The organism is Veillonella faecalis (genome assembly GCF_024677885.1).
GTDB lineage: Bacteria > Bacillota > Negativicutes > Veillonellales > Veillonellaceae > Veillonella > Veillonella nakazawae.
This window is the reverse complement of sequence record NZ_JALBWL010000001.1, coordinates 1-57,671: the sequence shown is the minus strand read 5'-3', so window position 1 is coordinate 57,671 and position 57,671 is coordinate 1. Positions and strand designations below refer to the sequence as shown.

General features: G+C 38.7%; 50 protein-coding genes, 4 tRNA genes, 1 rRNA gene and 1 riboswitch (1 of these 56 running past the window's edge). Of the genes, 9 read left to right on the top strand and 46 right to left on the bottom strand.

Going from position 1 to position 57,671, the window contains the following annotated elements; genetic code table 11:
* Together ilvN and ilvB are read right to left on the bottom strand one after the other, a co-directional pair.
* Positions 1 to 301 carry the 5' portion of an acetolactate synthase small subunit gene (gene ilvN / locus MOQ65_RS00275; protein WP_257846319.1) on the bottom strand. 212 nt of this gene lie to the left of the window's left edge, so 301 of the gene's 513 nt are visible here — the first part of the coding sequence; it begins with the start codon at positions 299 to 301; the stop codon falls past the left edge of the window.
* A gap of 8 nt (positions 302 to 309) precedes the next feature.
* The gene (gene ilvB / locus MOQ65_RS00270) at positions 310 to 2,037 is read right to left on the bottom strand and encodes a biosynthetic-type acetolactate synthase large subunit (protein ID WP_257846318.1); all 1,728 of its coding nucleotides are present in this window, start codon (positions 2,035 to 2,037) and stop codon (positions 310 to 312) included.
* Positions 2,038 to 2,229: 192 nt separating this feature from the next.
* Between ilvB and MOQ65_RS00265 the strand changes: the two genes are divergently transcribed.
* Complete coding sequence (locus MOQ65_RS00265; protein ID WP_024063760.1) at positions 2,230 to 2,508, top strand: hypothetical protein; 279 nt, start codon at positions 2,230 to 2,232, stop codon at positions 2,506 to 2,508.
* Between the two features lie 52 nt (positions 2,509 to 2,560).
* Here MOQ65_RS00265 and MOQ65_RS00260 read toward each other — a convergent pair whose 3' ends face one another.
* From MOQ65_RS00260 to MOQ65_RS00250, 3 genes are all read right to left on the bottom strand, one after another.
* Positions 2,561 to 2,890 (bottom strand): nitrous oxide-stimulated promoter family protein, encoded by a 330-nt coding sequence (locus MOQ65_RS00260; RefSeq protein WP_257846317.1) that lies wholly within the window; start codon positions 2,888 to 2,890, stop codon positions 2,561 to 2,563.
* A 9-nt stretch (positions 2,891 to 2,899) separates the two neighbouring features.
* Complete coding sequence (locus MOQ65_RS00255; protein WP_257846316.1) at positions 2,900 to 3,715, bottom strand: class I SAM-dependent methyltransferase; 816 nt, start codon at positions 3,713 to 3,715, stop codon at positions 2,900 to 2,902.
* A gap of 359 nt (positions 3,716 to 4,074) precedes the next feature.
* Positions 4,075 to 4,830: a LemA family protein gene (locus MOQ65_RS00250; protein ID WP_257846315.1), complete on the bottom strand. Its 756-nt coding sequence runs from the start codon at positions 4,828 to 4,830 to the stop codon at positions 4,075 to 4,077.
* A gap of 615 nt (positions 4,831 to 5,445) precedes the next feature.
* Between MOQ65_RS00250 and MOQ65_RS00245 the strand changes: the two genes are divergently transcribed.
* Entirely contained in the window at positions 5,446 to 5,865 is a 420-nt protein-coding gene (locus tag MOQ65_RS00245) for a hypothetical protein (protein WP_257846314.1), read from the top strand.
* Positions 5,866 to 5,948: 83 nt separating this feature from the next.
* Here the strand turns inward: MOQ65_RS00245 and MOQ65_RS00240 are convergent.
* The 10 genes from MOQ65_RS00240 to moaC form a co-directional block, all read right to left on the bottom strand.
* Positions 5,949 to 6,023 (bottom strand) — tRNA-Arg (locus MOQ65_RS00240).
* A 170-nt stretch (positions 6,024 to 6,193) separates the two neighbouring features.
* Entirely contained in the window at positions 6,194 to 6,652 is a 459-nt protein-coding gene (locus MOQ65_RS00235; RefSeq protein WP_257846313.1) for a low molecular weight protein-tyrosine-phosphatase, read from the bottom strand.
* A gap of 36 nt (positions 6,653 to 6,688) precedes the next feature.
* A complete protein-coding gene (locus MOQ65_RS00230; protein ID WP_257846312.1) occupies positions 6,689 to 7,330 on the bottom strand; it encodes a flavodoxin family protein in 642 nt (213 codons plus the stop codon).
* Positions 7,331 to 7,541: 211 nt separating this feature from the next.
* Positions 7,542 to 9,788, bottom strand: coding sequence for an autotransporter family protein (locus tag MOQ65_RS00225; protein ID WP_257846311.1), 2,247 nt, complete (start codon positions 9,786 to 9,788; stop codon positions 7,542 to 7,544).
* A 150-nt stretch (positions 9,789 to 9,938) separates the two neighbouring features.
* A complete protein-coding gene (locus MOQ65_RS00220) occupies positions 9,939 to 10,661 on the bottom strand; it encodes a DUF4198 domain-containing protein (RefSeq protein WP_156719920.1) in 723 nt (240 codons plus the stop codon).
* Between the two features lie 261 nt (positions 10,662 to 10,922).
* A complete protein-coding gene (gene typA / locus MOQ65_RS00215; RefSeq protein ID WP_005385769.1) occupies positions 10,923 to 12,734 on the bottom strand; it encodes a translational GTPase TypA in 1,812 nt (603 codons plus the stop codon).
* A 303-nt stretch (positions 12,735 to 13,037) separates the two neighbouring features.
* Positions 13,038 to 13,970, bottom strand: a complete 933-nt coding sequence (murB, locus tag MOQ65_RS00210) for a UDP-N-acetylmuramate dehydrogenase (RefSeq protein ID WP_129823225.1) — start codon at positions 13,968 to 13,970, stop codon at positions 13,038 to 13,040.
* Positions 13,942 to 14,310 (bottom strand): YlbF/YmcA family competence regulator, encoded by a 369-nt coding sequence (locus MOQ65_RS00205; RefSeq protein ID WP_060924059.1) that lies wholly within the window; start codon positions 14,308 to 14,310, stop codon positions 13,942 to 13,944. Before MOQ65_RS00205 ends, murB begins: the two co-directional genes overlap by 29 nt.
* A 104-nt stretch (positions 14,311 to 14,414) precedes the next feature.
* Positions 14,415 to 14,900 (bottom strand): tRNA (uridine(34)/cytosine(34)/5-carboxymethylaminomethyluridine(34)-2'-O)-methyltransferase TrmL, encoded by a 486-nt coding sequence (trmL, locus tag MOQ65_RS00200; protein ID WP_005385766.1) that lies wholly within the window; start codon positions 14,898 to 14,900, stop codon positions 14,415 to 14,417.
* Positions 14,901 to 14,928: 28 nt separating this feature from the next.
* Complete coding sequence (gene moaC, locus MOQ65_RS00195; RefSeq protein ID WP_024064775.1) at positions 14,929 to 15,441, bottom strand: cyclic pyranopterin monophosphate synthase MoaC; 513 nt, start codon at positions 15,439 to 15,441, stop codon at positions 14,929 to 14,931.
* A 108-nt stretch (positions 15,442 to 15,549) separates the two neighbouring features.
* On the opposite strand from moaC, the gene MOQ65_RS00190 reads away from it, so the two are divergent.
* Entirely contained in the window at positions 15,550 to 16,227 is a 678-nt protein-coding gene (locus MOQ65_RS00190; protein ID WP_060924061.1) for a metal-dependent hydrolase, read from the top strand.
* A 124-nt stretch (positions 16,228 to 16,351) separates the two neighbouring features.
* On the opposite strand, the gene MOQ65_RS00185 is transcribed toward MOQ65_RS00190, so the two are convergent.
* The 17 genes from MOQ65_RS00185 to MOQ65_RS00105 all read right to left on the bottom strand — a co-directional run bounded on the left by MOQ65_RS00185 (position 16,352) and on the right by MOQ65_RS00105 (position 36,647).
* Positions 16,352 to 17,995, bottom strand: a complete 1,644-nt coding sequence (locus MOQ65_RS00185; protein ID WP_257846310.1) for a vWA domain-containing protein — start codon at positions 17,993 to 17,995, stop codon at positions 16,352 to 16,354.
* Between the two features lie 135 nt (positions 17,996 to 18,130).
* On the bottom strand, positions 18,131 to 19,231 hold the full coding sequence (locus MOQ65_RS00180) for an AAA family ATPase (protein ID WP_257846309.1): 1,101 nt from the start codon (positions 19,229 to 19,231) through the stop codon (positions 18,131 to 18,133).
* A 13-nt stretch (positions 19,232 to 19,244) separates the two neighbouring features.
* Positions 19,245 to 20,051 (bottom strand): hypothetical protein, encoded by an 807-nt coding sequence (locus MOQ65_RS00175; RefSeq protein ID WP_257846308.1) that lies wholly within the window; start codon positions 20,049 to 20,051, stop codon positions 19,245 to 19,247.
* A gap of 113 nt (positions 20,052 to 20,164) precedes the next feature.
* Positions 20,165 to 20,815, bottom strand: a complete 651-nt coding sequence (locus MOQ65_RS00170) for a potassium channel family protein (RefSeq protein WP_105089514.1) — start codon at positions 20,813 to 20,815, stop codon at positions 20,165 to 20,167.
* A gap of 34 nt (positions 20,816 to 20,849) precedes the next feature.
* Entirely contained in the window at positions 20,850 to 22,211 is a 1,362-nt protein-coding gene (locus MOQ65_RS00165) for a TrkH family potassium uptake protein (protein WP_257846307.1), read from the bottom strand.
* A 10-nt stretch (positions 22,212 to 22,221) separates the two neighbouring features.
* Complete coding sequence (locus tag MOQ65_RS00160) at positions 22,222 to 23,238, bottom strand: carbohydrate kinase family protein (RefSeq protein ID WP_257846306.1); 1,017 nt, start codon at positions 23,236 to 23,238, stop codon at positions 22,222 to 22,224.
* A 212-nt stretch (positions 23,239 to 23,450) separates the two neighbouring features.
* Positions 23,451 to 25,091 (bottom strand): heme anaerobic degradation radical SAM methyltransferase ChuW/HutW, encoded by a 1,641-nt coding sequence (gene hutW / locus MOQ65_RS00155; protein WP_257846305.1) that lies wholly within the window; start codon positions 25,089 to 25,091, stop codon positions 23,451 to 23,453.
* A gap of 19 nt (positions 25,092 to 25,110) precedes the next feature.
* Positions 25,111 to 25,629 (bottom strand): flavodoxin family protein, encoded by a 519-nt coding sequence (locus MOQ65_RS00150; protein WP_257846304.1) that lies wholly within the window; start codon positions 25,627 to 25,629, stop codon positions 25,111 to 25,113.
* Between the two features lie 62 nt (positions 25,630 to 25,691).
* Positions 25,692 to 26,480 (bottom strand): energy transducer TonB family protein, encoded by a 789-nt coding sequence (locus MOQ65_RS00145; RefSeq protein WP_257846303.1) that lies wholly within the window; start codon positions 26,478 to 26,480, stop codon positions 25,692 to 25,694.
* Between the two features lie 2 nt (positions 26,481 to 26,482).
* Positions 26,483 to 26,890, bottom strand: coding sequence for an ExbD/TolR family protein (locus MOQ65_RS00140; protein ID WP_257846302.1), 408 nt, complete (start codon positions 26,888 to 26,890; stop codon positions 26,483 to 26,485).
* A 2-nt stretch (positions 26,891 to 26,892) separates the two neighbouring features.
* Positions 26,893 to 27,510: a MotA/TolQ/ExbB proton channel family protein gene (locus tag MOQ65_RS00135; protein WP_257846301.1), complete on the bottom strand. Its 618-nt coding sequence runs from the start codon at positions 27,508 to 27,510 to the stop codon at positions 26,893 to 26,895.
* A 35-nt stretch (positions 27,511 to 27,545) separates the two neighbouring features.
* Positions 27,546 to 32,633, bottom strand: coding sequence for a TonB-dependent receptor domain-containing protein (locus tag MOQ65_RS00130; protein ID WP_257846300.1), 5,088 nt, complete (start codon positions 32,631 to 32,633; stop codon positions 27,546 to 27,548).
* 272 nt (positions 32,634 to 32,905) lie between these two features.
* Positions 32,906 to 33,796: a helix-turn-helix transcriptional regulator gene (locus MOQ65_RS00125; RefSeq protein ID WP_257846299.1), complete on the bottom strand. Its 891-nt coding sequence runs from the start codon at positions 33,794 to 33,796 to the stop codon at positions 32,906 to 32,908.
* Between the two features lie 304 nt (positions 33,797 to 34,100).
* Entirely contained in the window at positions 34,101 to 34,496 is a 396-nt protein-coding gene (locus tag MOQ65_RS00120; RefSeq protein ID WP_257846298.1) for a YbaN family protein, read from the bottom strand.
* A complete protein-coding gene (ulaA, locus tag MOQ65_RS00115; RefSeq protein WP_156720043.1) occupies positions 34,496 to 35,863 on the bottom strand; it encodes a PTS ascorbate transporter subunit IIC in 1,368 nt (455 codons plus the stop codon). The genes MOQ65_RS00120 and ulaA overlap by 1 nt, the downstream gene beginning before the upstream one ends.
* A gap of 31 nt (positions 35,864 to 35,894) precedes the next feature.
* Entirely contained in the window at positions 35,895 to 36,170 is a 276-nt protein-coding gene (locus MOQ65_RS00110; protein ID WP_005385725.1) for a PTS sugar transporter subunit IIB, read from the bottom strand.
* A 12-nt stretch (positions 36,171 to 36,182) separates the two neighbouring features.
* Positions 36,183 to 36,647, bottom strand: a complete 465-nt coding sequence (locus MOQ65_RS00105) for a PTS sugar transporter subunit IIA (RefSeq protein WP_060924071.1) — start codon at positions 36,645 to 36,647, stop codon at positions 36,183 to 36,185.
* A 357-nt stretch (positions 36,648 to 37,004) separates the two neighbouring features.
* On the opposite strand from MOQ65_RS00105, the gene MOQ65_RS00100 reads away from it, so the two are divergent.
* From MOQ65_RS00100 to MOQ65_RS00090, 3 genes are read left to right on the top strand one after another with little or no spacing between them, the layout of a single operon-like run.
* Positions 37,005 to 38,012, top strand: coding sequence for a FecCD family ABC transporter permease (locus tag MOQ65_RS00100; RefSeq protein ID WP_119209421.1), 1,008 nt, complete (start codon positions 37,005 to 37,007; stop codon positions 38,010 to 38,012).
* Between the two features lie 26 nt (positions 38,013 to 38,038).
* Positions 38,039 to 38,785, top strand: coding sequence for an ABC transporter ATP-binding protein (locus tag MOQ65_RS00095; RefSeq protein ID WP_257846297.1), 747 nt, complete (start codon positions 38,039 to 38,041; stop codon positions 38,783 to 38,785).
* Positions 38,786 to 38,804: 19 nt separating this feature from the next.
* Positions 38,805 to 39,809, top strand: coding sequence for an ABC transporter substrate-binding protein (locus MOQ65_RS00090; RefSeq protein ID WP_257846296.1), 1,005 nt, complete (start codon positions 38,805 to 38,807; stop codon positions 39,807 to 39,809).
* 234 nt (positions 39,810 to 40,043) lie between these two features.
* On the opposite strand, the gene MOQ65_RS00085 is transcribed toward MOQ65_RS00090, so the two are convergent.
* The 5 genes from MOQ65_RS00085 to MOQ65_RS00065 all read right to left on the bottom strand — a co-directional run bounded on the left by MOQ65_RS00085 (position 40,044) and on the right by MOQ65_RS00065 (position 46,279).
* Entirely contained in the window at positions 40,044 to 40,217 is a 174-nt protein-coding gene (locus tag MOQ65_RS00085) for a hypothetical protein (protein ID WP_213467737.1), read from the bottom strand.
* Positions 40,218 to 40,631: 414 nt separating this feature from the next.
* Positions 40,632 to 41,630: an inorganic phosphate transporter gene (locus MOQ65_RS00080; RefSeq protein WP_213467736.1), complete on the bottom strand. Its 999-nt coding sequence runs from the start codon at positions 41,628 to 41,630 to the stop codon at positions 40,632 to 40,634.
* Positions 41,623 to 42,252 carry a DUF47 domain-containing protein gene (locus tag MOQ65_RS00075; protein WP_009351206.1) on the bottom strand — a complete coding sequence of 210 codons (630 nt, stop codon included), beginning with the start codon at positions 42,250 to 42,252 and terminating at the stop codon, positions 41,623 to 41,625. The genes MOQ65_RS00080 and MOQ65_RS00075 overlap by 8 nt, the downstream gene beginning before the upstream one ends.
* 406 nt (positions 42,253 to 42,658) lie before the next feature.
* A complete protein-coding gene (locus tag MOQ65_RS00070; protein WP_257846295.1) occupies positions 42,659 to 44,128 on the bottom strand; it encodes a [FeFe] hydrogenase, group A in 1,470 nt (489 codons plus the stop codon).
* Positions 44,129 to 44,260: 132 nt separating this feature from the next.
* Positions 44,261 to 46,279, bottom strand: coding sequence for an ABC-F family ATP-binding cassette domain-containing protein (locus tag MOQ65_RS00065; protein WP_257846294.1), 2,019 nt, complete (start codon positions 46,277 to 46,279; stop codon positions 44,261 to 44,263).
* A gap of 112 nt (positions 46,280 to 46,391) precedes the next feature.
* On the opposite strand from MOQ65_RS00065, the gene MOQ65_RS00060 reads away from it, so the two are divergent.
* Positions 46,392 to 46,712, top strand: coding sequence for a hypothetical protein (locus MOQ65_RS00060; RefSeq protein WP_257846293.1), 321 nt, complete (start codon positions 46,392 to 46,394; stop codon positions 46,710 to 46,712).
* A 129-nt stretch (positions 46,713 to 46,841) separates the two neighbouring features.
* Here the strand turns inward: MOQ65_RS00060 and MOQ65_RS00055 are convergent, their stop codons facing one another.
* The 6 genes from MOQ65_RS00055 to MOQ65_RS00030 form a co-directional block, all read right to left on the bottom strand.
* Positions 46,842 to 48,005, bottom strand: a complete 1,164-nt coding sequence (locus MOQ65_RS00055) for an MGDG synthase family glycosyltransferase (protein WP_257846292.1) — start codon at positions 48,003 to 48,005, stop codon at positions 46,842 to 46,844.
* A gap of 82 nt (positions 48,006 to 48,087) precedes the next feature.
* On the bottom strand, positions 48,088 to 48,387 hold the full coding sequence (gene hbs, locus MOQ65_RS00050; RefSeq protein WP_005385694.1) for a non-specific DNA-binding protein Hbs: 300 nt from the start codon (positions 48,385 to 48,387) through the stop codon (positions 48,088 to 48,090).
* A gap of 51 nt (positions 48,388 to 48,438) precedes the next feature.
* Entirely contained in the window at positions 48,439 to 49,221 is a 783-nt protein-coding gene (mazG, locus tag MOQ65_RS00045; protein ID WP_060924080.1) for a nucleoside triphosphate pyrophosphohydrolase, read from the bottom strand.
* Positions 49,205 to 50,812 (bottom strand): putative polysaccharide biosynthesis protein, encoded by a 1,608-nt coding sequence (locus tag MOQ65_RS00040; protein ID WP_257846291.1) that lies wholly within the window; start codon positions 50,810 to 50,812, stop codon positions 49,205 to 49,207. The genes mazG and MOQ65_RS00040 overlap by 17 nt, the downstream gene beginning before the upstream one ends.
* On the bottom strand, positions 50,809 to 54,105 hold the full coding sequence (gene mfd / locus MOQ65_RS00035) for a transcription-repair coupling factor (protein ID WP_257846290.1): 3,297 nt from the start codon (positions 54,103 to 54,105) through the stop codon (positions 50,809 to 50,811). The genes MOQ65_RS00040 and mfd overlap by 4 nt, the downstream gene beginning before the upstream one ends.
* Before the next feature lie 104 nt (positions 54,106 to 54,209).
* Positions 54,210 to 54,294: transfer RNA gene (locus tag MOQ65_RS00030), tRNA-Leu, on the bottom strand.
* Between the two features lie 480 nt (positions 54,295 to 54,774).
* A riboswitch (cobalamin riboswitch) is annotated at positions 54,775 to 54,946 on the bottom strand.
* A 219-nt stretch (positions 54,947 to 55,165) separates the two neighbouring features.
* Between MOQ65_RS00030 and MOQ65_RS00025 the strand changes: the two genes are divergently transcribed.
* Together MOQ65_RS00025 and MOQ65_RS00020 are read left to right on the top strand one after the other, a co-directional pair.
* Complete coding sequence (locus MOQ65_RS00025; protein ID WP_119207172.1) at positions 55,166 to 55,441, top strand: helix-turn-helix domain-containing protein; 276 nt, start codon at positions 55,166 to 55,168, stop codon at positions 55,439 to 55,441.
* A 12-nt stretch (positions 55,442 to 55,453) separates the two neighbouring features.
* Positions 55,454 to 55,897 (top strand): hypothetical protein, encoded by a 444-nt coding sequence (locus MOQ65_RS00020; RefSeq protein ID WP_024048354.1) that lies wholly within the window; start codon positions 55,454 to 55,456, stop codon positions 55,895 to 55,897.
* Between the two features lie 157 nt (positions 55,898 to 56,054).
* On the opposite strand, the gene MOQ65_RS00015 is transcribed toward MOQ65_RS00020, so the two are convergent.
* From MOQ65_RS00015 to rrf, 3 genes are all read right to left on the bottom strand, one after another.
* A tRNA-Arg gene (locus tag MOQ65_RS00015) sits at positions 56,055 to 56,131 on the bottom strand.
* A 113-nt stretch (positions 56,132 to 56,244) separates the two neighbouring features.
* A tRNA-Trp gene (locus tag MOQ65_RS00010) sits at positions 56,245 to 56,320 on the bottom strand.
* A 1,229-nt stretch (positions 56,321 to 57,549) separates the two neighbouring features.
* Positions 57,550 to 57,666: ribosomal RNA gene (gene rrf / locus MOQ65_RS00005) — 5S ribosomal RNA — on the bottom strand.
* Positions 57,667 to 57,671: the final 5 nt, after the last annotated feature.

Below are 57,671 nucleotides of genomic sequence, written 5' to 3'. Positions count from 1 at the left end.
CTTTGCAGCTGTTGACCTTAATAAACAATAGTTCTTTCTTTGTAATCGGCATATCCGTAAAGTCGATAACCTTAATTACCTCTACACTGCGATTAAGCTGTTTAATGATTTGTTCGTACGTCAAATCATCGCAAGTGAGCTCAATGGTCATACGAGACATGGTATGATCTTCTGTCTCTCCTACAGTCAATGTATCAAGGTTATAGTTTTTACCTGCGAAGAGGCCTGAAATTTTAGCCAATACACCGATTTGGTTTTCTACATACGCTGAAATGCAGCGCTTTTTCATATGTACTTCCATAGCCCCTCCTATTTTTTATCCTTTAATAACATATCACTTAAAGATTTACCTGCCGGTACCATTGGCAATACGTTGAGCTCTGTAGGAATGATGAACTCAAGTAAGGTCGGGCCATTTTTGAAAGTATCCGCCAATTGGAACCCTTTTTCAATATCCTCAACTTTAGTAATGCGCATTGCCTTAGCACCATAAGCCTCTGCCAATTTCACGAAGTCTGGCACATATTCAAACTCATCATTATCAATGATATCTCGTGTAACAATGGAGCTTTCATCCATCATCAAATTCGTACAAGCGTAACGTTTATCGTAGAACAATTGTTGCCATTGACGTACATTACCGAGGAAACCATTGTTTAAAACAATTAGCGTCACAGGTAAACGATAGTGCATAGCGGTAGCAAACTCTTGGATGTTCATTTGCACCCCACCATCACCACAGATGGCAAATACGCGCTTATCTGGATTTCCCATTTGAGCACCTAGTGCTGCAGGGAAGCCATAGCCCATAGTACCAAGACCGCCAGAAGTCAGCATTTGGTGTTGTCCTTGTACCTCTAAGAACTGAGTAGTCCATAGTTGGTTTTGACCTACGTCAGTAGTAACAATTGGGCGATCATAGTGATTATTGATGTAGTCAATGACTGTTTGAGGTGTTAAATCTTCTTCATCAGCTTGCGTTACAGGACGTTCTGCTTTAAGCTGTTGCAGTTGTTCAGGCCAATCACCAAGATCATGAGGCTCAATATACTCTAAAAGTTTTTCAATAGCCAATTTAGCATCGGCTACGATTGGAATATCTACTTTAATATTTTTTGAGATAGATGCTGCATCTACATCGATATGAATAATCTTACAATTTTGTGCAAAGGTACTTAATTTACCCGTAATGCGGTCATTGAAGCGAGTGCCAATAGAAATCATTACATCACAATCTGTGAGTGCCACATTTGGTGCATAGCCACCGTGAATCCCTACATTACCGAGGTATAGAGGATGACGTGTATCTACGGCCCCTTTCCCCATCAAGGTCGTTACAACTGGAATGCCTGTTTTTTCAATTAAATCCATCATAAGCTGGTTGGCACCACTAATGCTGACGCCACCACCTAATAGGAACAGTGGTCGCTTAGCCTTAGAAATGATGGAGCAAGCCTTTTTAACTTGCCCTACGTGAACAGCCATATTCGGTTTATAACCGCGAATATTAACCTCTGTAGGATATTCATCAGACCCCATCGCCTTTTGAATATTTTTAGGAATATCTACAACTACAGGACCTGGACGACCGGTACGAGCAATGTAGAAAGCTTCTTTCAAAATGCGCCCTAAGTCTTTACGATCACGGACAGTGACAGCATATTTACAAATATTACGGACGATACCAACTGTATCCACCTCTTGGAAGGCATCATTGCCCATAAGACCTAAGTCTACTTGGCCTGTAATACAAACGAGAGGCACACTATCTGCATAAGCAGTAGCAATACCTGTTACAAGATTGGTAGCACCTGGTCCAGAGGTTACCATACAAACTCCTACCTTACCCGTGCTACGAGCATACCCGTCAGCAGCATGAGCTAACGCTTGCTCGTGACGAGGCAAAATAACCTTTACCTGATCTTGTTTATATAATTCATCCATAATATCAATAGTAGCAGCCCCAGGATAGTTAAATAAGATTTCTACCTGCTCCTCTTGAAGGGCTTTTACCAAATACTGCGCGCCTGAAATCATAGGTGTCTCCTTATCTATGTAATACATGCATATTGCATTCTCAATATTCTCATTAGATATATCTAAAAAATTGAATATCTTATATAGATGTGATATACTCAGTAGTGTACCATATATTGTGGTGCATGAGTATGTATAAAATCTCAAATTATGTAAGTATATGTTGATTCTATCTGGAAAGGACTGTGTAACATGAAAGAAATCTTAGGTTTCCACTTAATCGGTTGCCCTTACTGCGAAAACGCATTCCGCGCTATCGATGAACTCGTTGCAGAAAACCCTGCATACGCAGATATTCATATTAACTGGGTTGAAGATCAAGATGCTCACGAGCTCTTCAAAACTCATCCATATGAATACTATCCAAACTTGTGGTTTGACCTCGACAAACAATACGAGGCTCAACCTGGTGAAAGCTATGAACAAACAAAAGCTTTAATCAAAGCTGTATTGGACAAAGCAATCGCGTAATCTAGTATTACATAAAAATGTGATAAATCCATTAAGAAAGAGGCTAGCAATGCTAGCCTCTTTTTTTGTCTTTCCATTCAAGATACATATGTTTAATTACTTGGATCGGTGATACAAATAACATTCTAGGCCCACCATATCGCATGATTTCACGTATCTTTTCACGATATGTTGGTCCATAGCAATGTGTTTTACATACGCTGCAAAAGGTTTTACTTTCCATATGCGGACATGCGTCAATGCGATGCTCCGCATATTCCCAAACCTGCTCGCAAGCCTCACATAGCTGCCCCTTAGGAGTATGATGCTTATTATGACAATAGATGCCAATAATTTGGTACATAGTTTTTAGTTCTAACTTACGTTTTTCATCAACTGTCATACTACTCTCCTATTTCACAGACCATGATACCCAAGCCACTTTATCAACCGTTTTATTATGGATTTCTCCATTAATGGCTAATGGTTCAATGAGATTTCTAATTTCTACTTTCATATCTTCAATATCGCCCCATGTATTATTATGAAGTCGCATAGCAAAGTAATTAACCGCTTTATCAAGGCTCATAACCTCTGTTTCAGGAACTGTCTTATAGGTTACTTTTACATTATGCCCTATTTCATGAATAACATCTAAACATGCTTTCATCTTGCCATCCCATGGGAATGAATCGCGACCAAAGAAATGTTCAGATAACATATCTACCGTTTCATCGCTGCGTTCACTAAAAGCGATCCACAAGCATTTATCCTTACTTGATTCATGCATGGCCCGAATATTTTCTACATCAAACATGATAGGGCAAAAAATACTATATGTTAAATCAAATGTTTTATCCCATTTTAGTTCACGGCGAGTCTCATCAGACCACGGTGCAATATACAAGCTAAGATCTAAACCTTCTGACTCTGCTAATTGTTTAGCACCACGAATCATACCATCAGATAAATCTATACCTGTTGCCTTATGGCCTTCACGAGCCAATCCTAATGCATAGTCACATACACCACAGCCAATATCAAGGGTACAACCGTCTTTAGGGGGCAAAAGATTTTCATCCTTCAAGAAGGATAAAAACTCTGTAACCTGAGCCTTACGATCGTCCCGATTGTGCATTTCTACAAAGTAATTAGATCGATTATTCCATGCATCTTGCTCATCGCGCCACACATCATTGACTGTAAGCTCTTGTATTCTATTTGTCATTCTATCTCCTCTGTATCACTACATCAAAACTATGCATTGATACAATTTAGTACTTTATTAATCTTAATTAGATAATCTATATGTTATTCATCACGTCCTATATGCCTAGTGTTCCACCTAGGATGTTCAGATTTTCACAAGGACATTTTTATTGTACATCATTCTCAAAACAAAATGTGTTACTCAAATCACATTTACACGTTATCTTGATATTATTAAATATATATTTTTACATAAATGCTATATTAGACGGTATTTTCAAAAACAAAAAACTCCACTCAACGAGTGGAGTCTTTTATCTCTCATTTTACAAATAGATTTATATACTATCTACTCATATACATCAATTGAATATATGATTACTTCTCTTCTTGTTTCTCTACTGAAGCAGACGCCTCTTCAATTTTAGGAGCTTCTGTTTCAGTTTTCTCTTCAGTCTTTACACTCTCATTATTAGAAGAAGATTCACGCTCTTGTTTAAGATGTTCTTCTCTCTTCGCTTGTGCTTCTTGCTCGCGTTTTTCAAAGGATTCTCTAATTTTATCTGTTGTATCCTTCAACTTGTCTGTGCCCTTTATAGCAAGATCTTTAATTGCTTCTGGATCAGCACCACTAAATTCAGCTAAAGCCTCTTCATTATTTGGATCAAAGAATGGGGCCTGGTTAAATCCCAATAAGGATGCTACAAATACCATTGGAATTTGAGCAATCTCACTATTATACTCTTTTACTTGGAAGTTATAAGTCTCACGTTTATTAGAAATGAACGTTTCATTTTCACTAATCGCTTCTAAGAATTTACTATATTGAGTATTGGCTTTTAACTCTGGAAATTGATTAGCTAAAGCTGTAATATTTTGAACTGTTTTTGCTGTTTCACGAGCCATATCTACAAAGTTATCAGACACTTTTAATTGAATTAATTTTTCATAATCATCATACTCATTTACAAGACCTGTAAACTGATTAACAATAGCTACTTTTTTCTCGTAAGCAACGATAATATTGGCACGTGCCTCTTTAATCTCTACAGTCAATTTTTGTAGTAAATTGTATTGCTTAACAAAAAAGAAAATCAAGAATATAATTATAAAAAATATAAGCGTAGAAAACATAGAACTCTCTCCATTTCGATTACAAATAACCATGCAATTTTGAGAATATTATACATATGTAAGATATAACCAATATGAAATTTCATTCATGAAAAGATATGAATTTATTAATCTCCAATTATTACTCGATATACTGGCAATCCATCTACCGTTTCTACATATTCTAATCCTTCAAAAGAATCCATTCCTTCTACTATTTTATTGGCAAGTTGGTTATGAATTTTCCTTAATAGTTCTACATTAGTAAAATATTTTCTATTATCTGCGCTTAACTCGACTTTAATGTCAGTTTGAAATACACCATCAATGCGATTCTCTTCATCTAAATCATTTATATCAACAATATGCTCATTACTTCGTAGCTGTTCAGATCCAATAATGAAAGCTTCACGTAGACCCTAATTTCTTCTCTAATAATTTTCTTGTTTCCCTCTTGAGTAAAGGCTTTTTAATAATGAAAAATACGGCAATGGTGGGAATCAACATAACAGCCAAAAGAGGTAGAATAGTTCGTGCATGTATTTCCATTCGTTTCTCTCCTATTACTAAAGTTAATATAGCTGTTTCATATATTATTTTTCTTTATTATAATAAAGAAAAGGAGGCTTTGAAAGTATGGGAAAATATATGATAATCCTTATGTTTCTATTGATCGCTATTGCTGTAGTTTTTGCTATTTATAACATATCTATAATTAGATCTATGCCTCCTGAAGAGCGTTATAAACTTCTTTACTTTAAGGATGATCAAGTCTCTATAGGCATCGGCTTAGCAAGAAGAACATTTAAATTAAGCGATATTCGTGAGGTACGTTTTTCTAAAGGAAAACAATTCCGTAGCATGGGCAGCTGGGCCGGCAGAATGCAAATTTGTAAACTAAATGGTAAAACAAGCCGTTGGATAGAATTTGATGGTACTGTCTATTACAAAAAGATGGTATATATAAATAATGAAGAAATCATTGATAAAGCAATAGACTTACTGATGAATGAATTTCAAGCACGAGGAATTCGTTGTACTAAATATAGATGCTAACATATAATTTTCTGAACTATACATCAACCTAAAGAATAAAGACACATAAAAAGGCTTCTCGAAATTTCGAGAAGCCTTTTATTTGGTGCGCCTAGCAGGATTCGAACCTGCGCACCCGGTTCCGGAGACCGGCGCTCTATCCCCTGAGCTATAGGCGCATGAATACCTAAAAATTATATCATATTACGCTATGGTTCGATAGTATAAAGTATAAATGGACTTAGTCTACATATAGAAAAGACCTTACTTTAAGTCAGTTTAGGTTCGAAATAACTATAGTTAAACTCAAGCACTACTGCTACACCGTCTAATAGTAAGGTCTTTATATTTATATTTTTTCTTTAATCAACGCTAATAGAGCATCACAGCTACGACTGACATCATCATAGGTTTCGTCAAAGTTTCCCGTATACCAAGGATCCTTTACATCACGGCTTTCACTAACAAAGGACATAGCCTTATATACCTTGGAATCTACATCTTCTCCAATGATACGTTTTAAATTACGTCCGTTATTTTCATCCATAATTACGAGGTAATCAAAATTATGATAGTCATCAACGGTCACTTGACGAGCCTTACGGCGCGTATATGGAATACCCATTTCATCTAGCTTTTGCTTAGTCCCATAATGGGTGTCGTTCCCTATCTCCTCACGAGATGTAGCAGCAGACTCAACATAAATAGAATCGCTAAGTCCAGCTTTCGTAACGATATGCCTCATATAAAACTCAGCCATCGTTGAACGACAAATATTACCATGACAAATGAATAAAATTTTAACCATCATAACTCCTATAGTACCTCACCAAGGGCTAAGGTATTAACGTACAAAGTTCGTAGATACTTTTTTCTCTTTATCTGTATCTGGATATGGCACACCTTGCTCCTTAGCTACGGCAAAGCTACGCATCATCCAAACCATATTTCTAGCCAAATTGCGCATTGTTTGCATACCTTCTTCATCCTGTTTAGCATCTTCAGCTACTAGACCATGGCTAATATTCCAATATGTAGAGCCTGCAATTGGCATTTGGGAAATACCAAAGTATTTATTAAGTACATCAAAGGAAGCCGTTGTACCACCGCGACGAGCTACGGCAATAGATGCACCGGGTTTAAAGGCAAATGGATTTGGCTTTACGCTTTCTGCACTATAGAATACGCGATCTAAGAAGGATAAAATACGTCCACTCGGATGTGCGTAGTATACAGGTGTTGCAAAGATAAAACCATCTGCATCTTTCGCTTTTTCTATGAAGGCATTTACATCATCATCCTTGAATACACATTCACCATGTTCAAAACAATAACCACATTGAATACAATCTCGAATCGGCTTATTACCAAGTTGAATAACTTCAGTATCTACATTTGCCTCAGTAAAGACCTTTTGTACTTCTTTTATAGCTTGCATAGTTGTGCCATTCACATGACTACTACCATTTACGATCAAAACTTTCATATTATATCCTCCTAACTCTTACTTAAGAAGTTGCATATTAACTGGCCTTTATATACTATCACAGAAATACAAAATTGTTAAAGTCTGTCCATCACAGCAAGCCAGTTAATATTTGCCTATTTGCCGCTATAGAATAATTCACATAAACACTTTTACAAAAAACTCTGTAGCAGCTCGATTTAAAGCTACTACAGAGTTTTGATATGCCTAATTAAAAGTTATGTCTAACGCCTGCATCGATACGCCATGTATTATCTATGGTAGCACCAAAGTTTTTAGTGAATGTACCATATAGATATGTGCTAGGGCGAACACTCCAAGAACCGCCGATTTCCGCATCAAGCCAAGTATCCTTCAAGTCAACTGTGGTTTGAACTGTTGGGTTACCTGGTGCAGAATATGTAGTATTTACCTTACCAGAGAATTCATGAGCTAGTGCTAGTTTTGCAAAGATATTGGATTTTTCTGTTTCTTTACCAATACCAATGCCAAGTCTACCTACGGCAGAGTTGACCGCATCAGATTTTACATGCATGGATCCACCACCTGCAATAGTTGCATCATAGGATACACCATTTAAACGACCTAATATGAATTCTACACTAGGGTCGATATAGAAACCATTTTGTTTTTTAATACGTTTGCCATATTCAGCACTCAAGGATGTACCAAATGTATGGTAGTTACCATTCAAACGTTGGCCGCTCATAGAGTTAAGGCTATAGTCGTTTGATAATCTATTACCACGAGCGATGATATCTATATACCGACCATCCTTATGTTGCTTTGTACCATATAAGGCTATACCGCCAAGCTTACCGTCGCCACTGCCGTTGGCATAAGAGTTACTAGATGTACTGTAATCTAGGGCACCGCCGAAAATCCAGCCATTGGAGGCTTTATGATCATATCCGATTTGTACGCCATTGTACGTCATATGTGCATCAGCACCATCTGTAATCTTAGATTTACCACCTATATATTTAGCCCATACGCCTTTATCTGTATTAGCTAGACGAAGATCACCTAAACGACGTTGTAAATCATTAGTATTATTTTTCCAGGCCATAACTGTTGAAGTAAGGGCAGATTTTGTGCCACTTACGAGTGATGATTCGCTAGCACGAATAACTTTTGTTGTATCATCTACAATGAGATGCCCTTGAGCATCAAAATGATCTGCCCCTAGGTCTACAACAGCACCAGGTGTAGTAACGCCTTCATTAATTTGAACTGTTGTGCTAAGCTTCTTATCATTGCCTGTGTATTGTAATTTCTCAGCTAATGCTTGAATATTCTTTTTGTAGCTTGCATCGTCGATGGTATTACCGGAATGGTCGCCTTTCATTGTAATATGGCTATTATCCGCCGCATGTTCAACGACGATTTGGCCTTTTCCAGCTTCGCTTGCTGGTACGCCAGATTTATAAATAGCATTCACATAACCGCTATAATTCTGAATTGTTATAGGCCGCGCATCGATAGGATGAATGTTACCTGCTGCAGTTGGGTTAATACCACCTACAAGATTGCGAACCTTACTCCCCTTGTATAGGTACGCTGCATTATCCCCTGATGGACGTTCTTTTTTAGGTGTAGGACGCTCCATGCCAATCCATTCATTATTCCAAGTAGCTCCGTTTTGTAGGTAAATATCTGCACCAGAATTATGAGGGTTTTTATTGCTTTCAGCATATTCATTCAAAACAGCACCGGTAAGGCTAGAGTTAGGTGTTGTGAAAGCTAGTGCTATATTAGTTGGTTCTACATTGTGATTTGGATCGCGGCCATAATCCTTGTTGATAAGGCCCACATTACCAACAGCAACTAAGTCATGAGTGCCTGGATGTTTGCCATCAGCGCCTGCATTAACATATACATCCCCTTCTTCTGCTACTACAGAATAGGTATCAGATGTTTCTACAGGATGAGTGATAATCTTACCGCCTCCATCAACAAGGATATGACCTCGTTGATTGACTTGTAAACCAGAGCCGATAGCATCGATATCCACATTACCTTTCACATGAATATTAGTATCACCATAGTCTCGATCAGGATTATCTTTACTTAGACGTGGTACCTTACCGCCATAACCAGCATAGACTGCACTCATATAATAATGACCTAATTCTCTCTTCGATGCTGGTGCATCATTCTTTAATCGTACAATAAGGTCTTTATCTACCGTTAGTTGTGAACCAAATCCATTATAAATACCTGTAACATTCTTACTTTTACCAGCCTCTGTTAAACTTTTACCATGTACATTAACTGTTAATGTATCCTCTATGTGTTTAACCTCAGGTTGCGTTTGTACTGGTGATCCCATTGTTAAACCCAGCAACTCCTCTGCTTTATCGCTAGTGGCATTAATTTCTGTAGCCATAGCAGAATAAGAAATACCTGTTAATACTAGTGCAGTCATCACGGCTGATACATGACGTCTAATCTTCATAATTCTCTCCTTCTTATATCATGCTTATAATACTCTCACTAAATCACATAAAATTTATAACACCTAAAAAGCACAAAAAGACCCCCTTAGTCCAACTAAGGAGGTCTTCTATTTACTCACACACTCGGTAAGTACTAAAATTACTAATTATTATTCTTCAGGAGAAATAAGGAAGGACAATGCACTAAAGTATTTATTTTGTTCCCCTTTATTTTGTGTAGGGAATGCAACTTCAACACCTACTACATTTAAGCCATCTGCTGTAACAGCTACAGTAGCTTTACCATTTTCATCGGCTTTAGCTTCACCAGTTAAATCATTTACTAAATCTTTGATAAGAGGTGCATTCGCATATGGTTTACCATCTTTAAACACTTGGATTTCATATGTATCACCTTTTCTTAATGTCAATGGATTAACAGAAGGTACAATTTGAATAAATGCATTCTTATCTACAAATGGTTTTGCTTGTGCATTCCAGTAATGAACATCATATTTGATAGCATGTGTACTCTTAACCGCACCAGGAACTTCGGTGATTGGTTTATGAATTGTTTTACCATCTTTAGTCTTAGTCCAGTAGCCATAATCAAAATTAGTTACAGTTACACCAAGGTCTGCTGGTGGAATAATAGCTACATTTTTTTCATGCTTCACAACTTGTACAGGAATTTGTTTGCCTTGTACATCATATCCAGTAATATTTTTTACCATATCTGCACTATAAGCATTATCTACAGGACCCTCACCTAATACAAGTACTTTTTCATCTGTACGGTTAGCGAAGAACACACCATGTGCATCAACAGAAGAGCATACATAGCCTGCAGCTAAACCTACAGCAAATAAAGATGCTAAAATTTTCTTATTCATAAGAACCTCCATAATCAATAATTGATTTCAACAAACTTGCTATTATTATACATCGATATGGATATTCCGTATATACCGATACCCGTATCAGCAAGATATTATGCAAACTCCATATATACAAGGTTCTATATTCCTATTAATCATAAATGATAAAATTATCACCAATTTTTCATATGAATATAATAAATAGGAATATCTTCTTTGTTATATATAACAAAAACGACGCCCCCATAGGAGCGTCGTTTTATATCACTAAGGATATTATTTTTTGTTTTTAGCAGCTTTCGCACGTGCGTTACGATCAAGGATTGTTTTACGCATACGAATACTTTCAGGTGTTACTTCAACAAGTTCGTCATCGTTGATCCACTCAAGAGCTTGTTCCAAGGAGAAGATGCGAGGTGGAGTCAAGCGTACTGCTTCGTCAGAGGAGCTGGAACGCATGTTAGTAACGTGTTTTTTCTTACATGGATTAACATCCATATCAAGTTCACGAGTATTTTCACCGATAACTTGGCCTGCGTACACGTCTTGGTTAGGACCAACGAACAATGTACCGCGATCTTGAACAGAGTTCAAGCCATATGGAGTAGTTTCGCCATTTTCAAATGCTACCAAGGCACCGCGTGTACGGGAAGGAATTTCGCCTTTGTATGGTGCATAACCATGGAATACATGGTTCATGATACCATTACCTTTTGTAGCTGTTAAGAATTGTGCACGGAAACCGATCAAACCACGTGCAGGAATTACGAATTCCATACGAAGGTAACCAGCTAACTCAACCATGTTAGTCAATTCAGCTTTACGTTGACCAAGATTTTCCATGACAGTACCCATGAATTCTTGAGGTACGTCGATAGTCAATGCTTCTAATGGTTCGCACAATTTGTCGTTAATAGTTTTGAAAATTACGCGAGGTTTACCTACTTGTAATTCATAGCCTTCACGACGCATAGTTTCGATCAATACAGCCAAATGCAATTCGCCGCGGCCAGATACTTTGAAAGCATCTGCAGAATCAGTTTCTTCTACCTTCATAGAAACGTTAGTTTCTACTTCGCGGAACAAACGATCACGTAAGTGACGGGATGTAACGAATTCACCTTCGCGACCTGCGAATGGAGAGTTATTTACGGAGAATACCATGGACAATGTTGGTTCGTCAATGGAGATGGATGGTAATGCTTCAGGATTTTCAGCATCTGCTACAGTTTCGCCGATATTGATATCGTCGATACCAGCGAACGCAATGATATCACCCATTTCAGCTTCGTCAGTTTCAACACGGTTCAAACCATTGTATGTATATACACGACCGATTTTCGCTTTACGAGTGCTTTCACCAGTCATGATAGCTACTTGTTGGTTAGGTTTCATTTTACCGCGAACGATACGGCCTACTGCGATTTTACCGATGAAGTTATCGTAATCAAGTGTAGTAACCATGAATTGAAGAGGACCTTCCAAATCACCTTGTGGTGCAGGAATTTCTTCGATCAATGTTTCAAACAATGGTTCCATATTTACAGCTTCGTCATCCCAGTTAGTTTTAGCCACACCAGCACGAGCAGATGCGTATACTACAGGGAAATCTAGTTGGTCATCATCAGCTTCAAGTTCCATGAACAATTCAAGAACTTCATCTTCAACCTCTTTAACGCGTTGGTCAGGACGGTCGATTTTGTTGATAACTACGATTGGTTTCAATTTTTGTTCTAAAGCTTTACGCAAAACGTATTTAGTTTGAGGCATTGGACCTTCATAAGCATCTACGAGAAGCAATACGCCATCAACCATGTTAAGTACACGTTCTACTTCGCCGCCGAAGTCAGCATGGCCTGGAGTATCAACGATATTGATTTTAATGCCATCATGCATAACAGCAGTGTTTTTAGACAAAATAGTAATACCGCGTTCACGTTCCAAGTCGTTGGAGTCCATTACGCGTTCTGCTACTTTTTCATTTTCACGGAACACATGGCTTTGTTTTAATAACGCGTCCACCAAAGTAGTTTTACCATGGTCAACGTGGGCGATAATCGCTACATTTCGAAGATTTTCGCGAATCATAAGATCCTCCCTTTAATTCTTTCAGTATATTCTATATCATATAACGCTTGTGAAAGTCGCTATATAGGTATATTCCCAAAATTGGCAACACTTAATTATAACGTAGTCTATAGAAAAAAGTCAAAGAAGTATAGGATTTCTAATCATGGCAATTTCTACATTTGATTATACTTTTGACTCATCTTAAGACTAAATTAGCTACATAAGCATATGGTATAAAAAAAAGATTTCTTATGCTACCTTGCCTCAAATAAGATAAAAGGAACGTCACATAAGAAATCTTGTATTAATATTTAGTTTGTATTAATCTTCACCAATCATACGTACTTCTGGCTCCAGATGTACACCATGTTGATCATATACGCGTTTTTGTACTTCTTTAATAAGATCAAGTACATCTTTAGCTTTAGCATTGCCAGTGTTGATAACAAAGCCAGCATGCTTATGAGATACTTGTGCATCACCAACAGATAATCCTTTAAGACCTGTTTGTTCAATCAAAGTACCTGCAAAATACCCTGGTGGGCGCTTAAAGGTTGAACCCGCGCTAGCATACTCTAAAGGTTGTTTAGATTCGCGCTTTTCTGTGAGCTCATCCATGCGAGCCTTAATAGCATCCTTATCACCAGGTTGTAACGTCATAATAACCTCTCCAATAACCTCATGATTATCGTGGAATACGCTATGACGATATCCAAAATCTAAGTGAGATGCATCGTACTCCTTAATATTGCCCTCGAAGTCTACAGCTAGTACTGAAGTGACCACATGGCTCATTTCCCCGTCATAAGCACCTGCATTCATAAATACAGCACCACCAAGTGTACCTGGAATACCAATGGCAAATTCAAGGCCAGATAGTCCGTTTTCCCAAGCAAATTCAGAAGCATCTTTTAACATATAACCAGAACCAATGCATAATACATTATCATTGCAATCCATGATTTGTGTCATATGTCGAACCGATACGACAGCACCGCGAATACCACCATCTTTCACCAAAATATTGGAGCCGCAACCAATAATAGTTACAGGCACTTGTAATTCGTGAATCTTGCGTAGCGTAAAGCTCAACTCATCCATCGTCGTAGGTTCAATAAATAAATCAGCAGGACCACCAATTTTAAATGTCGTATGATGACAAAGCAGTTCCTGTTCTCGTACACGTGTACTAGGTAATTTCTCTAATAAGGCTTCTTTTAAGTCCTTAATGCTTTGGTTGTTGTTGTTCGCCATGATCTAACACTTTCATCCCCTCAGTGATTGGTTCGCTAATGATTTTATAAATATCATTAGAGATTTGGCTCCAACGCATTTGTGCTTGTAAATAAGCAGCCGCTGCAGCATTTTCTTGAATTTGAGGCATCAATTCCTCTTGTTTCTTTTGCAATTCATCAGCTTCTGGTGCACCAGACAACTTTGCGTATTCCCATTGCATTTGTTGTGCCATAAATGTGCGCACCAAAGCCGCTGCTACTGCATCAGCTTTCAAAGCTTCTTGGGCAGCCATTAACTCTTTGTACTCTTCGGATTCACGCATAGCGTGAGCTAAATCATGAGCTTTATCGTAGTTCATAATATCCTCCTCTAACAACACCTGTCAAAATACTACCTGTCATGTAGATTGGGTAGGATTTCTAACACATATTTATTGTATATATCTCAATGGTGAAAGTATATTTATTTAGGTTGAATCCAGTTGCCTTCGGCTTTAAGATCTGGATAATCAAGTTGGCGCATAGCTTCATACGCAATTATGGCTACTGCATTAGATAAGTTTAAAGAACGCGCCTCATCTACCATTGGTATGCGAATACATGTTTCTTCAACACCTTCTAATAAACTTTCAGGCAAGCCTCTTGATTCAGGGCCAAATACGAGCATATCCCCGATTTCATACTTTACCTCAGAGTGGGTATGCTTTGCTTTTGTAGTAGCGTAGAAATATCTGCGATCAGGATATTTCGCATACAACTCTTGAATATTTTCATGTACCTGTACATCTACCAAATGCCAATAATCGAGACCAGCTCGTTTCACGTGCTTATCGTCGATAGAAAAACCAAGTGGTTTGATAAGATGTAGGGTCATGTGATTAGCTGCGCATAAACGCGCTATATTTCCTGTATTGCCAGGGATTTCTGGCTCATAAAGTACTATTTCCATTTTCGTTCCCCTATTCTTTATATCTATATTATTCTACAAAGGAACGCACAAAATGTCCACTTTTCCCGCCTTCTTTTTCTACGAGGTATGTAGGTCCCATAATCATGCCTTTATCAATGGCCTTACACATATCGTATACGGTGAGCAAGCCCACTTGTACAGCTGTAAGGGCCTCCATTTCAACGCCCGTTTTTCCAGTAGTCTTAACGATGGCACGTACCTTGACGGCCTTGTTATGATTTTCATCAGTGCAAGCAGGGCTTTCACCATCTACTAAAGAGCAGTGAACCTCAACCTTTGTGAGTGCTAATGGATGACAAAGAGGAATGAGATTGCTCGTTTGCTTAGCCCCCATAATAGCAGCTAGTTGCGCAACACTAAGGACATCGCCCTTTTTTATAGTACCTGCTGCAATGCGCTCATAAATTGCATCATTGATTGCTATGAATCCTTCTGCGATGGCTGTGCGGGATGTGATATCCTTATCGGATACGTCCACCATCCAAGCATTACCATCTTGGTCAAAATGTGTTAAATCCATACTATATCCTTACTAATTATGCATAAATTATCATCAATAGTTTTATTTTCATTAGTTATATTATACAATAGAATTAAGATTTATATGTATAAGGAAGGAAGTGTTCCTATGAAAACAAAACTAACTTATTTCGGTCATGCTTGCTTTATGCTCACACGCGGTGATGTGTCCATGATTTTCGACCCATTCTTAACAGGTAATACATGGGATATCGCAAAAAAAGAAGATATCAAATGCCAATATATCTTTGTCAGCCATGGTCACGATGACCACTATGGCGATACAGACTTCATTGCTAAAGCAAATGATGCGCTCGTTATCTCTACTGCAGAGGTAGCTGGTAAAGCAGCAGCTGCTGGTTGTCGTACACACGCTATGCATTTAGGCGGTAAATTTGACTTTGAATTCGGTTCTGTTCGCATAGTACCAGCCTTCCACGGCGCAGGTATCCCTGGTGGTCATGCAGCAGGTTGTATCGTAGACTTCTACGGAGATATTGTATACTTCGCAGGTGATACAGCACTCTTTAGCGATATGAAGTTGTTGAATCGCTTTGGCGATATTGACTACGCTTTACTTCCTATCGGCGATAACTTCACGATGGGCGTTGAAGATGCAGCTCTTGCTGCTTCTTATGTAAAAGCGCGTATCTCCATTCCAATTCACTACAAAACATGGCCTGTTATCGACCGTGAACCAGGTGTATTTACAAGCTTAGTTGAAGGCAAATATAATCAAACAGCCCTCATTATCGATCCAGGTTCCTCTATCGAGCTCAATAACTAAAATAAAAAATAACATCTACGTAGAAATGACGCAATTCTAAGGAATTGCGTCATTTTTATATGCTTTTATAAACGCTCCTCTAGGTTAAACCAAAATATATCACTGCTCACCTTTATAAAGCAGCTTAAACCTCTTGGTTAGCCATAGAAAAGCCACTACGACTAGACATACGTACAAATTCATCTATATCTTGTGTTTCATCTACACCCACATAACCTAGTTCACGAACCATGCCATACGGATTATGAAGAGATAGTTGAGGATTTTCTCCTGTAAGAACCCATAAAACCTTATACCCTTTCGGAGCCTCTCGTAATCGTTCCTCGCCTTTGCCATCTGTGAAGTAAACCAATAAATCCACACGGTTTTGATTGGCTAAAGAAAATACTGGCGAGAAAGCTGTTGCACCGCGCACATCAAGGCGAGGCTTTACATCTTTTACTGATTCCATCGTATACGTACGGCGCACCTCATTATCACATTCTACAACGGTAATGCGATGGTTATAGGCATGTACAATTTGCAGTACTTGTTCTAAGGCGTTCGTAAACTCTGCATCGGTAATACTACCACTCATATCGAGAGCAACCCATACATTAGCCTTATGTTGACGCAAGGTACCAGACAACTCCAAGCGCTCAGGTTGACGACGATTGCGACGCATCGTCGTTTTTTTGTACCCACTTGCTACCTTGCCCATGAGCTTTTTAAGGTAGAAATACCACGGAAGAGCACGACGTGTCTTTTGGAAGGTATCGATGAGACTCTTCACATACCCTTCCATATCACCTTTTGAGGCTTCGTTGATATAGCGCTCCGTAATTTGGTCCATCGTATCCGTATCAATGGAATCAGATTCATCCCAAATATCATGGCTAGTTTGAGGATCAAACTCCATAGCTACAGCTGTATCAGAATTATCTACAGGTACAAAGAGTTCAGGCTTTTCCTTCATCGCCTTATCGATGGCCTTGGCATAATACTCAATGGTACGGAATCGTTTGAGCATCAATCCAAAACGTTCATTTACATTGGCTACAGTAACCGCATCACGATCAACATGTTCTAAGTAGTCATTCACAACCATATCCATTGCCATATGTACGGCCGTTTTATTAAAGCTTTGACTCAATGCTTTTACCCGCATCAAATGTGCAGAAATAATATGAAGAATTTCACGCTTAATGCCATCCTTCATAACATCTGGTGGCTGGCGTAGTAAGATAAAAGGATTTACATATAATACATAGCCACCTTGTTTTAAGTTAATACCGAAGGCACTGGTCATATCAAAACGAATACGATGAGCCATTTGCAAATAGAAGTAACCAAAGAATTGGTCCTCTTCAAGGAGTAAACTATTTACATCATGCAAAATATTCCATAATCGTTGCTCAAAGGCAGGTGTCATAACGGCTTGTTGCATTACTGCAAAATCGGTGCCTTCAATTTGTATCTCATCTAAGGCACGTCCTATGGTCCCTATATGACTATCAGACATATTATGGTTCATCATATCTGCCGCTATGCGTTCTGGTTCCATGCTATGATGTTGTGCTTCATAACTATCTACATAGGCTTCGTAGGCAGCATAGATTTGTGTGTACAAGGCCTCTGCTTCACGATGAATACGTTCCCGTTTTGCATGCCAACGATTGAGAGCCTCGATCGCCTTCTCATCATAGGAACCTGTTTTCTCCCACCCGTCTATATGAGTGAGTAAATCAGAGGCGTCGCGAATATCATCTTTATCTAAATTTCGTTGCATTATTCCACCTCCTTTTTCGTTTAACATCAGATTTTATGTATATCATGTTTTATATATTGGTTATTGTATCCCCAATCATTCGCTAAATTTCTTTGTCCATATAGACAGCTTCATTTAATTAACTATGGAGCAGAACTATTTTTGTGCTTCAAAGAAGGTATCGATGAACAAGTCATCTTCAATCGCATAGGCGTATACCCGTTCATAAGTGTTTCGTAAATCTTTCATAACTGCTACGCGTAGATCACCAGGATACAATGTAAGGAATTCAATGAAGTGATGAACTTCTTCGGCATTGCTATTGCGGTTTAAACGATGCAACATATTTTTAGCCGCTACGTATAAGCGTGTTGGGCTTTCACCTTTAACCTGTTCAGCCATAGACATAATGGCTCCTGGCTTTTGAACTGCCGCCAATACATCATCAAAGGTAATAAGTGGTTCTTGGTCTGACACGATAAAGTTTACAAACGCCTCAGCAATGAGTTTACCTACGTTACCGCGGATAACATTCATAAATACATCGCGACTATAGGCTGAATCTTCTTGGTTTTTATAAATCGTATACAGGCCAGATACGCGTTCAAAGGAGCGTGGTGTCGCATCAATATCATCTTCATGTCGTTGATTTAAATACTCTGGATAGGAAGAAATGAATTCGATAACTTTTTCCTCAATACCAGCACTTATAGCCCAGTCAATCCATTGCATATAATCAGCATTCATATAAAGCCATACAAAACGATTTTGTTGCGCCGGGTCCATGTCGATAGTTTGGTAGTCAAAAGAATCCTCAGGGTTCATAGCGGCGATGATACGCACTTGATCACTTAAAGAGAAGCCATTGATTTCACGATTCAAGATAAGATTCATTAACTCCTGTTGTACTGCATGTTCAGCACGGTTAATTTCATCGATAAACAGTAATACTTGACGACCTTTATCCACAGCTTGAGCCACATGCTCCAACGTATGATGTACAGCATACACTGTAGTCTTTACAGAGTGTGTGTTACCACGACCATCTGTATGTGTTACAGATTCTACAGTTGGCAAACCACCAATTTCACCTTCTTTTAAAAGATTTCCATCAATGGTTACCAATTCCCAGTCATGCACAGTAGCTACGCGTGCCGCAAGAGATGTTTTACCAATGCCCGTTTCACCAACGAGCAAAGGCACTTGATTAGCGGCAAGCACTAATTCTACACTTGCCATTGTATCTATAAAGTTCATTGTGTCTCCATTTCTAATACTTCAAATATTCACTGACTGCAATTTTCTTAACAGCCCTAGTTCCATAAGCGTCTATAAGTGACAATAAGTCGATATGCCATTTAGATTGGCGACCACCGATAGCTTGGTTGTTAATCAATTCACGAATATAGTCTTCATCAGCTGTATCACTAGAGATGGCGCTAATGATGATCGATTTAATTTCGTCCACAGTGACACCTAAATTATTTGGTATATATCCTAGTGTGGCAGCACTTACACCAAATAGGTGCAATGCCAAGTCCTTTGTAAGCTTTGTAATTTGCCGCATCGCTTGAGAATCTTGTTTAACTGCTGCTTCTAATACGGCTACGCTAGGCTCATCAATATAACGTAATGCCAAGTAGTTCTCTTTAACCGCTTGCAATTGTACGGCTTCACTAGGCTCCTTAATATATTGCAAAGCATCATAGTTAGACTTTACAGCTTCTAACTGCAGTGCTTCAGATGGATTTGCAATATAGCGAATAGCCCACCCAGATTGATCGAGAGCACATTGAACAACTGCATCAGATGGGTTGTCGATATATTCTAAAACAGCCCAATCTTTTTCTACCAAGGACTGTAATAGTTCTTCTGTAGGATGTTCCACGAATTGTATGGCTCGTGGTGATTGTGAAAGCGCCGTTTCAATAACCTTTTCGGTAGGTTCTTTAATGTATTGCAACAACATGCCATTTTGAGCTACGCAGGTAAGTTGCATTGCTTCTGTAGGGTTTGGAATATTCCGAATTCCATGGGGGTTATTGGTCAGCGCCGTTATGTATTGTTCTTCTGTCATACTAACCTTCATTTCTATCTAAAAAGGCCATACGAATACGTATGGCCTATACTGAATTCTATTTTTATTGTATCACATTTTTTCGATATAATTATATCTCTTTCGTATACTTACTACACCGTTAGTGCATCTAAATCAGAATTATTCCCAATTACTAATAATTTATCATCTTCACCGAGAATGGTAATTGGGTTTGGTGGAACTTCTAAATCTTCACCGCGTCTTATGCCTACTGCATTAAGATTATATTTCTCACGCAAATTAGAATCCTTTAAGTTAGACCCCACCAAGAATGTTGGCACCTTAATTTCTATGAGACTAATATTTTTAGATAGTTGTAAATAATCCATCACATGGTCTCTAGTTAAAAACTGTACAAGGCGTAATGCCATATCGTATTCAGGGTAAATCACTTGATCTACACCTATTTTATGAAGCATTTTGCCTTGTATATTATTTTCAGCCTTGGCCACAATTTTAGGTGCATTTAATTCTTTAAGAAGCATAGCTGTCATTAAATTAGCTTGAAGATTTCCACCTATAGCTACAATAACCATATCAAACTGGCTTAGGGCCAATTCTTTGATTGCCTCTTCATCGGTTGTATCTGCAACTATAGCATGTGTTATAAATGGCGAAATTTTCTGTACAACTTCTGGATCAATATCTACACCTAATACCTCATGATCCATGGAAGCTAACATCTTGGCAACAGTGCCACCAAATTGACCAAGACCTATTACTGCTATCGTTTTATGTTTCATATATGCCTCCTTTTATATTCAATCTAATCTATTTTTATAACAATACACGCTCTTCTGCATAGCTAATTGGTTTAGTCGGTGCCGTTCTTAGCGCCCAAGTACCAATAACAGTCATAACCCCTACACGACCTGTAAACATGACAAGCATTAACACCCATTTACTACTTTCAGATAAATCAGGTGTAATACCCGTTGTAAGACCTACGGTCCCAAAGGCAGAAGTTACCTCAAAAAGCAGTCGAATAAAGTCATATGGCTCATCCCAAGCCAAATAACAAGTAGCAAGTAAAACAAGAAGGATAGATAAAAAGATTATCCCATTTGCCTTAAGTACAGTAACCAACGAAATACGACGTTCAAAAACCTCTGTATCAGGACGGTTATTAAATAATGTACGCGATGCTAGAAAAGCGACGGCAATAGTACTAATCTTAACACCGCCCCCTGTAGAGTTAGGACCTGCCCCAATAAACATAAAAATGATGGTAATAAACAGTGTAATTGGATGTAAATCATTATAATCTACAGTTGCAATCCCCGCTGTACGAGGTGTAATCGATTGAAACAGAGATGCCATGACCTTGTTCCATATAGGTAAAGGGCCAAACGTTTTGGGATTCGCCCACTCAACCCCTAAGAAAATAATCGTCCCTAAAAGGATGAGCGCCGTTGTACCAACTAACATTATTTTTGTATGTAGTTTTAAATCTACAAATCGTCGTAGCTTGCGATGCGACCAAATATCAAAAGTTGCAAGATAACCAAAACCACCTATTACAATAAGGGCCATTGTATTCATATTAAATAATACATCACCCACCATAGCATAAGGTAAATCATTATCAAAGAATATAAATCCTGCATTACAAAAGCTGGAAATAGATTGCATAATCCCCGTATATAAAGCAGCATCCCCAATATAGGGATATAGCTGAATGGTATAGATAATACCACCAATTATTTCGACACAAAAGGTATAAATGGTTAGCTTCTTCGTAATGTGTAAAAGCCCTTTCATACCATCTTGCCCTACATCCTCTGACAAAAGCACGCGATTTTTCAGACCTACCCGTCGCCCTAATACTAGAGCAATAATGGTGGTAAAAGAAACAATCCCCAAACCACCTAATTGGATAAGGATTACCATGATAATTTTGCCAAACAAGGACCAATGATGATAGGTATCTACTGTTGACAATCCTGTTACAGAAACACAAGATACTGCGGTAAAAGCTGCATCTACAAGCGTTGTACTATGGCCTTGAGCATGTGATATGGGCAACATGAGTAATATCGTCCCTATAGTCATGGTAGCAAAAAAGCTAAGGGCTAATAGGCGATAAGGATTTTGTTGCATATATTGCTGAACTTGATTTTTTGAAGTATTTTTCCACATAACTATAGTCCTATCCTATTAGTTCCTGCACTGACTTTAACGTTGGTAGTGGACTGCGCCCGCCTATGCCTTGTGTATTTAAAGAAGCTACTGCAGATGCAAAAATAGCGGCCTTCTCTAAATCGGAATGCGCACAAGCTTTTAGCAACTCTACAGCATGTATAGATGCACGGTCATGCTTAGTCGTCGAAGTTGCGTCTTGCCCCTTCATATGATTAATTGTATGTACTAAATTAGCTAAAAAAGCCCCATGAAAGCTATCCCCAGCCCCCGTTGTATCTACTACGGTAGCTTGAGTAAATGGCTCACATCGATAAGATGTTCCGTCAGGCCATACAAAATAACTGCCATTAGCACCATCTGTAACACCTGCAATACATGCACCTCGTTCATGAATGATACGACAAGCCTCTTCTAAATTAGTTGTACCCGTATATTTTTCAGCATAATCACGAGCTACGATAACGATATGACTGGCTTCAGTAATAGGCTTCATGTCTGCATCGTAACGCTGAGCACCACCATCTAAAGAAATAATAGTGCCTACCTCTTTTGCAACAGTCATAGCAGAGCGCATGAGTTGGCGATGTCGACCATTGATATGCAGAATATAGGCTGATCCTATGAGCTGCTTATGGGTATCTAAAAACTCAGGCTCAGTTGAAGTAGACCGTTCAAAAAATACAGCACGCTCACCAGTACTCTGTTTTACGAGGATTGTTGCCACACCGCTGTTAGCACCGCGTTCAACTTGAATTGCCTCTGTATTAACATTGTATTTTTCAAAGTCATCTAATATATGACGACCTACCATGTCATCACCAATGCTATCAATCATAGCGGTACGAGCACCATATTTTCCTGCCACTGCTAGTGCTGTAGCCACTGGCCCACCACCATCTGTAGTAGACGATATGACTTGTTGTACCTCACGGCCTGTAGGATAATGATCGACAACGATAAATCGATCTAATGTACTGGCACCTATGCCAACAATATCTATATATTTTTGAGGAAATGTACTCATACTAATCTCCTAACTCCGAAACCACAACGATTCATGCAACAATATTACTTCTTATAGTTACAGAATACCTTTCACCTTATAAAAAGTAAACCCCAGACCATGGTCTGGGGCTACTTTGTAGTACAAAGTGTACTGTATGTCACGTAGTTTGTCTTATTTAGTATATGTTGTATGTGAGAAAGGTTGTTAGATATAAGGTGTAATATAACAGGTTAAGACATCATACGTTCCATCATATATTCAATTTCATCAGCACTCAAATTGTACATAGCTTGTACCATTCGATTAGCTGACTCACCAGAAGCACCGCTTTTGGCGATTTCCGCTTTTGCTTTTGCAATGAGAGCTTCTTTACGTTGTGCTTCTGAATCTTCATCTGTAGGTACCGAAATATTAGCTTTACCTTGACCAATACCACGTACCTCTTGGTTAGGATTATCTTTAGACGTTGTTTTCGTATCTTGGGCAGCCACCGCTTCCATAGCGAAGGAGTTTTTACCAGTCATGATATACTTCACAGCCTCCAAGGTACTTTGTGTAAGATTTACCGTCCAAAATTCACCAGCGGCAGTCAATTTATAAAGTAACCCATTGTAAGTTAAAAGACCACGCTCTTCCCATAATTTATAGAGCCAGTTTAATTCTTCTAGTCTTGGATCTAGTGTTACCAAACTCATAATATTGAGGAAACCTTGTTCAAGTTGGCTTACCACTTGATTTACGACGGGTTGTAACTCGCTTTGTTTCATAAGAGCCATGAATGGTTTTTCACCGCGACTAACCATATCTTCGTATGGCTTTAATGCACGATGCAACATCATGCCGTACCCATCCACATTACCACCGGCACCGCTACCAAATGGGAACATAGGCACGCCCGCTTTAGCCAAGATATTATACAAGCTACGTTCACGATTATTAGCACTCCAGTGAGCTGCGCTTAATCGGCGATAGGAACGCTCATCAAGGTACTTACGACCGAATTTGAACATATCCCCTTGCATTGCTGTTGTCGCAGCAGCTGGCACCTTACCTTTTGCAATATCTTTATTAAGATCACTGCCATCAAATACGTTCAATTGATAGAGGTCAGCACCATCTACGCCAGAGCTTACTAAATCAGATAAATCTTGTTCCCAAACCTCCATAGTTTGACCAGGCAAACCATAGATTAAGTCGATAACAACAGAACATTGACCATAGGCTTTCAACGCAGCCAACCGTTCTAATACAGTTTCTTTCGTATCTAGACGGCCTACCATTTGACGCACTTCTGTGTTAAAGGATTGTACACCAATAGACATGCGGTTTACGCCGTTTGCCATCCACACATCGAGATTTTCAGGAATCAAATCGTGAATACGGCCTTCTAGGGTAAGCTCGTAGTCATTAGCTAGTGGCAAATATTCTTTAATTGCTTTCAACAATCGTTCCGAGTTTGCTGGAGATAACGATGTTGGTGTGCCTCCGCCGATAAATACGGCGTGGATTAACCCATCTTTTAATCTTGGACGCTCACTAGCTAGTTTTAACTCGCTAACAAGACCATCAATATATTGGTCCTCTACGTTTTGACTCGTACCGTTTTGGAAGAAACCACAATATGTGCATTTAGTCTTACAAAACGGAATGTGAATATAGGCGCATTGCATTTCACCCGTTTTAGGAGTGCCATTCATTAAGGTATCCCAAACGGCTTGTGTTTCCTTTGGAGAAACTAAGGTACCATTTAGCCCTGCATGAACAACCCGTTTATGAGGGAATGCACCACTCATCGGATTATCGCATTCTAAACCTAATTGTAGATTGCGTTGTTTCTCCGGAATGGATTCAAAGAAACTTGCTAAACTCATACTCCAATCCCCTTTCAGTTTAGGCTTGCAACTTTGCAAGTACAGATTTTGTAAATTCTTTTGCATTTGCAAAGTCTTGTTCGTCTGGATGCGTTTCAGCCGCTTTATGTAAGGCATCGCGTTCAGGGCTTTGACCATGAGCAGATCCAGGTGGGAACATTTTATACATCATTTCGATGACTTTCGGATCAATTTTACCTTGGCATACGAATCCATCTACAAGGGACTCTTTATGTTGTAGTAATTCAGATGCTTTTTCAATACTTTCACGAGCATGATCAGAATCTGCATACATACCTAATGTAGCAAAGAATACGATGTTAGGATTTGTTAAGGTTTCAATCAATTTTGCGGCCTCTTTATTTGCTGTACCACGATCTACCCAGAAGCCTACGAAAACAGTGTCATAATCAGCTAAATTCTGAGGCGCTTCTTTTACAGGAACGCAAGGTGTACCTTCAGGCATTACAGAAGCCATTGCTTCCGCCACCCTTTTTGTATTTCCCGTTAGGGAGGAATATAAAATAATGGATTTCATAATTAGCTCCTTTAATTCTTGGATGAGTATATTACTAAAATAGATCTATTACATAGATACTTTTATTCCTCCTCATCATCAGAGGATTCGTGACCTCTAAACTCAACTGGTACCTTGATATCGATATCTTCGCCTGTTGGATTTTTATATGGTGTTGCGGCCACTACGGCAGACATTGCCGCATCATTGAATATTTCATTTGTAGAAAATACGATACTTTGTCCAATAAGACTACCATTTGTATCAAGTGTTACTTGTACAGTCACATCGCCTTGTAATTTTCTTTTTAAAGCCATGGAAGGCATTTGTGCATTGTCTTGCACTCTTGCACGGAATCCCTCCGTATCAAAGGCAGCTTTCACCGTACCATGACCATTACCATTGCCATTACCGTTGCCATTTCCCTGACCTTGGCCATCGCCATTACCAGTGCCAACACCTGTACCGTTACCACCGCCAGAGCCGCCACCATTTCCGAGGCCGGAACCCCCTGTGGAATTATCACCAGAGGTATTACCTTTATGTTCGCCGCCTTTTTGGGGTACATCTACTGCATCAGGAATATCTGTTGCAGTAGATGGATCTATATTCGCTACAACAGCCTTTGTTCTTGCCGCCACTTCATCAGCCGATAATGGTTTAGGGAATAGGTCTGACCTATTACCGCCACCACCGCCGGCATGACCACTGCCGCCATCATCGAGCACACTTTGCGTGAGGTCGATTTCATAGGTTTCCATGTCTTGAATCGCTGGAACCACTACGAAAAAGATAACTGCAATAAATAGAGCAACTAGATGAACTACGGCGGATATAATGGCTGCTTTTTTCCATGATATGCCTAGTCCCATAGTTATCCTTTCTGTTCAGCTGCAATAGCCAAGCGTTTAACACCAGATTGTTTTAGCATATCCATAATCGCTACGACTTGACCATGAGCTGCACGTTTGTCGGCTTGTAAGATAACACTAGCGTTAGGATTTTCTTGAATCCGTTGTTTAATCATAGCTTCTGCTTGATCAATACTCATTGGATTGTTATCAATTGTAATATGCCCTTCCGCATCAAGTGTAAATACAACTGGTAACTGAGCCGGTGCAGATGCACTGGTCGCCTGTGGTAATTGTACGGATAACGCCTTTTGCGCTATGGTTTGTAAGCTATTCATCATGAAGAATACCAACAAGAAGAAGATAATATCAATCATTGGAATAATCATGAATTCCGGCTTAGTTTTCATACGAAAGCTTTGCAAGTTCATAATTATTTCCACCCTTCTCGCTTAGCACTAACGATACTCACGCACATACCTTCAATTTGATTAATAATAGAATCTAAACGATGGCTAAAGAATGTGTACACAATGAATGCCAAGATGGCTACACACAAACCGGACGCTGTAGCGATAAGGGCCTCGCCAACACCACCAGTAATAGCGGATGCACCAGCACCGGAGTCAAGGATACTGAAAGAACCAATCATACCTGTTACAGTACCAAGCAAACCTAACAATGGGGAGATTGTTACTGTTGCACTGAGGTAGTCCATATATTTACGGAAGCCTACTGCGTCTACACCCATTTGATCAGCAAAGGCTGTTTTCATAGCTTCCTCGCTAGAAGCATTATGTAAACCTGCTTCTGCAATACGGCCCGCAATAGATGGGTTTTCTTTGATTACTTTATCAATTTCTGCCCAATTTTGTAATTTTGCTAGTTCATTGACTGCATGGGTAACAACGAAAGTTTTACCGGCATATTTGTGATAGTAGAAAGCTCGTTCTGCAGCGATAGCGATAACCATGAAAGACAAGAGTAATAATGGATACATTACATACCCGCCACTATGAAACAAGTGAATGACATAATTTAAGTTTTCCATATTAGTAACCTTTCTGCCTGTTTACAGACTGAACATTAGAACCTGTAGGTCCCTTGAATTCTTGTATAATCGCCCAACTTAAAGCTTTCACTACCATATAAAGTATCTCGTTTATTAGTGCCCTTCGCATCGAACGTATAGAATGCCTCAAGGAGTAAATCCTTGCGAGGTACATAGCCAGCACCAAATGTAAAGCTGCGAATACCGTCTAGATAACGATCCGGTACCGCGCCAGTACCATTGCCACCGAAGAAGGAGCCATGTTCAAAGTGTTTGTAATCGATGAACGCATTCCAAGATTTAGGAATATCTAGATCAGCACGACCAATATCTAGACGAGCCATCCAGAAGTGTGGTGTGCCACCCATTTCGTGACCTTTAAGAGCAAAGTCTGCTGTGCCACGCTCGTGTTGGTATACAGTATTACCATTTAAATAACGACCCAAGTTGGAGCGGTTTTGACCGTAATCAACGGTAACAGATGCATTCGCACCTAATTGATATTTAGCGCCAATACCGAATACATGCGCTACATTGGAGAAGCTATATTCATCATTACCGTTGCCATTTGCATTTAGGTATGTATGCGTTTTACCGCCAAAGGAGCGTAAATACCACGCTTGTAACCCAAGACGAGAGCCTATTTGTTTCTTGTATTGAACAAAGGCAGCTTTATCAATAGCTGGTACATTGTCTTTTTCAAGAACTACCCCTTCTGTTTGAATCAAGTTACCAATGATCTTACCAATCGCTTCACGTGGTAATTTGTTTTCAGACTCTGCATCATGTACAACCTTTTCAAGATTATACATATAGTTGAACAATGCATTTGGCATGCCCCAACCATAGTAAGAACTACCTTCACCCCAATCATTGGAGGACATTGTAAAGTTCTTTTTGTAAATCGCATCTTTAGCATCATAATCACTAAATACATAACTACCACTATCGTATTTATATGTTTTAGCACCTAAGTGACCAGTGAACTCATAATCACTAGCTGGTTGTCCATAATAATCATACGATTGTTTGAACGTGCCATCTGGCTGTTTAACCCAAACCACATCAAGCTCACTATTGTTATAGTTGCTCCAGTTATCTGTAGCATTATATTTAGCAATTTCAGCTACGGATTGATTGATCTCGTCACTATGTTTTTCAACATAAGCTTTAGGATTTACTAAAGCATCTTTATTATCAGTAGATATGATAAGACCTTTAGCCTTTTCTTTTAAGTATTCAGGGTATAAAGAAGAGTTCACATTATACATAATGTCCCCGGTCTTATAGAGTTTTTCCCCTGTATTCTTATTAGTGATTTCATACATTGCATAACCACCAGATGGAATATCGAGGGAGAATTTCTTCTCAGCCATATCTGTAGGGTATGCCTTTGTAAGAATATCTTGTAATCGACTCATCACTTGAGCTTGTTTTTGTTGTGTTTCCGCAAGCTTAGCATTTGCCTTTTCAATCTCTTGATCGCGATTTGGATTACTCCAGCTTAAATCCAGTGTTTCTTTATAAGCTTCATATTCAGCTTGCAAGTCTTTCAGTTGTTGATAGAAGTAGAGGCTATCTGTCTTACCTTTGTAAGTAGAATCATAAATACCATTAGGGCTATCTGGTGCAGCCGTATCTTCACTAGATTTTTTCTCACCATCAGAACCAGTTTTAGTAGCACTTTCAATATCGTATGGGAATTCATCGCGATTAATACCGATTAACTCAGCCGCTGTTGGCGGTCTGTAGATAACTTCATGTACTGCGTGAGTATAGGCAGAATCAGTGATACCTGTACTATGTTTGAAAGTACCAACACCGATACGAACTTGAGAGTCATGACCATTCCAAACGGCACGAACACCGTCATAAGATTGACCGAACCAATAGCCACTCGCACCCATAGGCTCTGTTAAGCGGCCCACAGATACATCCCATTTTTTAACGCGTCTCGTGAGATCCACTGTATCGAGTCGTTGATGGTTAAAGCCTTTAGAATCAGATTGAGTCCAGCTTGTATCTACACCACTCATGCCAGTCGCACTGCCGATAACTTTGAGGTTTGTAAACTCATTAAGACGTGCATCGAAGCCAAGGCGTAAGCGTTGTTCAAAGCTATGACGATTAGCATCGTACATATTCGCTTTCGCAGAACCAATAGCGGAGTTAGCTCTAAATGGAGATTGAGGTCTGTTAGAACCATCATGTGCCATCCAACGCGCTCTGTAGTCGCCAACTAATGTAACACCACGTTCTTTTGTGGTATCAAAATCAGAACGAATAAAGTCAGTTAAACGAACTACATCTGCTACATTTTGTACACCAGATTCACCATTTACTACTTCGCCATTAGCGCCATTAGGTGTATTGGCCCCTACTGCATTAACAGTTGTGCCATCCTTAGATTTGCCGATTGCTGTAGTTTTGCTGCTGTCTCCGCCACCAAATTTAAGATTAACGCCTACGCGGTATACCCGTTCTTGTGTAGCGCGGTCATCATCGCGATGGTTAAAGATGTTGTTGATACCAAAGTACATCATGGCATTTTTATTGAATCGTTTTTGAACCATTACGTTCCAAATGCCAAATGTTTTCTTTTCATAGGTTTGTTTATTATAAACGCCTGCATCACCGGATAAGATATCTGGCCAGTAGTTACCGCCATTGTTAAGGGTATTGCTATCAAGCATATTGATATAATAATCGCCCCAAATGGATCCATTCCAACCGGATTTAGGATTGTCATAAGTAATGCCGATGTCAACTTTGTGCATTGGTTTATCAAGCAATTGACGAGGCATACTTGGATCGCTCTTGTTGATGGCATGCAAGTATGTATAACCTAACTTACCAGACCAATATTTGCCGAACTTTTGTTGTACTTCCGCTTGAACACCTGTGATTTCTGCTTTACCAATATTTTTAAAGCTGTAAATCATATCTGGGGCCCGTTGGTACTTCGCATCGCCTTTGAGGTATGGCGCAAAGTCCATGAAGTCCCCTGTGAAGTACACAGACATATAGTTCTTGATGCGGTTGTGGAATACACCTACGCGCGCATAAGTATTTTTATTTTCACCTTCCAAGCTCATATCAAAGTTGACTGATTTTTCAGGTTTTAAATTAGGATTACCCGCCCAGTACCAACCGAGTTTTGCTACCCCAATCCCTACAGGGTTAGAAGCGTACATTTCCCAGTTATACCATAATTCACCCATACCAGGCTCTGTATAACCAGTACCAACATTGGCTTTAAATCTACGGTGTGTATTGCCCTTTACGTTATAGGTCATCCCCAAGGACGCAGACAAATTAGAACCAAATAGACTACTATTATCAAAGCGAAGAATTGGAGATAAGGTTAAATTCTTATTCACCTGCCAAGTATCAGAAACATAAGCATTTAACTTGCGGATCGTACCGCTACCAGTTGTTAACCGTTGATCTCGGCTACGATATTCTTCTAAGAAGGCTTTACCATTTAACTTAGGCGCTTTTTTACGCATTTCTGGATCGTTAGACTCACCATATTTAAAGTAGTCACCTACGATATTGGCACGTGTAGCAGATAATACAGGATTTTCTGCTTTTAAACGATCTTCTAAAGCTTTATAACGAGCTTTAAACTCTTCCGTTACAGGTTGATTATTAGGGGATGTGCTAGACCAATCACTTAATCGACTTTCAGATAAACCATAATTTATATAGTCATCGTATGTAATACCTGGTTTTTGAGCATCTGTTTCAGCACCATAGTATTCATAATCCATATCCCATTGTGGCATGCCACCACCGGAATTGATGAATTTGTAGTCGTGGATGTGAGAATATACCTTAATACTGTTATCACCTTTACGTCTTACAAGACGATCGAGTTTATCCACTAGCAAGCTCTTATCGTATTCCCATGGATCGATGTACATTGTGCTTGTATTAGGAGAGCTCTTCAATCGGCTACCAGAGCCTTCTTCACGAGCATAGCTTACACCGTAGCTAAGCAAGTGATTTTTGTTGAGTTGTGTATTCGCATTAGCGCGAATGTCTAATTGACGGTGGTCGATATTATCGATATAGCGCAACTCATTGGAGCCTTCATAAGCAGAACGACCAGTATAACTAATGAGGGCTACGTCATTTTCTTTGATGCGGGAGTAGTTAGTTTCAACAGTCCAGTCGCTTTTACCAGCTCGAGAAGACCATTGTAAGTTTGCCGTATTACGATCCGCTGTACGCTTAAAGTGTTGTTGAGGCTCTAAGTCGGAGTCAGAGTGTTTAACATCGCGCACTAGATCTTCTGTATAACGGTTGAGACGCATTTCAAATTTATTTTTATCGTTTGCATTATAAGTTGCTACAAGACCAATATCTGCCGCATCACCATAGTAACGAAGTACATTTGGTTTGAAGTTATGCTTAGCATAATCAAAAGCCATACCGGAGTCACGACGTTTAACGGATGCTAAAACAGGCATAAGATCACGTTTACTACCAGATAAACCGACCTTTAATTTCCCCATTTGACCAGAGTCGGCACGAATGAAAAAGTTTTGGAATGGGAACGCATCGCCATCGCTCTTACGACGCATACCTTCTGCATTTAATTGCAAAGATGGTTTCTTTTGCGCCTTTTTAGTGATGATATTAACTACACCACCTATAGCATCAGAGCCGTATTTAGCACTGGCAGCACCTTGGATAACTTCTATACGTTCAACGTTTTCTGTACCTAGCCGTTGCACTTCGTCTGCTGCACCAGAGTACTTATCAAAATCGCCGAGTACCGGTTGACCATCTACAAGAATTAATGTGTGACGCGCTTCGGCACCACGGATGGATACACCAACACGGCCCATAGCATCAACGGTTCTAGATACACCTGTTTGAGTAAATATTATATCTTCGACGGACTTCGCCTGTTTCTTTTCAATCTCTTTCTTGGTAATGATTTGCACTTGCTGTGAGTTCAATTTTGCTTCTTCTTCTGCCCATGTACCTTTGACATGAACAACATCCGTAGTAACAGTCGCATTCCCCGCCCACACTACAAGCGGTGCACTAAGCCATAAGGCAACTGCACTAGACAGAATAACGCTGCGTTTTACATGTCCCCACCTATTCATTGTGCCCTCCTAAAATTTAATGAAATATATTATGTTGTATCTTTTACACCCATAAAAAAAGATACACTTTAGCAACACATAATGACATTGAATATCATTTATATTTTAATGTTAGCAAAGTGTATCTTGCATATCTACTCCGAAAAGACCAAAAATATACATTTCGGACAATATTAAGTTTTATAACCTACCCGTTCTAAGCCTTAAACACTTATATTTTAAATATTACTAACACTATAATGCATGCCTTGGTTTAGTTTGGCTTAAGGTATTTATACTTTACGATAAGCACTAGGCGTTACACCTGTGGACTCTTTGAATGCACTAGTAAATTTACTACCATTCTCGTAGCCTACAGCATTAGCAATTTCTAAAACAGATTGATCTGACTCTTGAAGCAAGCGCTTAGCGGCATTAATACGACATTCCTTTAAATATTGATGGATTGTCGTACCATATACCCCTTTAAAACAACGCTTTAATGTTGATGTAGGAATATCAAATTGGTCAGACAAGGAATCTATGGTTATCCGTTTCATAAACTGTGTAGATATATATTCATTAACAGCTTTTACAATATCTACTTGTTGTTTACGATAGGAGCTTCTCTTTTCATGATTAGTTGTAGAAATAATAGATAATAATAAGAAAATTTCAATAACTTTTAATTTAAAATAGTGCCCTTTAATTTGATCAGGCACTTTATATAAACTAGAAAAAATCTGACGAACAGATTCCGTCTCTTCCATCATCATACCAAAGTCAGAATGCTCACAGAATCGATTTGCTAGCTGAGTTAAATCAATACGGGTCTCAGTAACAAGAGTATCTAAAATAGGCTGCGCTTTTTCAACATCTACTAATAATACAACTCCTTTAAAAAGCTTAGTAGGGAAATAATTTTCATGTTGATAATTAGAGCTAATATGCCAGCCTAAAGACATATCCCCTGGCCCCATATATAAATATTCACCAGAGGTAAACTTACACTCTATACGCCCCTCTTCACAATGATTTATGGCAAATGTCTTAGTATGTGATTTAGCATAAAATTGAATCGTTTCTTGCTTCACGTCAAGGAACATTAAATCGATACCATCAAACACCTTATGTCTCGATATAGACGTCCCTGCATGTGACATTGCATGATTATGTGGATTCATACGATCACCATATACACAAATACTATAAAAATTACTATATACACAATTATCATAGTATAATTGTTGATATTCATTGTCAAATTCAATTTTGTAATAATTCATTTTTTCTTTATAAACATAATTTTTTGCTATTTGTAATCCACATAAGACAATTCCAGTAAAATATAACGATCTGTTCATTAGAATCCATTCATTACACAATCTACTCTATGTATGATTGATTTTATAATAAAATAAGCCTTGCAAGTTAAACCAACGCAGTCTAACTTACAAGGCTATATTTAGAATTATCAGAGATAATTCTTTATTTTTTTGTTTTTACAATAAAGACTAATGCTATAACATGACCAATCCATACAAAGGCCATAACGATAAGTGCAATGGGCATATCTTGACTAAAATAGGCACCAACTGCCATTATTGTACTAACCGATAAGAGAATAGACAACTTTGTCCGCAACGTCAACGCTTTATCGCGCTCATAAGCACCAACAGTCTTTTGATATAAACTAGATTCTAAGAACATGTTATGAAAACGTTCAGATCCTCGAGCTAAACAAAATAAAGTAAGCATATAAAAAGGAACTGTTGGCAATAGTGGTAGTACGATGCCAGCTGTACCGAGACCAAAACTGATTGCTCCAATAGTCAAGAATATATATCGCACAACCACATTACTATGTTGCTCAGTTGTTTTCATTACTCCTCTTCTACGTAGTTAATAACTTTACCTTTTGTTTTAATAAAGTTTGGAATAATAAGTACAAGAGCTGCAATGGCTACGATACCATAGATGCCAGCCATACCGATCCATTCGAATGCATGACCTAATACAAGACCCATTACTGCAAAGTCTGCATCACCAAATGTTGTATTTTGGAAACCTAATTGACCAAGAACTGGCAATGCCAATGCTGGTAAGAAGGTAATAGCCAAACCATTAAGGAATGCACCTACTGCTGCACCACGACGACCACCTGTAGCATTACCATAAATGCCTGCTGTTGCACCACAGAAGAAATGAGGTACAAGACCAGGAATGATCAATACACCACCTACAGCACCAAGGATAAGCATGCCGATGATACCGCCGATAAAGGAGCTAATGAATCCCAATACTACAGCCGTTGGAGCATATGTAAAGAATACTGCACAGTCTACTGCTGGAATTGCATTAGGGATAATTTTTGTAGCAATACCTTGGAAAGCAGGAATCAAGTCACCTAAGATCATACGTACACCAGAATATACGATTGTTACACCTACGGCAAAGTTCATAGCGCTCATAACAGCATATAAGTAAGGACTCATATCACCAGATAAAGTAGATACGAATTCAGAGCCTGCTGCAATAGCTGCAATTAAATAGAATACGATCATAGTCAATGCAGTAGATAATGTGGAGTCACGCAAGAAACCCCATTTTTCTGGAATCTCAATATCTTCTGTGCTATCTTCAGCTTTACCTACATATTGAGCAACCCAAGCAGATAAATAGTAACCTAAACTACCAAAGTGACCGATAGCAATTTCATCACCGTCTGTAACTTTAGATGTATAACTTTGACCGATTGCTGGAGAGATAGCAGACCAAGCGCCCATCAAGAAACCACCTACAAGGATGAGTTCCATACCAGACAAACCTGCTGTACCAAGTACGGCAGACATAAGACATGCCATAAACAAGCTATGATGACCTGTTAAGAACACATATTTGAACTTGGTGAAACGAGCAATACATAAGTTCATCAATAAGCCTACAACGAGAATAGACATCGTTTCAACACCAAGTACCTTTTGTGCTACAGCTACAATAGCTTCGTTGTTTGGTACAACGCCAGTAATGTGGAAGCCATGCTCAATCATCTTACCTAGTGGATCAAGGTTATTAACGATAACACCTGCACCGGCTGCGAGCATCAAGTAGCCAAGAATAGGTTTTAATGTACCGGTCATTACCTTATGAAACGGACGTTTCAAGGCAATTAAACCTATACATGACATAATACCAATCAAAAGTGCTGGTTGAGACAGCACATCGCGTAAGAACTCTAATACCATTTCCATGGCACTACCTCCTATATATAGTTGTTACATTTTATTGAGCTGCTTGTTTCAATGCATCAAGAATATCTTCAGTGATTTTCTTTTTATTGATATAGCTGCGAACAATAGCGACATTCTTATCTTCAAATTGTTCCGCTAACTCTTTTACAGTTACAATAAGGTCTGCTTTACGGCCTTGTGCAGCATTAAAATCAATAGATTCAACTTGTGCATCAATACCATTTTCAGCACAAATCTCTTCAATTTTCATTTTTAGCATCAAGCTAGAACCAATGCCATTACCGCATACAGTTAATACAGAAATCATACTTGCCTCCTCCTAAACGTATTCTTGATCTTCTAAACGCTCTGCCAAGAATTCTTGTACATCTTCAATACTTTCAAAATCAACGGCTGCATCTAAAAACTCGTCATCTTCAAATAACGTAGCAATATCAGTCAACAATTGAATATGTTCATCCTTGTTAGGAGCACATAAGAATAATGCAACAGAAACCGGATCGTTATCAGGGCTACCAAAGTTTAATGGTTTTTCTAAGGTTACTAAAGCAGTACCTACACGTTTTGCCCCATTTTCCGGGCGAGCATGTGGCATAGCAAGACCTGGTGCCAATACAATATATGGCCCCATTTCACGTACAACCTCGACCATAGCCTCTGTATAAGATGGATCAGTAAAACCTGCATCAACCATAAGTTGACCACCGTGACGAATTACCTCTTCCCACGTTTCTGCGGGATAATGAAAAGATACATTATCCTCAGATAGTAAATCTTGTAACAAGCTAACACCTCCTAAATTTACTCACGTATATACTTGTATTATATCTATTCTTACATTTTTTTCATATAACCAAATAGGAATACGGTAATAAAAACAAATAAAATTAACATTTTTCCTATTATTTTATTAATAGATTACCCCAAATTAACAAACGAATATTTATCCTTATTTCTAAATTTTTATTAACACTAAAATCTTATTTTAAATTTCACTTCGAGCGCAATTTTAATAAGACTCTCTATAGAATTATACTTATTATAATCAATACCTATACACCTATGTATATTGTATATATATAGAAAGTTCTCTATACTTAGATAAGGTTATATTACCTATACAATAAAATAAGGAGATTTTATGCAAACTTCTATAAAAGCATTAATACTATGTGTAATATTATGTATTTCATTGGTAACGGCCTTACAATTTGGCTCCACATTTATTTCTTTAGATCAAATCATTCCTGCACTTATGGCTATGATGGACCCAAATGCCACCACATCCATGACAAACACAATTATTACAGATATTCGTTTGCCTAGGCTCATCTACTCAGTACTAACAGGTATAGGCCTATCCCTTGTAGGTTTATTAATGCAAACGGTAACTAGAAATGCTCTAGCAGATCCCTATGTATTAGGTGTTTCATCGGGTGCTAGTACAGGTGCCGTATTTGCTATCATCATGGGCGGTATTCCACTACTAGGGGCCTATAATACGCCTGTTTTTGCAGCCCTAGGTGCAGCTCTCTCTATTATCTTGGTATTGCTCTGTGTTGGTAAAAGCAACAGCCCTGTGAAGCTCATCCTCATCGGTATGGGCATGACGGGGATATTCTCGGCTTTAACTATGATGATTATTTACGGAGCCAAGCACGAGGCACAAGTTCGAAGTGCTATGTTCTGGCTCCTAGGTAGCTTCGCAGGCATTCAATGGGGTGATTTGCCATTAACGGCTATCATTGTAACCTTGTTTATGCTATACATCTATATGTTTAATCAAGATCTTGATGTGCTACTACTGGGTAATCATGAAGCAGCACAAATGGGCTTATCAGTTAAACAGTTACAGCTAAGCATCGTTATTATATCCTCTATTGTCATTGCCACATTAGTATCAAAAGTGGGTGTAGTCGGTTTTATAGGACTCATAATTCCACACCTAGCTAGAATTATAGGTGGTCCTAAGCATAGAAACACATTACTTTTTAGTGCTCTAATCGGTAGTATCGTCATGATATGGTCAGATGTATTATCAAGAGCCCTATATAGTCCGGAAGAAATCCCAATCGGTGTTCTTACATCCTTACTAGGGGCGCCACTCTTCATTTGGATTATTATGAATCGTTACAAACACAATGGTTAGTGTATATCATATCTATAGGAGATACTATGTATCAAATTAATCATCTGTCCTTCTCCTACGAGAAGAAAGAAGTGTTAAAGAATATTTCTGTAACATTTCCTAATAATAAAATTACAGCCATCATCGGGCCAAATGGATGTGGTAAGTCTACATTACTGAGCCATCTTTATCGACTACTACCATCAAAAGATAAAATCACATTGAATCAAAAGCCATTAGAGTCTTATAAAGGTCGTGAGTTTGCTCAATTAGTAGCAGTTTTAACACAGTCTAGGGACTCTATGATCGATGATTTCCTCGTAAAAGATATCGTCCTCATGGGCCGTTATCCATATAAGCAACACTTCGGCACCTATAGTGCAGACGATGTAAAAATCGCAGAGCACTATATGAACGAAGTAGGCATTACACATTTAGCTGACGAACAAATTCATCACCTCTCAGGTGGCGAGAAGCAACGCGTTTTTATTGCGAAAGCGTTAACGCAAAAACCTCAAATACTACTTTTAGATGAACCTACGAACCATCTGGATATGAAGTATAAGGTAGCATTAATGAAACAATTGCGAGCATTCAAAGGTACAACCATCGTAGTTCTACACGATTTAAATCTAGCTGCTCAATATTGTGATCATATCGTGATTATGAATAAAGGAACAATCCTCAAGGAAGGTTCCCCAACTGAGGTACTAACACCTGAAATTCTTGAACCCATATTTGAAGTTCCGTTCAAAACCTCTTGGGATGAAGGGCGCTATCACTTATATTATTAATTAAAAGAAAGGAATTACTATGTTTCAAAAATTAAGAAAGTCAAAAAAATTAGTATTAATTGCTATGGCATGTGCCACTTTTGCTATCGCCGGTTGTGGTTCTGATACAACTAAAAGCACAGCTGACAATGGCAAATCTGTAACGTGGAGTGAAACATTTGACGGTACAAAAACTGACTTTGCTGTAAAATCTTCCCCTACTCATGCTGTATCCATGTCTCAAGCAACAACAGAGATGATGCTTCAATTAGGTCTTGAAGACAAGATGGCTGGTACAGCTTTTAAAGAAGAGGAAATCTATCCACCTCTACAAGCCGCTTATGACAAGGTAAAAGTATTATCCGATAAATGGCCGTCCTACGAAGTATTTATGTCTGTAAAACCTGACTTTGCAACAGGTTGGCCTGACTCCTTCAGCAAACGCGCCATCCCTGCTGATAAAATGATTGCACAAAAGGTTAACATCTGGCTTCCTGAATCTATGCTATCTACAAAGGCCGACTTGGAAACTAACTTTAATGACATGATTAAATTAGGTGAAATCTTCGGTGTTAAACCTAAGGCTGAAGAATGGGTTGCAGGTCAACGTAAAACATTAGAGGCTATCCAAACTAAACTAAAAGACTTACCTCGTAAACGGGTCTTCATTTATGACTCCGAAGATGGCCAACCATTCACTGCCTTTGAAGGTTATACAACTAACATCTTGAAACTCATCGGTGCTGACAATGTAATGAGCGGCTTAGGCGTTGATAAAACATGGGCCAAAGGATCTTGGGAAACTGTAATTGCTCAAAATCCTGACTACATCATCATCGCTGACTACGGTACTTCTATTCGTAACGACGACGATTTCCAACAAAAAATCGAAAAAATAAAATCTAACCCTCAACTTCAAGACATTACAGCTGTTAAAGAAGGTCATTTCATTCGCGTAAAACTTTCTGAAATCACACCTGGTGTTCGTACTGTAGATGCTCTAAAACGTCTAGCCGAAGAGATTCACGGTGTAAAAATCGACTAATAAACTATTAATTCAGGAATTTGCTACGTAATATAAGGATTCCTAAAATTATAGCAACATAACAAACGAAGAAGGTCCCAATTCAAATGAATTGGGACCTTCTTCGTACTGCTTGTATTGCACACAGCATATTGTAGAGAGTAGAGATGTGTTGTAGTTGAAAGATTTTAAAATGGATTATTGTAAAATAGATGTAAAGTTTATTAAGTTGTATATGCTGTGACAATGCCTTTTTTATCTATTTCGATTATATTGTTGCCTATATTTTTTATCATTATTTGCCTTAATGGCCATAATTAATGGTTTAAGTGAAAGAAACTCTTCATCACTGAGTCGAATGGTTCTACCAATACGTTTAATCGGATTACGTGGGCGCCCGGCACCGCGTCTAGTTCCACCCCATGCCATATACATACCTCACTTTTCACTTGAAAAACTCCTTCTACCGATAGTATAACTGCTCATACATAAGTATGCAATATCTATTCATTATAAACAATCTCATAATAGTCTTTAAACATGTAATAAACTGCATTTATTAATAAAATGCATAATCAAGAAAACTACATATTTATAAGCATTTTCCTATTCTCAACTTGAATTGTAACATCAATGTTGCCAAATATAGATAAATCGCTTTTATAGAATATAGTATTTAAAAGCTAATGTATACCTATATTCTTTGATTACATACTAGATACAACTAGTCAAATTAAAGTGTTAAAATCTCATCAACAAATTGGATAACTTAATCAATCTAATACTTTTACTACAGAAAAAAAGACTGCTTTCGCAGTCTTTTTATTTCTATATATGATTGTATTAACCAAATAGTAAGTGACCTACTTCATACGCAATAGCTGCTACAATACCAGATAATGGAATTGTTACAAACCACGCCAATACCATAGATCTTGCTACGCCCCAGTTAACAGCTTTCAAACGTTTAGAGGACCCAACGCCTAGCAAGGAACCACTTACAACGTGTGTAGTACTTACAGGTAAATGTAAGAATGTAGCTGTAAAAATAGTGATGGCAGAGTTTAAGTCAGCAGCGAAACCATTGATAGTTTCCAATTTGAAAATCTTAGTCCCCATAGTAGAGATGATTTTCCAACCGCCTACTGCTGTACCCATGGCCATAGCCGTAGCACAACAAAGTTTAACCCATACTGGTACCTCTAATGTATCGATAAAGCCACCGCTAAGTAATGTTAAGGTAATAATCCCCATCGCCTTTTGCGCATCATTAGAACCATGAGAAAAGGCCATCATGATGGCAGATACAATTTGCATGGATCTAAATCTATCATTCAATACGATTGGAGAAAATCTACCAAAGATAAGCAACAATACTTTCATCACAATATAGCCACCAATCATAGCTACAATTGGAGATAAAATAAGGGATAAGAAAATCTTTATAATCCCTGCCTCATTTAAAGCATCGAACCCTACGGACCAACCTACAGCACCGATGATACCACCGATAAGAGCATGAGATGAGGAACTAGGAATCCCCCAATACCATGTAAGCAAGTTCCATGTTATGGCACCAATAAGAGCTGCTGAGATAATCGCACTATTAATAAGAGACGCAGACATTACGATGTCACCACCGATTGTCTTTGCAACGCCTGTACTAACCATGGCCCCCAAGAAATTGAGTGCCGCAGTCATCATAATTGCCTTTTTAGGCTCAATAGCACGGGTCGAAACAGATGTAGCAATAGCGTTCGCCGTATCGTGGAAGCCATTGATATAGTCAAAGGCTAATGCTAGAAATACAACTAGCCATACTAAATATTGAGCATCAAGCATACTTCAATACTACCCGGCGGAATGTACCAACCAAATCTTCGCAACCATCGATTACATCCTCCATGGCACTAAGGATTTCCTTCCATTTGATAATTTCAATAGGATCTGTACACTCAGTAAAGAGTTTTGCCATTTCTTCGTGGTAAATATTATCCGCTTCAGACTCAAGTTTCAATACTTGGTGTACACGGCCTTCTACCTTTACATGGTCCTTTTTAAGGCTACCCATATAACCAATAGATTTATTAATATGCTTAACGCATTTTACAACGATTTCACTCATACGGATAGCACCATCACTAGGTTTACCTACGTGGTACATAACCATTTTATCCATGATTTCTTTAATATTATCCAATGTAGTATCCAATTGGTCGATTAGAAGCTGAATATCTTCGCGATCCATTGGAGTGATGAATGTTTTACGCAAACGTTCTACAGTTTCGGTTACTAATTCATCGGCTGCTTTTTCCTTTGTATCAATTTCAAGAAAAGCCTCTTCTTTAGAGATTTCGCCTTTAAACACACGTTCCATCATCTCTGCGCTTTCATATGTAAGAGCAGCATGATTTTCTAAAATACTGAAAAATTTTTCTTCTTTTCCTTTTAATTTAAAAGCCATGAAGATCCTCCTGAAACAGTATTGATTGCTTCTATAAATATAATTTAATTATAGCACACTAACAATAATTCCTAAACAATTTACCATGCTCTATATTTTAACCCCTATGCGTATATGGCATATATAGTATCTCATTCTGTGAAAACAACTATAATAGTATTTACGTATCATAGGTGTACTTTCTAAATATTCTAGATCACAATAACTCGTAAGGTGAATAGTTCTATGATTCTTCATAACATCCCCTACAAGTCTAAAGACAATAAAAAAGCAGATAGCTGATAAATTATCAACTATCTGCTTTTTAACTTAAGCCACATACGAGCTTTTATAGTATATAGCAACTAATTACAACAGTTAACAGTTAGAAATACGGTTAATTATTACTGTTACTATTTTTTACCTATTAGTTATTAGCTTCCGCTGCTGCTTTAGCCGCTTCTGCTGCCTTTTTCAAATTAGGCACAGATGTTGGGCATGTAGCAGGCGTACAAGCACCATTAGGACCTAAGTCTTCTGCACGGCTCACAAATGTGGTATGTAACATGTGATGAGCTTTATGGCTCATAGGTTTGCCATCGAAGAACTCAGCATACAATTTTTGGATATCTGGATTATCACAAGCTGCTTTCACTTGTACCTCTGCATCACGAGTATACAAGGACGCAATACGAGCTTCACGAGCTTTATCAGCCATCGGTAATTTAACGCGTGGTTGACCACCACCACCGATACAGCCACCACGGCAAGCCATTACTTCAATGAAGTCATAATGGATATTTTCTGCACGCATGCGTTCGATAAACTTACGCAAGTTACCTGTACCATGAACAGCCGCTACATGTAATGTTTTATCACCAATCACTACGTCTGCTTCACGAGCACCATCCATACCGCGAATGGCTTCGAATGGGATCAATGTTTGAGGTGCATCTTCACCAGTTGCTAATTTGTAAGCCGCACGCATAGCAGATTCCATAACACCACCAGTATTACCGAAGATGATACCACCACCAGATGCTTCACCCATCAATGGATCAAATGTAGAATCTTCTAATTCATCAAAGTTGATTTCTTCTGCACGTAACCATTTTGCAAGTTCACGTGTAGTAATACAGTAGTCTGTATCGCGCATTTCTGGTACATCCCAGTATTCAGCAGAGGAATTCATTTCGTCACGACGGATTTCGAATTTCTTAGCTGTACAAGGTGTTACTGCAACAGCAACAATTTGTTTTGCATCAAGGCCCATTTTTTCAGCAAAATATGTTTTTTGTGTAGGCGCTTGCATTGCAATTGGACTCTTAGCAGTAGACAAGTTTGGCAAGAATTCTGGATAGAATGTTTCAGCAAACTTAACCCAAGCAGGACAGCAAGATGTGAATTGAGGCAATACCGCATCACTATTGATAACGCGTTCCAACAATTCAGATGCTTCCTCCATGATAGTCATGTCAGCACCAAAGTTTGTATCTAAAATATAGTCGCCACCCAATTTACGAAGAGCAGCTACCATTTTACCTTCTACGAATGTACCCGCATCAAGACCGAACTCTTCACCTAAGCCAACACGTACAGCAGGTGCCGTTTGGAAAACTACGATTTTATTAGGGTCAGCAATCGCTGCTTTTACTTCATCAATTTCAGAACGTTCATTGATGGAATCGAATGGACAAATAGATGCACATTGACCGCAATGAATACAAATTGGATGATCCCCATTAGTTGTTAAGTCATAATAATCAAATACGCCCATGTCTACAGCACAAGCTTTACGACATAAGGAGCAGTTTTTACATTTGGACAAATCTTGAACTAATGCAATATTGCCGTCTTCAATAGGTACACGACGGTCTAAAAATTGGTACTTACTCATGAGTTCCTCCTACTTAGGTAACGTTGTTATCGTTAATCGATGAAATTATACTATACATTGTGATTTTTATCAATAAATTCACATGTAATTCCTTTGCATAACAGATATTAAAAAATCGCATGATACAAGGAATTATAGGCGTTCTTCTAATTCCATCCACCGTTCTGTGAGCACATCTATTTGGGATTGAGTCTCTTCTCGCTCAGCCATCAAGGATTGCATCTTTTCATAATCAGTAGCAACTTGACTAATCATGACATCGAGCCCCTTCACTAAATGCTCTAATTTAGGTAATTCATCCATGATGTTAGCATACTCTGCTTCTTCCGCTTTATTGAGTCCCTTCTTCGGTGTTTCTTTGAAAGTATCTTCCCCAAATGTAGCCATATTACTATTACTATTACTATCACTACCATCTACCGAAGTACTTAATGATGAATCATCAGACCCAGTACTAGTTTCAGATTTGTTAGTTTTATCAGTTTTAGAAGCAATAGATGTATCAGTATTAGCCATGTAGAATGGGCGCTTTCCACCACTACTTTCATCTAAAGAATCCTTGTAATCGGAATAGGAGCCGTGAACAATTTCAATTTGACCATCACCACTAAAAACAAAGAGTTTGTCTACAACACGGTCTAAGAAGTAACGATCATGGCATACTGTGATAATGACCCCACTAAAGGAATCAAGGAAGTCCTCTAGCACCTCTAATGTAGGAATATCAAGATCATTGGTCGGTTCATCTAGTAATAAAACATTCGGAGCGCTCATAAGCAATTTCAATAGATATAAACGACGTCGTTCACCGCCTGAAAGCTTACGAATCGGCACACCATGTAACTCTGGTGTGAAAAGGAATCGTTCAAGAATCTGACCAGCACTCAACGTAGAACCATCGCCCAGAACCATATAGGAATGATCTTCGCGAATATAATCGAGAACACGCATATCTTCATCAAACTCTGGTAGTTCTTGTTTGAAATGGGCAATGCGGACGGTCTCTCCCTTACCAATAGTACCGTTTGTAGGTTCATAGGTTCCATCAAGAATATTCATAAAGGTAGACTTGCCAACACCATTAGGGCCTACAATACCAATACGATCATGACGCACTACATGGTAGGTAAAATCCTTAATCATAGGACGCTCACCAAAGTAGAACTCTAAATGTTCGATATCAAAAATGGTTTTCCCTAAACGCGTTTTTAAAGCAATGGGATCCATTTGATCAGGACGTCTAGTTTTCTCCATATTCTTAAGTTTTTCATAGCGGTCTAAACGAGCCTTTTGTTTCGTCGTTCTCGCCAAAGCACCACGACGTACCCATTCGATTTCTCGTTTCAAGAACTGACGGCGTTTTTCTTTCGTAGCGGCCTCGCGAGCCTCTCGATCAGCCTTCAAGGCAATAAATTCTTCGTAATTACCGTCATATTGATACATACGACGATTAGAAAGCTCTAAAATTCCATTACATACAGAGTCGAGGAAATATCTATCATGAGTACTGATTAATAGGCCTCCTTGGCGAGCACTTAAGTAGGACTCAAGCCAGTCGATGCTATCTTCATCTAAATGGTTTGTCGGTTCGTCTAACAATAATAGGTCACAAGGATATAATAATGCCTGTCCTAATGCGAGACGACGCTTTTGACCGCCAGATAACATAGCCACTTTTTGATCCATCTCAGGAAAACCTAATTTAGTTAAAATAATACGAGCCTCTTGCTCTACTTGCCATCCATCTTGTTGATCCATTTGTTCTAACGCATTCATATAGTTACGCGATATTTTACTATCCTCGCTACCAGACTCTTGCATTTCACGATATTCACGACTAATGCGTTCAAAAGATTGCACCATCCGCAAACGAGGATGGTCTCCATCAAGAACAGCTTCTAGCAACGTTGATTCTGGATCAAACTCTGGGGTTTGAGCCAAATAATGAATACTCGCCTTACCATTCCGCTCAATGGTCCCCTTATCAGGCTCCATTTGTCCTGCCAAGATTTTTAAGAAGGTAGACTTCCCTGTCCCATTAATGCCCACAAGACCTAGACGTTTTTCGGTGGTGAAAGTAATATTTACCTCCTTAAACAGCAGTCGTGTGCCATATGATTTTTCTATGTTTTGTAAACTAATAACGTTCATCGTATGCTCCTATTATGTCATTCTGTTATTTATTATACTACACATTACCATTGACAGTAACAGGCGCCGTCAGTAGAATAAACGTAACGTATATATTCATGAGGAGGTCCACATGGCAGTAGATATCGTTTTAGACTTTTATGAAACTATCAACTTTGAACTTATCGATATCGATGGGTATGACACATTATTTACAGAACTCTTGGAAGATGGCACCTATGCAACTGTGTCCGATGATGACGGTCATTTGCCAGAGGATTTAGAGACGCCAATCGTATTCAATGTGTACGACGATAACGACTCCTTCCAATGGAGTGTGACCCTAGATGATTCCTACCAACTAAAAGACTTATTGGACAGTGCTGAAAGTACAGATGCATTCTTAGAAACACTTCAAAAAATTCGACAAGAACATATCGAACAATACCAATAAAGCAAAAGCGATGACCTAAGAGTCATCGCTTTTTATTTCATATAAAGCTACTAATATCTATATATTACAAATCTAGAAATACGCTCATTACCAATAGCTAATTATATTCGAACTAGCCACTACAAGAGATTAGTTAATAGACTCTTCCGCTTTTACTAGTTCAACAGATTCGCCTGTATTAGTAGCATCTAGAATTTCAATTAAGCTATTTACGATATTTGCTGCACCATCAACATGCCATTCACGAGCGCGCTCAGACATTTGTTGAAGTCTCGGAGAGTTAATAAGAAGTGCAGTCACAACGTCTTCTAAGTTATGAATATCACGAGCCCAACGAGCACAACCTCGTTGTTCTAATAACTCTGCATTGGCCTCTTCTTGCCCCGGGATGGCGTTAAAGAATACCATAGGCAACCCAATAGTAACCGCTTCCATACATGTTAACGCACCAGGCTTTGTAACTAGCAAGGAAGACGACTTCATAAGTTCCGAAATATTTGTAGTATACCCGTATACAATGGTCTTAGTTCGCATAGATTCACTAAGGGTAACTAAGGATTCATAAAGAGATGTATTCTGACCGGCTACGACAGTAATTTCATCAATACCGTTTACTTCATCTAAATGTTTTAATGCCGTTTCTAGAGAACCTAACCCTAGGCCCCCACCCATAACGAGCACTTTTACCGGTTTCTCTAAGCTATATTCTTCAATAGCATCACGGAAGAAGGAGCGACGCACAGGTATACCTGATACATGGATGCGTGATTCATCAATACCCGCTGCTACCATTTCATCTACCATCGATTCAGTAGCTACATAGTATGTATCAATTTGAGGGTATAGCCAAAATTGATGACTACTAAAGTCCGTCATGATAGCCACTAATGGTACATCGATATGACCTTGACGTTTTAAGATAGACGCTGCACCACATGGGAATGGATGAGTAAATACCATCACATCTGGTTCTTCTTGTTGCACCAACTTAAGCATGCGGCTTTTCAATAGGTATGACAATGCAGTTTGCAAAATCGTACCACGTTTTTCCCCTTTTGATACGCGGTAAATCATATCATATAGCATAGGAAATACGTCAATCATCTTGATATATGTGCCCTTGATCAAATGCTCTACAGACATGGTTTCTGTATCAAGAAAGTCTACATGCGTTATGGACGCTTGTGGCTCTTTCTCTTTCCAATATTCTTCTATGGCTCTGGCGGCCTGCATATGTCCTGTCCCAATAGAAGCGGACACGATGAGAACCTTCCGTGATCTTTCGTTATTCATAGTACACCCTTTCTCTGTGCATTATACCATAAATAGACGAAAAAAAGAGACCTCGAAAGGTCTCTTTCCAATCCATTAAAGATTATTTTTTGCGTTTTTTAGCTTTTGCAGCGTTAACTTGTTCTTTCAAACCTTTACCAGCTTTGAATGCAGGGGATTTGGAAGCTGCGATTGTGATAGTTTTACCGTTTTGTGGGTTACGGCCTTCACGAGCTGCGCGTTCACGAACTTCGAATGTACCGAAGCCGATAACTTGTACTTTACCGCCAGCAGCTAATTCTTCAGCAACTGTGTCAAATACAGCTTTTACCGCTTTTTCAGCGTCTTTTTTAGTTAATTCAGTTTTTTGTGCAACACTTGCGATTAATTCTGTTTTGTTCATGACAGAACCTCCTTAAAAATACTATACCTAAGAAGCATGCAAACCTCTAGGCTACTTTTCCTGCACTTTAGCCTCCTCCCAAAAAGCATCCAGCTCAGCTAATGAAAAGTCTTCCCATGAGCGATCGCTTTGGTTAACACAAGCTTCTACATGTAAAAAACGCTGTCGGAACTTTGTGTTTGTGCGATTTAGTGCATTTTCACCGCTTATTTTATACCATCTTAATAGATTAATCAAGGAAAAAAGCACATCTCCCGCTTCTTTTTCCATATTTTCTCTATCTTTTTGGGCAATAGCCTCCTTAAATTCATCCATTTCTTCCGAAACTTTCGCCCAAACCGGATCGAGCTCATCCCAGTCAAAACCTAGCTTCGCAGCCTTTTCTTGCAACTTATAAGCCGCCACTAAAGCAGGTAAACTTTTAGATACACCATCTAATACAGATTTTTGTATATTTTTCTTTTCTTGTGCCTTTAATTCGTCCCAACTGTATGATTTTTCATTATTTTCAGGGTCAAAAACATGGGGATGACGGCGAATCATCTTCTGAGTCACATCATTAATTACATCTTCTAATGTAAACTGACCAGCTTCTTCAGCTAATTGACTGTGAAAGACAACTTGTAATAATACATCACCTAGTTCTTCGCGAAGATTAGCCATATCTTTATTATCGATAGCATCTACTACTTCATAAGTTTCTTCAATGAAATATCGACGCAATGATTCATGAGTCTGTTTTTGATCCCAAGGGCAACCATTAGGAGCTCGCAAGGCTTTTACTACATCTACTAATGGTTGTACCGATACAGGCTTATCAGTATTGTTCTTCATATAGTTTAGCCTCCTCCTTATCTCGGCGAGCTTGTAAGCGCTTGCCTATAACAGGGAAATGATACATATCAGCTTTTACAACGGCCTTTGTTAACCATAAGGATAAACCATATACAAATACAGCCACAATAATAGCCGCTGCCACTGCACCACCATTGCCGAATAACTCTACGGTAGTCACATACACTACCTGTGTAGCACCGCCCATAGCCATGGCAGACACTACAATTTTTAATAGCTCTAATTTATTAAGTACAGATCCTACATATTTTTTAACAAATATATAGTTTATGAGTGCCGCAATGGCAAAATTCAAATTCGTTGCCCATGCAGCACCATTAATGCCTAGCTCAATAGTACCTGTCAATTCATAGTCTAAGAAGGTCTTAGCCAACAAACCAATAAAAATGGCTATCATAGGAATAACAGTTCTACCTAACCCTTGCAAGATGCCTGCTGTAATCTGTTGCCAACCTAAGAATATAATGCTCAAGCTAATAACAGCAATAACAGGACCTGCATGAGGCGTTGCATATATCAGTTTAGATATAGGTGTCGCCAACACACAGAGGCCGATACAGGCTGGAATAGTAAATATATTTGCAATTTTAATAGCTGTCCCAGCGCGCTGTACAATACGATGCACATCACCTTGGGCATGCGCTTCCGATACAGCTGGGACAAGACTAGCTGCTAGAGATGTAGTCAAAATGATAGGTAACCCAATCAACGATGTAGCCATCCCTGTGAGATAGCCAAATTGTGTTGTCGCTTCATTGAGGTAATACCCGATATCCATCAATCTCTTTGGAACGATAAATGTATCGATAAGAGATACCATAGGCAACATAATATTGGCCATTGAAACTGGTATAGCCAAGCTAAATAGTCGTTTGACTACAGAGCTATTGCTTTCACCGATAGCATTTGGATTCTGCTGCGCCAACATTTGCGCCCGCACACGACGCTGACGATAGTAAAAGTAAATCAATACAAGTAACCCAGCTAATACACCGGGGAATGTAGCAAAGGTTGCACCACCAGCCGCTAAGTGTAACCCTCTATCAATGAAGTAATAGGCTAAGCCCACCATAGAGGATACGCGGAAGATTTGTTCAAAGACTTGGCTAGTCCCGGTAGGAACCATATATTGGAAGCCTTGGAAGTAACCTCTAAAACAACTCAAAATCGTAACAATAAAGATTGCTGGAGATAATAGCTGAATGGCGAGCAATGCACGAGGATCTGTAATAATATGAGAATCTATGAGCCACTGTGCACTGCCATATAAAGCAACACTAAATACAAGGCCTAACAGTGTTAACACTTTTAAAGATACGGAAAACACTTGTTGTACGCCACGCATATCATCATTAGCTAGCTTTTCCGCAATCATAATAGATATGGCCACAGGAATGCCTGCAGCGGAAATACTAACGATAATTTGATAAATCGGATAGGCCATCATATATAGGCCAATCCCTTCACCACCGAGTACACGGGCAATAAGGACTTTACTGAAAGCACCAATAACCTTAACGATAATCCCAGCCAAGGTTAAAATCATAGCACCTTTTAAAAATCGATTCATAGGCCCTCCTTAGACGATGATTTCTGGCTAAGGGCCTTCATCACCGCTTCCGTAATGGTCAAAATAGAACCTTTCATGCCTTTAAGGCTCACATACAATATGGCTGGCTTGGAGTCTGCAAATTTCATCTTTTTCCATAAGTCTTCTCGCACAGCCCCCATATCCCAGTCGGCCATTTTGGAATCGTCATGCCAATGAATGGTAAGCTGTTGATCTCTACGGACGATACTTTTAATACCAAGTAAACGTGCTTGCTCTTTAATTTGAGCAATGCGCAATAATCGGTCCACCGGATCTGTTGGCGTACCGAAGCGGTCAATGAGTTCATCTGTCATATCATCAAGCTGTTCTTTTGATTTGATATGTAACAATCGTTGGTATACAGAAATTTTACGTGCACTATCTTTGATATACGCATCGTCGATAAAGGCATCTACCTCTAAGTCGATGGCTGGATCAATGGAGACCTCGCGCTCTACCTCTTTATGTTGAGCCTTCGCAATGGCTTCTTCTAACATACTTACGTACATACCAAAGCCGACAGAAGCGATGTTACCATGTTGCTGTGAACCTAAGAGATTACCTGCACCACGGATTTCTAAATCTCGCATCGCCAATTTAAAACCAGCACCGAGCTCTGTGAACTCTTCAATAGCTTTCAAGCGCTTTTCTGCAGCCTCTGAAAGCATTTTGTCAGGTCGATACATAAAGTATGCATAGGCCCGTCTACGAGAACGCCCTACGCGTCCACGCATTTGATATAGCTGAGATAAACCTAATCGGTCCGCATCATAAATGATGATGGTGTTGGCATTAGGAATATCTAAGCCGGTTTCAATGATACTTGTAGACAATAATACATCATAATGGCCTTCATAGAAATCCGTCATAATTTCTTCAATTTGACGACCCGTCATCTGACCATGAGCAATAGCATAGCGTAAACCAGGTAATGCTGCTTCTAATAACTCACCCATATGATTAATTGATGCAACGCGATTATATACGAAGTAAACTTGTCCGCCCCGTGCCAATTCTCGCTTGATGGCATCAGCAACGATGTTCATATCATATTCCACCACATAGGTCTGAACCGGTAATCGTTCCTCTGGTGGCGTGTTGATAACAGACATCTCCCGAACACCTACAAGAGACATATGTAAAGTCCGAGGAATTGGGGTTGCACTCAAGGTGAGCACATCAATATTACTAGCCCACTCTTTCCATTTTTCCTTTTGTGCTACCCCGAAGCGTTGTTCTTCATCAACAACAAGCATGCCTAAGTCTTTAAAGACTACTTTTTTATTAAGTAGTGAATGGGTTCCGATGAGAACATCGATAGAGCCATCCTCTACACCTTTTAGAACTTGTTTCTTCTCAGATGTACTGCGGAAACGATTGAGCACATCTACTTTGACCCCAAACGGAGCAAAACGATTCCAGAAGGTTTGGAAATGTTGCTGTGCAAGAACTGTTGTCGGTACGAGCACCGCAACCTGTTTGCCACTCATAACGGCCTTAAAGATGGCACGCATAGCCACTTCTGTTTTACCAAAGCCTACATCACCCGCCAGCAAGCGATCCATAGGAACAGGTTTTTCCATGGATGCCTTTATTTCTGCTGTAGCCTGTAATTGGTCTTCCGTTTCTTCATAAGGGAAGGCATCTTCAAACTCTTGCTGCCATGGTTGATCTGGCAAAAATGCAAATCCTTCTGTAATTTCTCGTTGTGCATAGATCTCAACGAGCTTATCTGCCAAATCATCAATGGATTTTTTGGCCTTTGTAACAACCTTAGCCCAATCACGGCCACCCATTTTATGGATGCGTGGCACATCACCTTCATTGCCAATGTATTTTTGTAACTGATCTAGATTGTTTGCTGGTAGGAATAACTTATCCGTTCCGGCATAGGCGATTTCAATATAGTCCCGGTGAATGCCTTCTGTTTCTATCGTTTTAAGGCCAATATACTTACCAATACCATGCATGCTATGAACTACATAGTCACCTGGTGTTAAATCCGTAAAGTAGTTGATTTCTTGGCCCTTTTTAGGCTTGTTGCGAAGCTTACGTTTTTGTTGTCCGTAAATATTGCCTTCTACAACAACTACTAAATGACTATTTGGCAATTCAAAACCATCGGTCAATAAACCTTGTAAAATAATGACCGTATTAGGTTTTGCAATCCATTCCTCACTATGAACAAAGGCAATCCCTTCACCTTCAAGAGCTCGTTCAATACCTTCTCGTCGTTGTTGGTTATTTAATACCAATACAACTTGATGATTGAGGCGGTGCCATTGCTTAATTTCATCTGTTAGGAGCGGAATTTGACGCTCAAAGCTCGTCATCGTCTTACCTTGAATACCGATTGGATTAAATCCAGGTAGACCGATAGAGCGTTGTTGCATAAATGTGAAAGCTACTTGATTTATAGCCTCTACAGTACGTTGTAATTCACTCCAGTCGCAATGATTTTTACGATGTGTAGGATCTTCCTTAAGGAACTTCTTTAATGCTTCCTGGATACGACCGGGCTCATCATAAATGAGAGTCCCTTCTTTCACATAAGATAATAAGGTGCAATCTGTATCACTTTTACCAAGGAAGAAAGGTGTCACCGTATACGAATCAATTTGTTCAATGGAACGTTGGTTCTCAACAGAGAAGAACCGCAATGTATCGATTTCATCGCCAAAGAACTCAATTCGTATTGGATGTTCACTGTTAACAGGATAAATATCTAGAATATCCCCACGTACGGCAAAATGACCACGTTGTTCCACCTGGTCTACACGTTCATATCCAATTGTGACAAGCTGTTCAAGAGCTGTATCGCGTTCAATCGTATCATTCAAAGAAAAATGTAACGACTGGCCTTTTAAATATTGTGGAGATACTACATATTGTGTAACCTCTTCTGCATTCGCTATAACTACGGCAGGTTCTTGCCATGCTAGCAATGCTAATGCACGCATTTGTGCACCTTGATCTTCAAGGCTACGAGCAGTCGTTGTAAACTCCACATTGTCAGTTATAGGAAATGAAAGGACTGGGATATTAGGCCAGAAAAAGGCTAAATCTCGTTCCCACATCTCTTTATGGTCCTTATCATGGACTACGATAACTACGGGCTTTGTAAGGCCTGTAGCAAAAGCTTGGTTTAAGAGGAAACTCTTTTGAGATCCACTTAGACCATATATGACTGACTTTCCTTTCCGCTGAAATGCGTTTAGCCCATCCACAAAGGATGGGTTCTGTGAAAGCAGCTTAGTTAATGTATTATCCATACTGCACCATATAGTATTCATGATTATTTAAATAAATAGTTCTAACTCATTTATTATAACATTTTTAGGCAAAAAAAATAGCACCTCAAAAGGTGCAATAAAGTTGGTGCGGGAGAAGGGACTTGAACCCCCACGCCGTAAGGCGCCAGATCCTAAGTCTGGTGCGTCTGCCAATTCCGCCACTCCCGCGTCTCAACTGAAATAATAATATCATGTATATAATTCATCGTCAATCATTTTTTTAGATTTAACTTAAATTTCATGTTACCTCTAAAATATCTACTATATAACTAATTAAATATCTACTATATAACGAATTCTTTTTTCTTTATTTTAACCTTACATATTGGTCATTATATAAATTGTAAAATGAAAAAGAGACTGACCCAGAATCCGAACTACTAGAATCCTGGGTCAGCCTCTTTTTTAGGATGATGATGAATAAATGCATGCCCTACATTTACCATAAAAATATATTAACAGTCATAACGTATGTCATGCTGGTAATACCAAGAAGGTATTATTCACCATGACCATGCCATCGACATTTAGGTCTTTCGAATACAATCTAACTCATAAATAATGAAGATTATATAGAACTAAAAAATCCTTTTTACGGGTACGTAAAAAGGAGCTACTAACTTCTCCTCCCTATCTCTCGTAGGTCAAATGGTGAATGTTGAATAGGCAGTTCTCCTGACTCGGCGTCATCGCTTATCTAGCCTTCCCAGTTTCCCAGTGACTTAATTTAGACTCGCTCGACCATACAGTGGCGGGACCGTGCTGGCATTTAACCAGCTTCTCTATTATGCTTTTCAGCACCTATTCCCAAATATGATGTTTTCTATGAGTTAATATTAACACCGCTATCGTATTAAGTCAATTTATTTTTGTAATTTTATTTACAATTTTACTGTCCATTAATTTATACATATATAAACATGAGTTATACACTATTTGGATAGCTTCACGGCTTTTACTATTTCATCTCTTATTCATCTATTGCCATATATGATATTTTTAATTACAATATAAAGGTATCTAAAAATAGGAGGAATCTATGTATATCGGAGATTTCATTAAAGAATATCGGGAAGCCAATGGTGTATCCGTTGAAGACTTCGCCACAAAAGCAGGCTTAACAGTTACAGAAATTGAAGCCTTAGAAAATAACTTACAAGAAGATGGTACTGTAATACCAGTTGCGATGCGACAAATCAAAGGTATAGCCGCAGCTATGAGTGTACCAATGCCTGTAGTTTTGGCTCAGATTCCTTCCGATCAAGAATTAGTTGTCCATGTAGTAGCTGAGTCTGATCAGCCACATGCAAAGTAATAAGGAGAATAAATGAAGCGTAGTATATTAATTGCAGCAGCTTTCACAATCTTAGGCATCCTGCCCTCTCAAGCAGTCAATATTGCTGACTTAGAGAATGCAAGAGGTTATGCCTACTTATATCGTATGAATGGTCAAAACTATTACGCAGAACAACGCGTTAAAGTTATCGCTGGTGAAGGTAATAAATTTGAAATTATCGGTCGCACCTATAGTCATCAAGGGGCTCAATATTATATGACAGAGTACATAAACCATTATTACTTTGATCAAGATGCCGATACAATTCAATGGGTCCAAGAACAACGTAATATTATCGATGCCCGTACAGGTAGAGTATTACGTGAGGAAAAACGACCTAAAGCTAAATTGATTACGTTAAAACCAGATACTTATGGTTATATGCAAGCTATCTATTGGAGAGATCTTGCCGTAGCTGCAGGTCAGCTAAAATAATCTAAGTATTATCTAATTGGCAAATTTTAAAAGCTCGCCATATTAAGTATACATATAATAAAGGACTCTACTGATTAGAATGTAGAGTTCTTTTGATTATACTATTACTATAAGTAGATAAAATAAAAAAGCACCACATTACTGTGATGCTTTAATTTGGTGACCCAGAAGGGATTCGAACCCCTGGCCTTTTGATTCGTAGTCAAACGCTCTATCCAGCTGAGCTACTGAGTCATGTAGTTGGTACTCACTTATATTAACACAACGCTTAAATCGATGCAAGCATTTTTTTAATATTTTTTGAGTAATTTTATGGACATGCGGTCCGAAGACCGCAATCCAAAGTTTGGCAGGGGCAGTAGGACTTGAACCCACAACCAACGGTTTTGGAGACCGCTACTCTACCAATTGAGCTATACCCCTATGTTCATCAAGCCGTGCTTGATACTTGATTAGTTTAACAAAAAATAGACCCTATGTCAAGAAACAAAGCGTTTTAAAATAATGAAATAATAGTGAATTTAAAAGGAAAAGAGCCCTTTTTCAAGGGCTCTTATGTCTACCTAACTTTTACCTTTATATATACGGGAGATGGTATATATAATTAGAGAGTTTTGTATATGTATTGTTTTGTTTATACACAGGGAGAGTATTGTTGTGTATTTAAGTGTTGTTTTATGTGTTGTATTGTTTTGTGTTGTGTTGTTTGTATTATTTGTAAAAGGGACAGGTAAAAGTTATTTGCAGTAGACCTCCATTTCCTTAGTTGATCTCAATCAACTATTGCTAGTATATAGATTCTATGTGAAAACATAGTGAAAGTTTTATGAGATATATATGAAACGAGTAAATTTTGGTACATATTTAAACATTATAAATATAGCTATAAAACTAGTATTTACCTACACTTTTAGGTTTATATATATTTTTTTAATAAAACTATGCATGAATAGAATATGTAGTAGATAGTCATTATTAGAATTTATAATTAAAGCAAAATTTATTACATAAAGATGATTAATTAGAAAATTTGATTAAAGAATATCTTATGTACTATTTTAATCAATCAAGTATTATGTATAGATATAGCCATTAAAATAGGAATATTTAAGTTATACTGTTGTTTTTATATCGCTAAGAAGTCTATACCTATTGAATAATATAACTAACGTTTACGGATAAATATTTAAAGTTAAAAATGAAGGATAATTGTATATTATAGAATTTATAGAATAAATAAATTTGGAGTTACTCAACTGCTTTTTAATCTATTATTTACATAAATCTAAATTTCTCAGCTACTATACGGTTCGATACCATAGGTGCTGCGCACCGCGGTATCGTTTAGATGTAGTTGGCCTCCTACCATTAGACGCGGCTTCCTATCACACTCGCCCATGGCAGTATTTAAAACTATAATCTAAATTAAAATATATACCTTTAGGGCTTCGTCGAAACTGATGCAATGGACGTACGCGTCGCTGCGCTCCTTTACGCCCTATTGCCCTAGGTTTCCCACGCCGTCCCATAGATTACTATCCATAGATAATACTTGTACAACCTTGGCTGGAGACGGCTCTAGAAGGATTAGCTAGTCGAAGACTAGCTAAAAGAAAAAGGCCTACCTTTAGGTAGACCTTTTTCTTTTAGTCAATCAGCGGCTTCCTATCCTCCCAGGCCGTCTCCAGCCAAGTACTTTCGGCGTTTATGAGCTTAACTACTGTGTTCGAGATGGGAACAGGTGGATCCTCATAGCCATCGCCACTGAATCTAT

What these genes read in the sequence shown, in the direction of transcription:
- ilvB (WP_257846318.1), bottom strand. Translation starts at nt 2,037, where the DNA reads ATGATTTCAGGCGCGCAGTATTTGGTAAAAGCCCTTCAAGAGGAGCAG.
- MOQ65_RS00265 (WP_024063760.1), top strand. Translation starts at nt 2,230, where the DNA reads ATGAAAGAAATCTTAGGTTTCCACTTAATCGGTTGCCCTTACTGCGAA.
- MOQ65_RS00260 (WP_257846317.1), bottom strand. Translation starts at nt 2,890, where the DNA reads ATGACAGTTGATGAAAAACGTAAGTTAGAACTAAAAACTATGTACCAA.
- MOQ65_RS00255 (WP_257846316.1), bottom strand. Translation starts at nt 3,715, where the DNA reads ATGACAAATAGAATACAAGAGCTTACAGTCAATGATGTGTGGCGCGAT.
- MOQ65_RS00250 (WP_257846315.1), bottom strand. Translation starts at nt 4,830, where the DNA reads ATGTTTTCTACGCTTATATTTTTTATAATTATATTCTTGATTTTCTTT.
- MOQ65_RS00245 (WP_257846314.1), top strand. Translation starts at nt 5,446, where the DNA reads ATGGGAAAATATATGATAATCCTTATGTTTCTATTGATCGCTATTGCT.
- MOQ65_RS00235 (WP_257846313.1), bottom strand. Translation starts at nt 6,652, where the DNA reads ATGGTTAAAATTTTATTCATTTGTCATGGTAATATTTGTCGTTCAACG.
- MOQ65_RS00230 (WP_257846312.1), bottom strand. Translation starts at nt 7,330, where the DNA reads ATGAAAGTTTTGATCGTAAATGGTAGTAGTCATGTGAATGGCACAACT.
- MOQ65_RS00225 (WP_257846311.1), bottom strand. Translation starts at nt 9,788, where the DNA reads ATGAAGATTAGACGTCATGTATCAGCCGTGATGACTGCACTAGTATTA.
- MOQ65_RS00220 (WP_156719920.1), bottom strand. Translation starts at nt 10,661, where the DNA reads ATGAATAAGAAAATTTTAGCATCTTTATTTGCTGTAGGTTTAGCTGCA.
- typA (WP_005385769.1), bottom strand. Translation starts at nt 12,734, where the DNA reads ATGATTCGCGAAAATCTTCGAAATGTAGCGATTATCGCCCACGTTGAC.
- murB (WP_129823225.1), bottom strand. Translation starts at nt 13,970, where the DNA reads ATGGCGAACAACAACAACCAAAGCATTAAGGACTTAAAAGAAGCCTTA.
- MOQ65_RS00205 (WP_060924059.1), bottom strand. Translation starts at nt 14,310, where the DNA reads ATGAACTACGATAAAGCTCATGATTTAGCTCACGCTATGCGTGAATCC.
- trmL (WP_005385766.1), bottom strand. Translation starts at nt 14,900, where the DNA reads ATGGAAATAGTACTTTATGAGCCAGAAATCCCTGGCAATACAGGAAAT.
- moaC (WP_024064775.1), bottom strand. Translation starts at nt 15,441, where the DNA reads ATGGATTTAACACATTTTGACCAAGATGGTAATGCTTGGATGGTGGAC.
- MOQ65_RS00190 (WP_060924061.1), top strand. Translation starts at nt 15,550, where the DNA reads ATGAAAACAAAACTAACTTATTTCGGTCATGCTTGCTTTATGCTCACA.
- MOQ65_RS00185 (WP_257846310.1), bottom strand. Translation starts at nt 17,995, where the DNA reads ATGCAACGAAATTTAGATAAAGATGATATTCGCGACGCCTCTGATTTA.
- MOQ65_RS00180 (WP_257846309.1), bottom strand. Translation starts at nt 19,231, where the DNA reads ATGAACTTTATAGATACAATGGCAAGTGTAGAATTAGTGCTTGCCGCT.
- MOQ65_RS00175 (WP_257846308.1), bottom strand. Translation starts at nt 20,051, where the DNA reads ATGACAGAAGAACAATACATAACGGCGCTGACCAATAACCCCCATGGA.
- MOQ65_RS00170 (WP_105089514.1), bottom strand. Translation starts at nt 20,815, where the DNA reads ATGAAACATAAAACGATAGCAGTAATAGGTCTTGGTCAATTTGGTGGC.
- MOQ65_RS00165 (WP_257846307.1), bottom strand. Translation starts at nt 22,211, where the DNA reads ATGTGGAAAAATACTTCAAAAAATCAAGTTCAGCAATATATGCAACAA.
- MOQ65_RS00160 (WP_257846306.1), bottom strand. Translation starts at nt 23,238, where the DNA reads ATGAGTACATTTCCTCAAAAATATATAGATATTGTTGGCATAGGTGCC.
- hutW (WP_257846305.1), bottom strand. Translation starts at nt 25,091, where the DNA reads ATGAGTTTAGCAAGTTTCTTTGAATCCATTCCGGAGAAACAACGCAAT.
- MOQ65_RS00150 (WP_257846304.1), bottom strand. Translation starts at nt 25,629, where the DNA reads ATGAAATCCATTATTTTATATTCCTCCCTAACGGGAAATACAAAAAGG.
- MOQ65_RS00145 (WP_257846303.1), bottom strand. Translation starts at nt 26,480, where the DNA reads ATGGGACTAGGCATATCATGGAAAAAAGCAGCCATTATATCCGCCGTA.
- MOQ65_RS00140 (WP_257846302.1), bottom strand. Translation starts at nt 26,890, where the DNA reads ATGAACTTGCAAAGCTTTCGTATGAAAACTAAGCCGGAATTCATGATT.
- MOQ65_RS00135 (WP_257846301.1), bottom strand. Translation starts at nt 27,510, where the DNA reads ATGGAAAACTTAAATTATGTCATTCACTTGTTTCATAGTGGCGGGTAT.
- MOQ65_RS00130 (WP_257846300.1), bottom strand. Translation starts at nt 32,633, where the DNA reads ATGAATAGGTGGGGACATGTAAAACGCAGCGTTATTCTGTCTAGTGCA.
- MOQ65_RS00125 (WP_257846299.1), bottom strand. Translation starts at nt 33,796, where the DNA reads ATGAATCCACATAATCATGCAATGTCACATGCAGGGACGTCTATATCG.
- MOQ65_RS00120 (WP_257846298.1), bottom strand. Translation starts at nt 34,496, where the DNA reads ATGAAAACAACTGAGCAACATAGTAATGTGGTTGTGCGATATATATTC.
- ulaA (WP_156720043.1), bottom strand. Translation starts at nt 35,863, where the DNA reads ATGGAAATGGTATTAGAGTTCTTACGCGATGTGCTGTCTCAACCAGCA.
- MOQ65_RS00110 (WP_005385725.1), bottom strand. Translation starts at nt 36,170, where the DNA reads ATGATTTCTGTATTAACTGTATGCGGTAATGGCATTGGTTCTAGCTTG.
- MOQ65_RS00100 (WP_119209421.1), top strand. Translation starts at nt 37,005, where the DNA reads ATGCAAACTTCTATAAAAGCATTAATACTATGTGTAATATTATGTATT.
- MOQ65_RS00095 (WP_257846297.1), top strand. Translation starts at nt 38,039, where the DNA reads ATGTATCAAATTAATCATCTGTCCTTCTCCTACGAGAAGAAAGAAGTG.
- MOQ65_RS00090 (WP_257846296.1), top strand. Translation starts at nt 38,805, where the DNA reads ATGTTTCAAAAATTAAGAAAGTCAAAAAAATTAGTATTAATTGCTATG.
- MOQ65_RS00085 (WP_213467737.1), bottom strand. Translation starts at nt 40,217, where the DNA reads ATGGCATGGGGTGGAACTAGACGCGGTGCCGGGCGCCCACGTAATCCG.
- MOQ65_RS00080 (WP_213467736.1), bottom strand. Translation starts at nt 41,630, where the DNA reads ATGCTTGATGCTCAATATTTAGTATGGCTAGTTGTATTTCTAGCATTA.
- MOQ65_RS00075 (WP_009351206.1), bottom strand. Translation starts at nt 42,252, where the DNA reads ATGGCTTTTAAATTAAAAGGAAAAGAAGAAAAATTTTTCAGTATTTTA.
- MOQ65_RS00070 (WP_257846295.1), bottom strand. Translation starts at nt 44,128, where the DNA reads ATGAGTAAGTACCAATTTTTAGACCGTCGTGTACCTATTGAAGACGGC.
- MOQ65_RS00065 (WP_257846294.1), bottom strand. Translation starts at nt 46,279, where the DNA reads ATGAACGTTATTAGTTTACAAAACATAGAAAAATCATATGGCACACGA.
- MOQ65_RS00060 (WP_257846293.1), top strand. Translation starts at nt 46,392, where the DNA reads ATGGCAGTAGATATCGTTTTAGACTTTTATGAAACTATCAACTTTGAA.
- MOQ65_RS00055 (WP_257846292.1), bottom strand. Translation starts at nt 48,005, where the DNA reads ATGAATAACGAAAGATCACGGAAGGTTCTCATCGTGTCCGCTTCTATT.
- hbs (WP_005385694.1), bottom strand. Translation starts at nt 48,387, where the DNA reads ATGAACAAAACAGAATTAATCGCAAGTGTTGCACAAAAAACTGAATTA.
- mazG (WP_060924080.1), bottom strand. Translation starts at nt 49,221, where the DNA reads ATGAAGAACAATACTGATAAGCCTGTATCGGTACAACCATTAGTAGAT.
- MOQ65_RS00040 (WP_257846291.1), bottom strand. Translation starts at nt 50,812, where the DNA reads ATGAATCGATTTTTAAAAGGTGCTATGATTTTAACCTTGGCTGGGATT.
- mfd (WP_257846290.1), bottom strand. Translation starts at nt 54,105, where the DNA reads ATGGATAATACATTAACTAAGCTGCTTTCACAGAACCCATCCTTTGTG.
- MOQ65_RS00025 (WP_119207172.1), top strand. Translation starts at nt 55,166, where the DNA reads ATGTATATCGGAGATTTCATTAAAGAATATCGGGAAGCCAATGGTGTA.
- MOQ65_RS00020 (WP_024048354.1), top strand. Translation starts at nt 55,454, where the DNA reads ATGAAGCGTAGTATATTAATTGCAGCAGCTTTCACAATCTTAGGCATC.